At 51.4% G+C, this 45,445-nt stretch carries 50 protein-coding genes, 3 tRNA genes, 5 pseudogenes and 1 riboswitch; of the genes and pseudogenes, 28 read left to right on the top strand and 30 right to left on the bottom strand.

Annotated elements, in window-relative coordinates; translation table 11 throughout:
* From Q9I99_RS08150 to pyrH, 11 genes and pseudogenes are all read right to left on the bottom strand, one after another.
* A pseudogene (locus Q9I99_RS08150) lies at positions 1-206 on the bottom strand (MafB family polymorphic toxin); the annotation flags it as partial.
* Between the two features lie 92 nt (positions 207-298).
* A complete protein-coding gene (locus Q9I99_RS08145) occupies positions 299-511 on the bottom strand; it encodes a hypothetical protein (RefSeq protein ID WP_107819561.1) in 213 nt (70 codons plus the stop codon).
* A gap of 76 nt (positions 512-587) precedes the next feature.
* A complete protein-coding gene (locus tag Q9I99_RS08140; RefSeq protein WP_002218298.1) occupies positions 588-947 on the bottom strand; it encodes an immunity 8 family protein in 360 nt (119 codons plus the stop codon).
* Positions 948-951: 4 nt separating this feature from the next.
* Positions 952-1,806: pseudogene (locus Q9I99_RS08135) on the bottom strand (MafB family polymorphic toxin); the annotation flags it as partial.
* A gap of 9 nt (positions 1,807-1,815) precedes the next feature.
* Positions 1,816-2,157 (bottom strand): annotated as a pseudogene (locus Q9I99_RS08130) (hypothetical protein).
* A gap of 398 nt (positions 2,158-2,555) precedes the next feature.
* Complete coding sequence (locus Q9I99_RS08125; protein ID WP_250314658.1) at positions 2,556-2,957, bottom strand: hypothetical protein; 402 nt, start codon at positions 2,955-2,957, stop codon at positions 2,556-2,558.
* 3 nt (positions 2,958-2,960) lie between these two features.
* On the bottom strand, positions 2,961-4,481 hold the full coding sequence (locus tag Q9I99_RS08120; RefSeq protein WP_301668236.1) for a MafB family polymorphic toxin: 1,521 nt from the start codon (positions 4,479-4,481) through the stop codon (positions 2,961-2,963).
* Between the two features lie 39 nt (positions 4,482-4,520).
* Positions 4,521-5,483 (bottom strand): adhesin MafA, encoded by a 963-nt coding sequence (mafA, locus tag Q9I99_RS08115; protein WP_301668237.1) that lies wholly within the window; start codon positions 5,481-5,483, stop codon positions 4,521-4,523.
* Between the two features lie 306 nt (positions 5,484-5,789).
* Positions 5,790-5,948: pseudogene (locus tag Q9I99_RS08110) on the bottom strand (IS5/IS1182 family transposase); the annotation flags it as partial.
* Positions 5,900-6,043 carry a hypothetical protein gene (locus Q9I99_RS08105; RefSeq protein ID WP_301668238.1) on the bottom strand — a complete coding sequence of 48 codons (144 nt, stop codon included), beginning with the start codon at positions 6,041-6,043 and terminating at the stop codon, positions 5,900-5,902. The gene Q9I99_RS08105 and the pseudogene Q9I99_RS08110, both read right to left, overlap by 49 nt.
* Before the next feature lie 136 nt (positions 6,044-6,179).
* The gene (pyrH, locus tag Q9I99_RS08100) at positions 6,180-6,899 is read right to left on the bottom strand and encodes a UMP kinase (RefSeq protein ID WP_002243681.1); all 720 of its coding nucleotides are present in this window, start codon (positions 6,897-6,899) and stop codon (positions 6,180-6,182) included.
* 94 nt (positions 6,900-6,993) lie between these two features.
* On the opposite strand from pyrH, the pseudogene Q9I99_RS08095 reads away from it, so the two are divergent.
* Positions 6,994-7,101, top strand: a pseudogene (locus Q9I99_RS08095) (IS5/IS1182 family transposase); the annotation flags it as partial.
* A 121-nt stretch (positions 7,102-7,222) separates the two neighbouring features.
* Here the strand turns inward: Q9I99_RS08095 and tsf are convergent.
* From tsf to Q9I99_RS08080, 3 genes are all read right to left on the bottom strand, one after another.
* On the bottom strand, positions 7,223-8,077 hold the full coding sequence (gene tsf, locus Q9I99_RS08090; RefSeq protein ID WP_002236251.1) for a translation elongation factor Ts: 855 nt from the start codon (positions 8,075-8,077) through the stop codon (positions 7,223-7,225).
* Positions 8,078-8,201: 124 nt separating this feature from the next.
* Positions 8,202-8,930 (bottom strand): 30S ribosomal protein S2, encoded by a 729-nt coding sequence (gene rpsB, locus Q9I99_RS08085; protein WP_002243114.1) that lies wholly within the window; start codon positions 8,928-8,930, stop codon positions 8,202-8,204.
* Positions 8,931-9,101: 171 nt separating this feature from the next.
* Positions 9,102-9,335: a hypothetical protein gene (locus tag Q9I99_RS08080; RefSeq protein WP_101115917.1), complete on the bottom strand. Its 234-nt coding sequence runs from the start codon at positions 9,333-9,335 to the stop codon at positions 9,102-9,104.
* 78 nt (positions 9,336-9,413) lie between these two features.
* Between Q9I99_RS08080 and Q9I99_RS08075 the strand changes: the two genes are divergently transcribed.
* The 3 genes from Q9I99_RS08075 (at position 9,414) to Q9I99_RS08065 (ending at position 12,496) form a co-directional block, all read left to right on the top strand.
* Complete coding sequence (locus tag Q9I99_RS08075; RefSeq protein ID WP_301668239.1) at positions 9,414-9,995, top strand: 5-formyltetrahydrofolate cyclo-ligase; 582 nt, start codon at positions 9,414-9,416, stop codon at positions 9,993-9,995.
* A gap of 60 nt (positions 9,996-10,055) precedes the next feature.
* Positions 10,056-10,646 (top strand): GNAT family N-acetyltransferase, encoded by a 591-nt coding sequence (locus tag Q9I99_RS08070; protein ID WP_301668240.1) that lies wholly within the window; start codon positions 10,056-10,058, stop codon positions 10,644-10,646.
* A gap of 383 nt (positions 10,647-11,029) precedes the next feature.
* Positions 11,030-12,496: a malate:quinone oxidoreductase gene (locus Q9I99_RS08065; RefSeq protein ID WP_118792987.1), complete on the top strand. Its 1,467-nt coding sequence runs from the start codon at positions 11,030-11,032 to the stop codon at positions 12,494-12,496.
* Between the two features lie 182 nt (positions 12,497-12,678).
* On the opposite strand, the gene Q9I99_RS08060 is transcribed toward Q9I99_RS08065, so the two are convergent.
* The 7 genes from Q9I99_RS08060 to Q9I99_RS08030 all read right to left on the bottom strand — a co-directional run bounded on the left by Q9I99_RS08060 (position 12,679) and on the right by Q9I99_RS08030 (position 16,807).
* A complete protein-coding gene (locus Q9I99_RS08060) occupies positions 12,679-13,053 on the bottom strand; it encodes an ACP-like domain-containing protein (RefSeq protein ID WP_002225721.1) in 375 nt (124 codons plus the stop codon).
* Positions 13,054-13,290: 237 nt separating this feature from the next.
* Entirely contained in the window at positions 13,291-13,590 is a 300-nt protein-coding gene (locus Q9I99_RS08055; RefSeq protein ID WP_107819570.1) for a helix-turn-helix domain-containing protein, read from the bottom strand.
* Positions 13,591-13,744: 154 nt separating this feature from the next.
* A complete protein-coding gene (gene map / locus Q9I99_RS08050) occupies positions 13,745-14,524 on the bottom strand; it encodes a type I methionyl aminopeptidase (RefSeq protein ID WP_002218216.1) in 780 nt (259 codons plus the stop codon).
* A gap of 39 nt (positions 14,525-14,563) precedes the next feature.
* Positions 14,564-15,184, bottom strand: a complete 621-nt coding sequence (locus tag Q9I99_RS08045; RefSeq protein WP_301668241.1) for a hypothetical protein — start codon at positions 15,182-15,184, stop codon at positions 14,564-14,566.
* A 5-nt stretch (positions 15,185-15,189) separates the two neighbouring features.
* The gene (locus tag Q9I99_RS08040) at positions 15,190-15,798 is read right to left on the bottom strand and encodes a BON domain-containing protein (RefSeq protein ID WP_301668242.1); all 609 of its coding nucleotides are present in this window, start codon (positions 15,796-15,798) and stop codon (positions 15,190-15,192) included.
* 63 nt (positions 15,799-15,861) lie between these two features.
* The gene (locus Q9I99_RS08035) at positions 15,862-16,455 is read right to left on the bottom strand and encodes a phosphoheptose isomerase (RefSeq protein ID WP_301668243.1); all 594 of its coding nucleotides are present in this window, start codon (positions 16,453-16,455) and stop codon (positions 15,862-15,864) included.
* 4 nt (positions 16,456-16,459) lie between these two features.
* Positions 16,460-16,807 (bottom strand): YraN family protein, encoded by a 348-nt coding sequence (locus Q9I99_RS08030; protein WP_301668244.1) that lies wholly within the window; start codon positions 16,805-16,807, stop codon positions 16,460-16,462.
* A gap of 46 nt (positions 16,808-16,853) precedes the next feature.
* Here Q9I99_RS08030 and rsmI point away from each other — a divergent pair, with 46 nt between their 5' ends.
* Positions 16,854-17,729: a 16S rRNA (cytidine(1402)-2'-O)-methyltransferase gene (gene rsmI / locus Q9I99_RS08025; RefSeq protein WP_301668245.1), complete on the top strand. Its 876-nt coding sequence runs from the start codon at positions 16,854-16,856 to the stop codon at positions 17,727-17,729.
* A gap of 34 nt (positions 17,730-17,763) precedes the next feature.
* Here rsmI and Q9I99_RS08020 read toward each other — a convergent pair whose 3' ends face one another.
* Positions 17,764-18,294 (bottom strand): cytochrome b, encoded by a 531-nt coding sequence (locus tag Q9I99_RS08020; protein WP_301668246.1) that lies wholly within the window; start codon positions 18,292-18,294, stop codon positions 17,764-17,766.
* Positions 18,295-18,570: 276 nt separating this feature from the next.
* On the opposite strand from Q9I99_RS08020, the gene obgE reads away from it, so the two are divergent.
* The 8 genes from obgE (at position 18,571) to Q9I99_RS07980 (ending at position 24,920) form a co-directional block, all read left to right on the top strand.
* Positions 18,571-19,725 (top strand): GTPase ObgE, encoded by a 1,155-nt coding sequence (obgE, locus tag Q9I99_RS08015; RefSeq protein WP_301668247.1) that lies wholly within the window; start codon positions 18,571-18,573, stop codon positions 19,723-19,725.
* Between the two features lie 70 nt (positions 19,726-19,795).
* Entirely contained in the window at positions 19,796-20,047 is a 252-nt protein-coding gene (locus tag Q9I99_RS08010) for a hypothetical protein (RefSeq protein ID WP_301668248.1), read from the top strand.
* 73 nt (positions 20,048-20,120) lie between these two features.
* Positions 20,121-20,873 carry a DNA-methyltransferase gene (locus Q9I99_RS08005; RefSeq protein ID WP_226876310.1) on the top strand — a complete coding sequence of 251 codons (753 nt, stop codon included), beginning with the start codon at positions 20,121-20,123 and terminating at the stop codon, positions 20,871-20,873.
* Complete coding sequence (locus tag Q9I99_RS08000; RefSeq protein WP_002234402.1) at positions 20,870-21,652, top strand: MvaI/BcnI family restriction endonuclease; 783 nt, start codon at positions 20,870-20,872, stop codon at positions 21,650-21,652. The genes Q9I99_RS08005 and Q9I99_RS08000 overlap by 4 nt, the downstream gene beginning before the upstream one ends.
* A gap of 24 nt (positions 21,653-21,676) precedes the next feature.
* Positions 21,677-23,098, top strand: coding sequence for a cysteine--tRNA ligase (cysS, locus tag Q9I99_RS07995; RefSeq protein WP_301668249.1), 1,422 nt, complete (start codon positions 21,677-21,679; stop codon positions 23,096-23,098).
* 170 nt (positions 23,099-23,268) lie between these two features.
* The gene (locus Q9I99_RS07990; protein ID WP_301668250.1) at positions 23,269-24,048 is read left to right on the top strand and encodes an exodeoxyribonuclease III; all 780 of its coding nucleotides are present in this window, start codon (positions 23,269-23,271) and stop codon (positions 24,046-24,048) included.
* Positions 24,035-24,379, top strand: coding sequence for a hypothetical protein (locus Q9I99_RS07985; protein ID WP_301668251.1), 345 nt, complete (start codon positions 24,035-24,037; stop codon positions 24,377-24,379). The genes Q9I99_RS07990 and Q9I99_RS07985 overlap by 14 nt, the downstream gene beginning before the upstream one ends.
* A gap of 10 nt (positions 24,380-24,389) precedes the next feature.
* On the top strand, positions 24,390-24,920 hold the full coding sequence (locus tag Q9I99_RS07980) for an alpha/beta hydrolase (protein WP_301668252.1): 531 nt from the start codon (positions 24,390-24,392) through the stop codon (positions 24,918-24,920).
* Positions 24,921-25,012: 92 nt separating this feature from the next.
* Here the strand turns inward: Q9I99_RS07980 and asd are convergent, their stop codons facing one another.
* On the bottom strand, positions 25,013-26,128 hold the full coding sequence (gene asd / locus Q9I99_RS07975) for an aspartate-semialdehyde dehydrogenase (RefSeq protein WP_301668253.1): 1,116 nt from the start codon (positions 26,126-26,128) through the stop codon (positions 25,013-25,015).
* Between the two features lie 176 nt (positions 26,129-26,304).
* Between asd and Q9I99_RS07970 the strand changes: the two genes are divergently transcribed.
* A complete protein-coding gene (locus tag Q9I99_RS07970; RefSeq protein ID WP_301668254.1) occupies positions 26,305-26,886 on the top strand; it encodes an RDD family protein in 582 nt (193 codons plus the stop codon).
* Between the two features lie 61 nt (positions 26,887-26,947).
* Here Q9I99_RS07970 and folD read toward each other — a convergent pair whose 3' ends face one another.
* Positions 26,948-27,802, bottom strand: coding sequence for a bifunctional methylenetetrahydrofolate dehydrogenase/methenyltetrahydrofolate cyclohydrolase FolD (gene folD / locus Q9I99_RS07965; protein ID WP_301668255.1), 855 nt, complete (start codon positions 27,800-27,802; stop codon positions 26,948-26,950).
* 222 nt (positions 27,803-28,024) lie between these two features.
* Here folD and Q9I99_RS07960 point away from each other — a divergent pair.
* The 6 genes from Q9I99_RS07960 to Q9I99_RS07935 all read left to right on the top strand — a co-directional run bounded on the left by Q9I99_RS07960 (position 28,025) and on the right by Q9I99_RS07935 (position 31,740).
* Positions 28,025-28,102: transfer RNA gene (locus Q9I99_RS07960), tRNA-Pro, on the top strand.
* Positions 28,103-28,126: 24 nt separating this feature from the next.
* Positions 28,127-28,203, top strand: a tRNA-Arg gene (locus tag Q9I99_RS07955).
* Between the two features lie 27 nt (positions 28,204-28,230).
* Positions 28,231-28,306 (top strand) — tRNA-His (locus Q9I99_RS07950).
* 215 nt (positions 28,307-28,521) lie between these two features.
* On the top strand, positions 28,522-29,028 hold the full coding sequence (gene rfaE2 / locus Q9I99_RS07945; protein ID WP_301668256.1) for a D-glycero-beta-D-manno-heptose 1-phosphate adenylyltransferase: 507 nt from the start codon (positions 28,522-28,524) through the stop codon (positions 29,026-29,028).
* Entirely contained in the window at positions 29,025-30,803 is a 1,779-nt protein-coding gene (locus Q9I99_RS07940) for a bifunctional biotin--[acetyl-CoA-carboxylase] ligase/type III pantothenate kinase (RefSeq protein ID WP_301668257.1), read from the top strand. Before rfaE2 ends, Q9I99_RS07940 begins: the two co-directional genes overlap by 4 nt.
* Positions 30,804-30,915: 112 nt before the next feature.
* Positions 30,916-31,740: an SPOR domain-containing protein gene (locus Q9I99_RS07935; RefSeq protein ID WP_301668258.1), complete on the top strand. Its 825-nt coding sequence runs from the start codon at positions 30,916-30,918 to the stop codon at positions 31,738-31,740.
* A 472-nt stretch (positions 31,741-32,212) separates the two neighbouring features.
* On the opposite strand, the gene Q9I99_RS07930 is transcribed toward Q9I99_RS07935, so the two are convergent.
* From Q9I99_RS07930 to cytX, 6 genes are all read right to left on the bottom strand, one after another.
* Positions 32,213-33,001 carry a thiazole synthase gene (locus tag Q9I99_RS07930; RefSeq protein WP_301668269.1) on the bottom strand — a complete coding sequence of 263 codons (789 nt, stop codon included), beginning with the start codon at positions 32,999-33,001 and terminating at the stop codon, positions 32,213-32,215.
* 75 nt (positions 33,002-33,076) lie between these two features.
* Positions 33,077-33,271 carry a sulfur carrier protein ThiS gene (gene thiS / locus Q9I99_RS07925; RefSeq protein WP_003708858.1) on the bottom strand — a complete coding sequence of 65 codons (195 nt, stop codon included), beginning with the start codon at positions 33,269-33,271 and terminating at the stop codon, positions 33,077-33,079.
* A gap of 114 nt (positions 33,272-33,385) precedes the next feature.
* Positions 33,386-34,033, bottom strand: a complete 648-nt coding sequence (locus tag Q9I99_RS07920) for a DUF4304 domain-containing protein (RefSeq protein WP_301668259.1) — start codon at positions 34,031-34,033, stop codon at positions 33,386-33,388.
* Positions 34,034-34,168: 135 nt separating this feature from the next.
* A complete protein-coding gene (thiE, locus tag Q9I99_RS07915; protein WP_301668260.1) occupies positions 34,169-34,792 on the bottom strand; it encodes a thiamine phosphate synthase in 624 nt (207 codons plus the stop codon).
* A gap of 21 nt (positions 34,793-34,813) precedes the next feature.
* Complete coding sequence (locus Q9I99_RS07910) at positions 34,814-35,914, bottom strand: FAD-dependent oxidoreductase (RefSeq protein WP_301668261.1); 1,101 nt, start codon at positions 35,912-35,914, stop codon at positions 34,814-34,816.
* Positions 35,911-37,146: a putative hydroxymethylpyrimidine transporter CytX gene (gene cytX / locus Q9I99_RS07905; RefSeq protein ID WP_301668262.1), complete on the bottom strand. Its 1,236-nt coding sequence runs from the start codon at positions 37,144-37,146 to the stop codon at positions 35,911-35,913. The genes Q9I99_RS07910 and cytX overlap by 4 nt, the downstream gene beginning before the upstream one ends.
* Before the next feature lie 64 nt (positions 37,147-37,210).
* A riboswitch (TPP riboswitch) is annotated at positions 37,211-37,315 on the bottom strand.
* A gap of 116 nt (positions 37,316-37,431) precedes the next feature.
* Between cytX and tldD the strand changes: the two genes are divergently transcribed.
* From tldD to Q9I99_RS07865, 8 genes are all read left to right on the top strand, one after another.
* A complete protein-coding gene (gene tldD / locus Q9I99_RS07900) occupies positions 37,432-38,874 on the top strand; it encodes a metalloprotease TldD (RefSeq protein ID WP_301668263.1) in 1,443 nt (480 codons plus the stop codon).
* 147 nt (positions 38,875-39,021) lie between these two features.
* On the top strand, positions 39,022-39,681 hold the full coding sequence (locus Q9I99_RS07895) for an amino acid ABC transporter permease (RefSeq protein ID WP_301668264.1): 660 nt from the start codon (positions 39,022-39,024) through the stop codon (positions 39,679-39,681).
* The gene (locus Q9I99_RS07890; protein WP_301668265.1) at positions 39,671-40,339 is read left to right on the top strand and encodes an amino acid ABC transporter permease; all 669 of its coding nucleotides are present in this window, start codon (positions 39,671-39,673) and stop codon (positions 40,337-40,339) included. Before Q9I99_RS07895 ends, Q9I99_RS07890 begins: the two co-directional genes overlap by 11 nt.
* A gap of 1 nt (position 40,340) precedes the next feature.
* The gene (locus tag Q9I99_RS07885) at positions 40,341-41,072 is read left to right on the top strand and encodes an amino acid ABC transporter ATP-binding protein (RefSeq protein ID WP_263339965.1); all 732 of its coding nucleotides are present in this window, start codon (positions 40,341-40,343) and stop codon (positions 41,070-41,072) included.
* Positions 41,073-41,145: 73 nt separating this feature from the next.
* Positions 41,146-42,000, top strand: a complete 855-nt coding sequence (locus Q9I99_RS07880) for an amino acid ABC transporter substrate-binding protein (protein ID WP_301668266.1) — start codon at positions 41,146-41,148, stop codon at positions 41,998-42,000.
* Positions 42,001-42,428: 428 nt separating this feature from the next.
* Positions 42,429-43,250: a peptide chain release factor N(5)-glutamine methyltransferase gene (gene prmC, locus Q9I99_RS07875; RefSeq protein ID WP_301668267.1), complete on the top strand. Its 822-nt coding sequence runs from the start codon at positions 42,429-42,431 to the stop codon at positions 43,248-43,250.
* Between the two features lie 85 nt (positions 43,251-43,335).
* On the top strand, positions 43,336-44,724 hold the full coding sequence (locus Q9I99_RS07870; protein WP_301668268.1) for a Na+/H+ antiporter family protein: 1,389 nt from the start codon (positions 43,336-43,338) through the stop codon (positions 44,722-44,724).
* Positions 44,725-44,949 (top strand): SlyX family protein, encoded by a 225-nt coding sequence (locus Q9I99_RS07865; protein WP_003686929.1) that lies wholly within the window; start codon positions 44,725-44,727, stop codon positions 44,947-44,949. It begins immediately after the preceding gene.
* Positions 44,950-45,445: the final 496 nt, after the last annotated feature.

Here is a 45,445-nt window from a genome sequence, read left to right as displayed (position 1 = left end):
TTAATACCTTGTAGAGTCTGCTGAGCGGCTGTATCTGTGACCGGGCTTACCGCACTGTCTGTAATTGCCCCAATCCCTACTCCTTGAAAACCCATTAAAAAAGGATTAACCGCACCTTGGATGATGCCGCGAATATCATCCATACGGTTACCCCACCAATTTTTATTGGGGTTGTTTTCCCATATCAGTTTTCCTGTTTCATCAGCACAATTAGGGTTAGCATTGATGCCCACCCAGTTCCAGCCTGAAAAGGATTTTTAATATACGGCAAAAGGTGGGCAACAAGTGCCCACCTTACCTAGCTAACATTTATCCCAAGTATCATATATTTTTTTAAGTTCTTTATCCAAAAGAAGAACTTTATTTTTTCAACACCATGAATTATCTCAAAATCTCTACAATCCACGCATACGCCTGAATAAATTTCTCCTACAATTGCTTGAATAATATACAACTCATCTTTATCGAGACTAATTTTAACTAAACTCCCTTCAAAATCAATTAATTTCATGAATAATTCCTTTTATTTTAATTTGTCATCAAAATACTGTTTACCTGTTTTTGGTCTAAATGCTGTCCCACCATCTTTAGTCTTGGATATTTAGATTATAATCGTCAAATTCCCAGTCAAAATATTTTGCCAAATTTGATATAGACTTATCTTCAGACGTTGAATTACATATTTCCAATATATCATTTATCAATTTTAATATGTGTTCAATATTAAAACGGTTTGTAACAATTGAGTTTTTTAATGACATCGGTCTATGTATATTTGAAAGTAACCATTCAGTGCTATATATATAAACATAAAAATAATCAGCACCATTACTTTCATCAAAACCTATTGATAATGTCAAAAGTATACAAAAATTTTCTAACTTGTCTTGTGGGAAATCTTCCAAATCAAAGTCAGAACAATCATAATTTTTTAATTTTAATCTCATATAATTACCTAATATTTAAATGTCCATTTTTAATTTTATTCCTTTTTCCATTTGAATCAATAGTATAAGTTTCAAAATTTGCTTGAATACCTGTAGTTGCAAATTGTGAATTTTTTTCTGTTGGTGGCCGATATTGTCGAGTGCCATCTATACTTAACCATCCGCCTCCACTAGTTTGTCTTGCACCCTCACCAACCCAAATTTTACCTAGCCTATCTGCCTCTTCATAAGTTGCAGTTCCTATTGGAAAATTTTTTTCACTCTTATGAAGAGCCAGACTCAATCTTGGATCTTGAGCCGCAATGTTTTTTAAGTTTTGCCCAGTTAATTGATTAACTAATTGAGGATAAGTTGCAGCATTGGCTTTTCCTCCAGACGTTATAGATTTAGGCGGTTTATTCCCACCGGCCATTTCCCCATCTAAAGTCTGCATAGGGCGGGCAGCAGGTTTTTTATAACCGGTATTTTTAACCCAATCCCATTTGGTCGGGTTAAGTTCTACTTTTTTACCTCTCCAAACCGTACCTGCGGCCTCTGCTGCGGAAAGGGCAGTTTGGGCAGTAGCTGTTATATTTGGATGGGCATCAGCCCATTGTTTGGCGGAATTGATACCGTCTTTTACCGCAAAAGCACTGTCCTGTAATAGGCTCGCGGCAGCAAGTTGTGCTTCCGGACTTAAATTTCCTAAATCATTAATACCTTGTAGAGTCTGCTGAGCGGCTGTATCTGTGACCGGGCTTACCGCACTGTCTGTAATTGCCCCAATCCCTACTCCTTGAAAACCCGTTAAAAAAGGATTAACCGCACCTTGGATGATGCCGCGAATATCATCCATACGGTTAGCCCACCAATTTTTATTGGTGTATCGTTAATCATTTATTTCAAAAAAGTTATTTATTATCATATTATCAGAGATCAGGTCGTTAAAAAAACCCCCTCAAATTCCATTAAATTAGTATTTATCCAGCACATAAACGAACCAAAGCGTTCTTTCCCTGAGTGTAAATATTTAAAATTAAACTCAAAATAAGTTTTTTGCTTAGAAAATTTAATGGTTTTTCTATAGTGAAAAAAAGCCCTTACTCGTTTTAGTTCGAGATACTATTTTAAATAAATTTTTATTTTCAATAAAATAAGAATATTCATTTACTAAGTTGTTATGATGAAAAAGTAATTTTATTAAAATGTTTTCATAATTTTCTAGGTTCATTTCTAGCTCAATTTAAAATGATTTCATTGTTGCCGTACCAATGCGAAATTTACCATCAACAAAATTTCCCTTCACTGATACAGGTACCCCATCGCAGAGATGTAGGTCAGATATTTGTATCCGACAAAAATATTTGACGCGTTTATCGTTTCCGAAATGCCGCTGTTAGAAAATGTCGGATTCGAGAATCCAACCTACGGCTATATCCGTAAAGTCTGACCATTGTTCAATGCGGAAAGCGCGAATATTGCGGACGGAATGTAGAAACCAATATACTTAATTGCCATGCCATTCTCATCAAAATACCTGTGCTGTTTAAAGTGCGTGGTTCATTACACGAGTAATTTTATTTTCAGGCTGCCTGAAAGAAAGATAGGCAACTTATTACTCATCTTACGCTAGCTCTCAATAATTGAATACGTTGCACTAGAACCAATTATTTCTATGAATGTTTGCTCAAACATAAAAATATAGTATTTAAAGAATTCTCTATTTAAAGGAAAATAACTTTCTTTCAATATCCATTCCGCATAACGCTCATCAAGAAGTTCAAAAAAAGATTGACCACCATTTTCATGAAGCAAAGCTCTATCTGCATCTTCCGAAATTAAATCCATAAAAGTATCTATAAAATACGATTCATCAACAACCCTAAAATGAATAACATCTTCAATAGAAATTTTTATGGTTTTATCCGTATTTCTATAACCAACTGCTATAACTTCTACTTTATCAAAGTTTATTGCTGCATTATCAAAATAGAAATAGCCAGTTGGGAAATCTAAGCTTTTTAATTTCATAATTTATCGTGTATTTCCATATCTGATTTTTATTTTTCGGTTATTACTAATTGTTATTTCAAGTGTTGGTTCTCCACCACTACTATCATTACGAACATTAACCGCACGCCCATCAGGTAAATTGCCCGTTATCGTTCCATTAGGACGTGTTTGTACATTTCGAACATTCAGACTATTAAAATCATTTAGTGCGTCATTGTAATCTCCCACTTTATCATACTGGACAGCGGGACCTTTTGTTTTACTCCTTTGAGTAGTATTGCTCAAAATGTCTTTGATTTGTAAATCACTGCGCACCTTACCGGCTTCTATGCGAGTTGCCACACTACTCGGGCTATAAGGGTCGCTATCAATCGCAGGATTACCACCGCTGGTTTTTTGTCCGCTAGTCTGTTTCCCAACCTGCTGTACTGTATCGCCAATTTCATCTACCGTACCTAACGCCTTAGTCTGCATATGGCGGGCAGCAGGTTTTTTATAACCGGTATTTTTAACCCAATCCCATTTAGTCGGGTTAAGTTCTACTTTTTTACCTCTCCAAACCGTACCTGCGGCCTCTGCTGCGGAAAGGGCAGTTTGGGCAGTAGCTGTTATATTTGGATGGGCATCAGCCCATTGTTTGGCAGAGTTGATACCGTCTTTTACCGCAAAAGCACTGTCTTGTAATGCGGTTGCAGCCGCAAGTTGTGCTTCCGGACTTAATTTTCCTAAATCATTAATACCTTGTAGAGTCTGCTGAGCGGCTGTATCTGTGACCGGGCTTACCGCACTGTCTGTAATTGCCCCAATCCCTACTCCTTGAAAACCCATTAAAAAAGGATTAACCGCACCTTGGACGATGCCGCGAATATCATCCATACGGTTAGCCCACCAATTTTTATTGGGGTCGTTTTCCCATATCAGTTTTCCTGCTTCATCCGCACGGCTGAGAAAACCAGAGGCGGCACCGGCATTTTCTTTTAGCCAACGGTCTGAAAATGGGGCTTGAGGAACAATATTAGTCTTTGTTTTTGTTGAAGTTCCTTTGACATAGTAGCTGTATATATCCCTTGCCCCTTGTGGTTCCGGATAATCGCCGCCTTGAGGCCCGTCATATCCGTCTGCGGGATGAATTTCCGACCCTGTTCGATGAAGTTGGTAAACAGTAAAACCGCCGTCTACACCGCCGCTGAAATCAGAAGTGCTTTTTGAATCATGATGATCGAACGGACTGTGTACTTCATGTCCATGTCCTGAAAAATGGGTTTCATAACCGATGACACCTTCAAATCCTGTCCGTTCGTGTGTAATAGGCAGTATGGGGCCGACCGCAGTTGCATCAAATGTTTGGACGGCGTAAACCCGATTTTTAACACTGCCGCGACCATTACCAAACAGATGGTATTTACCACCCGGTTCGTAGTGTTTTGCCTGCATATCATCGCGTAAACGGGCATCCAAACCGTTCGCATGACTAATGGGGATTTGCAGCAACGATATTGCTGCTGCAAACAGCATCATGAATTTTTGAATAGGCAAATTCATTTTGTTTTCCTTGGTAGCAAGCGGTTATGGTAGTGTGAATCAAGGTTGCCCTTGTCTATGTTGTCGCACTGCTTCATTGCTATATCCATACCCCTCATGACTGTTATCAGTCTCTACGGATGGGGCAGAGTTACCCGTATGATTACCGTATGGTCGGATATCGGAGAAATCGACCATTAATCCTTCTGTCGGTTTGATTCCTTTGCTTACTTTATACGGCCCCATCCACAATGCGTAATTTTCTTTATAGGCAGCTTCAAACGCATTGGTTTTTGGTTTGATGAGCAATTTTTTATTGGTTCTGTCTACTGCGAAATATTCCAGTTTTGTTTGGGCTTTCAGTGTTTCGGCATTGTATAGGTGCATTTCGGTTCTGTTGCGGATAGTTCCGAATACGTCGATGTTAATAAACACATCTGTATCGGCATTGGCAGGAGAAACAACGTCTATGCCGCGCAGGAAAAATACGGTCTGCACCAAGTGGGAAAGAAAGGCAGTGTCGCGCGGGTTAGTCGTCAAGGTTTCATTTCGATAATCCCCCATCCCGCCAATATTTAAGCCCAGACTGCTCCTACTTCCGCTACCGTCTGATTGGGTGCGCGAGAGTGCAGGGGCATTAAGTGTAGATAAAGAAGTGGTTAAACCTGTCAAACCGCCTGATGTTGTTTCAGCGGTGGTTTCGTAACGTGGATAGGTGTAATCGGTACGGCCGGCAGGGCTGTTTATATATTCACCGCGAAGCAGTGCATCAATGGAGTAGCGACCCCCTGTCAAACTGCCTGAACCTTGGTCGCCCATAGTGGCAATGTACAATGCAACTTTTCGTCCGTGTAATGCCTGTAAATCCATGTCTTTAACGGCAGCTCTGGCAGAAGCGGCCACAAGTTCTTGTTCGACCGCGAAGCGTTTACCTCCGCCATGCGATGGAATACCTGTCAGTGTCCCGCAGGCGGATAAAATAAAAACTGAAAAAAGAATAGGTATCAGCAGCCGTGCCCGCATAGATTTTCTCCTTTGATAAAAGACAAATTGTATCAAAATTGTAAATAAATCATAAATTAAATAAAATATTTCTTTACTGGTTTTGTGGTTTGGTTTTCAATAGGCTGCCCGCACATAGCGTGATTTGCGGTTGCAATGGCGGCGGCGGATTTTATAGTGGATTAACAAAAATCAGGACAAGGCGACGAAGCCGCAGACAGTACAAATAGTACGGAACCGATTCACTTGGTGCTTCAGCACCTTAGAGAATCGTTCTCTTTGAGCTAAGGCGAGGCAACGCTGTACTGGTTTAAATTTAATCCACTATAGGCTTTTTTCGGTCAGTTGCCGGTTAATCAGTCCCGGCAGTTTGGACAGGGTGTCGCCTTGCGCCAACCGGTTGCGGTAACGGCATAAGGTGCTGTAATCGGGGATGCTTAGTTCGTCAAAACGGCAAAACAGATTGAAATCGGTGCGAGTGATGAGTACGGCGTTGCCCTTATGCCGATTTTGTCCGCCTGCTGCAAGGCGGTTTGCACAATGGAAAACAAAATGCCGTCTGAACGATGTTCAGACGGCATTTTCAAATGGGAGGCAATAAGTCGGCATATGAAAAATTGATGTATAAGGCAGGATGGCTCTAGGCTTGTTAATCTCCATATAATAAATGGCCGTCTGAAGCCCATATGCGACTATATCTGCCGGCCTTATGGGCAATCAGCAGTGAACCAGTGTGCCTTCGTTTTCACCGGTTACTACACGTTTGAGCGAGCCTTCTTTGGCGATGCCGAAGACGACAATATTGAGTTTGCGTTCGCGGCAAAGGGCGAAAGCGGTGGCGTCCATGACTTTGAGGTTTTTCAACAAGGCTTCGTCAAAAGTAATGGTTTCGTAGCGTGTTGCAGATGGATCTTTTTTCGGGTCTGCGGTGTACACGCCGTCAACGTTGGTGGCTTTGAGCATCACGTCGCAGTTCATTTCCGCACCGCGCAATGCAGCGGCAGTGTCGGTGGTGAAGAAGGGGTTACCCGTACCGGCGGCGAAGATGACGACTTTGCCTTCTTCAAGGTATTGGATGGCTTTGGGACGGGCGTACGTTTCAGCGATTTGCTGCATGGAAAGCGCGGATTGTACGCGCGCTTTGATGCCGAGGGTTTCAAATGCGTCTTTGAGTGCCAAGGCGTTCATCACGGTTGCCATCATGCCCATGTAGTCGGCAGTGGCGCGGTCCATGCTGCCTGCTTGTGCAGATACGCCACGGAAAATGTTACCGCCGCCGACAACGATACCGACTTGCACGCCCATTTTAACGACTTCGGCAATTTCGCCGACAGTTTGAACGATGGTGTCGTGATTGATGCCGAATGGATCAGAGCCCATCAGGGATTCGCCGGAGAGTTTCAGTAATACACGTTTGTATTTGATTTGCTGTGTCATGGGATACCTTGCTTTCTTAAATGTCGTCGGTCGGAGTTTGGGCCGTCTAAATTTCAAACGGTCGGAATTACAATGATATGGTGTGTCGTTCTGTTATAGTGGATTAAATTTAAATTAGGACAAGGCGACGAAACCGCAGACAGTACAAATAGTACGGCAAGGCGAGGCAACGCTGTACTGGTTTAAATTTAATCCACTATATTGTTTTGTTTTCAGACGGCCTGAATATTCGGTCGTCTTAAAATAGGTACCGTAAACGGTTTTCTCAAAAAAAAGCACCCTGATTCGTTTGGAATCCAGGTGCTTTCTTTTTCATAAGTGCCTTACACTTTAGCAGCGGCGGCAACTTCGGCTGCGTAGTCAACAACGGCTTTTTCGATACCGTCGCCTACTTTGTAGCGTACGAAGCTAACCACTTCAGTGCCGTTTTCTTTAGCGAATTGGGCAACAGTTTGGTCAGGGTTCATCACGAACGCTTGGCCGTTCAGAGTGATTTCAGCCAAGAATTTGCGGATACGGCCTTCAACCATTTTAGCGGCGATGTCGGCAGGTTTGCCGGAAGCGATAGCTTGTTCGGTGTAGATGTGGCGTTCTTTTTCAACGGTTTCAGCATCTACTTCGGCTTCGCTTACGCATTGCGGTTTGGCGGCAACGATGTGCATACCGATTTTGCGTGCTACATCTTCAGAGCCTTTGTACTCAACCAAAACGCCTTCGGTAGCCAATGCACCGTGGATGTAGGCAACCAGTTGGTTGGCAGTGTCGATCACTTGGAAGCGGCGAACAGACATGTTCTCGCCCAATTTAGCGATGATGGCTTTACGTTCTGCTTCAACCAGTTCGCTCAGTTCTTCAACGGTAGCCGGTTTTTTCTCGGCAGCAGTTTTCGCAACGAAGTTGGCAAATTCTACGAAGCCGGCGTCTTTAGCGACGAAGTCAGTTTCGCAGTTTACTTCAACCAATGCGCCGACATTGCCGTTGATGGCGTAAGCCAATACGCCTTCGGCAGCAGTACGGCCGGCCAGTTTACCGGCTTTCGCACCAGATTTAATACGCAGGATTTCTTCGGCTTTGTCGAAGTTGCCTTCAGCTTCAACCAAGGCTTTTTTGCATTCCATCATGCCCAGGCCGGTAGCGGCGCGCAGGTCGGCAACCATTTTTGCAGTAATTTCTGCCATTTTGAATCTCCTAGATTTTTGGGAACACGGCCATTGCCGTGTTTGGAAATAGTAGCCGTCTGAAACGGATTTCAGAACGGGATTTGAGAAAAGGGGCATAACGCCCCTCTTCATGTATACCGAATTACTCGGCAGCAGCTTCTTGGGCAGCGGCTACAGTTTCTTGCAGCGCTTGGTTTTTGCCTTCCAAAACTGCGTCGGCGATGCCGCGGCAGTACAGGCGGATGGCTTTGGCGGAGTCATCGTTACCAGGGATAACGTATTTCACGCCGTCAGGGCTGTTGTTGGTATCGACTACGGCGATAACGGGGATGCCCAGTTTTTCAGCCTCAACCAGAGTACCTTTTTGGTAGCCAGTATCGATAACGAAAATCGCGTCAGGCAGGCCTTTCATGTTTTTGATACCGCCCAAAGAACGTTCCAGTTTTTCAACGTCGCGTTGCATTTCCAGAATTTCTTTTTTGTTGAAACCGCCTTCGGCAGCGTTTTCCAAGGCAGCAGTTTTTTCTTCCAGGCGTTTGATAGATTGCTTAACGGTTTTGTAGTTAGTCAGCATACCACCCAACCAGCGGTAATCAACGAAAGGCATACCGGCACGGGTCGCTTCTTCGCGGATGATTTCACGCGCTTGACGTTTGGTGCCGACAAACAGCACGGTGCCTTTGTTGGCAACCAGACGGCGTACGGCTTCTTGCGCCTCTTGGAACATCGGCAGGGTTTTTTCCAGGTTGACGATATGGATTTTGTTGCGCGCACCGAAAATGTATTGAGCCATTTTCGGGTTCCAGAAACGGGTTTGGTGGCCGAAGTGAACACCGGCTTCAATCATCTGACGCATAGTAATTTGAGACATGTTATTTCCTTGAAAGGGTTAAGAGCACACATTCAATCGCATAGAACTTGATAGGCTGCGCCTATTGTCAAGCACCCTTCGGCGAAAGTGGGCATAAGTTTTAAAAATAGTGTGTTTCCGAAATGGAAAACTGACGGATTATAGCGGATAAGGGGTCGTCTGAAAAGGGATTCAGGGTTTTGTGCCGCTGTCTTTTTGCCGTTGTGCACGCTGCTGTTCGAATTCTGCCTGTTCCTGCTGTCTCATCAGGCGGTTGCGGCGGCGGACGGTGATGGTGAAAACCGTGAACACGGTGGGCAGAACCGCCCAAAAAACCAAATAAATCAAGGCGCGCGCAATACTCGGCTGCGCGGCGGAATACATAACGGCAACAAAAAGATAGCCGATGGCGACGATGTGCCACATTGTGTGCGTCCTGTTTGAATGTTAACAAAATTGTTATAATCGCAACATTCTACCGCAATCCCGAAAGGCCGTCTGAAAATGAGGAACCCCGAAAAATCGGCACTACGCAAACAGTTCCGCCGCGCACGCGCCCAAATGAGTGCCGACGAGCGGAACGCCGCCACCGAAACCATCAACCGCCTGCTCAAGCCCTACATCAAAAAAGGGCGGAAAATCGGCGTGTATTGGCCGATGGGCAACGAACTGCGGCTGGACGGTTTCGTCCGTGCGGCGCAAAAACGCGGTGCCAAACTCTATCTGCCTTATATCGAACCGCGTTCGCGGCGGATGTGGTTTACGCCGTATCCTGAAAGCGGAGTGGAACGGGAGCGCATACGGGGCAGGGCGAAGTTGAACGTGCCGCAGTTTGCAGGTCGGAAAAGGCGTGTGCATGATTTGAACCTCTTGCTTGTGCCAGTGGTCGGCATGGACAGGTTGGGCTACCGCTTGGGGCAGGCAGGCGGCTATTATGATGCGACGCTTGCGGCGATGAAATACCGTTTGCAGGCAAAAACCGTGGGCGTAGGCTTTGCCTGCCAACTGGTCGGCACGCTGCCGCGCGAGGCGCACGACCTGCCGCTGGACGGTTTTGTGTCGGAGGCGGGGATATTGTGTTTTTAGCCGTTCAGACGGCATTTTGAACGGAAATGCCGTCTGAAGGCGGAATATTGGGAGAAAAGGATGTCGGAAAAGATAATACTGCCGGTCTTGTCATTGGGCGGCGTTCGTCTTGAACCGTTGGATGTGCATCATGAAACGGGTTTGCGCGAGGCGGTTTGCGATGGGGAGGTTTGGAAGCTGGGGGTAACGTCCGCACCCCATCCGGATAGGGTGGCAGACTATATCGGGACAGCATTGGCAACGCGTTTGGCGTTTGCGGTTGTCGATGAAGAGGCGGGCAGGGTGGTCGGGACAACGGCGTATTATCATTTTGAACCGCAGATTCCGCGTTTGGATATCGGATTCACATGGTATGCGGCATCGGCACAGCGGACACGGATAAACACCTGTTGCAAAATCATGCTGTTGGATTACGCGTTCGATGTTTTGGCTTGCTGTTGCGTAGGATGGCGCACGGATATTCTGAACCTTGCCTCGCAACGTGCCATCGAACGGCTGGGCGCGGAAAAAGACGGCGTGCTGCGTATGCATATGCTCCGTAAAGACGGCAGTGTGCGCGATACGGTCGTGTACAGTATGCTGAGGGAAGATTGGTGCAGAAACAGGGAAATCCTGACCGGCAGGCTGGCGGGATATGGCGTGCAGGTGTGAGGCAGTATTTTCAAATTTAAAAAACTTAACGCAATATGCTGACAATCTTTTAAAAATTAATATATAAACAATTTTGATTTTTTATCTATTAAAAATTTGATATATATAGATAAATAACTATTTTTATTTTTCATTTCGCAGTTCCACAGCTTGGCGGGCGACAGAAAAACTTTGCATTTCCCAGTAAAATCCACTACATTCACGATAACATATTACAAGCCCCTGAAGCGGTGTCGGAAGCCATACCTGCAACGCATTCCAACCCCGAAACGGCGTACTCGGACACACACCATTGCCGGTTTCCCCTGCTTTTGCGATTCAGGCGTTTGTAGTACGGCAAATAACCATAAGGGCAGAAGATGCCTGTTTTTTAGGAGTAAACCATGGCTGAAGCGACAGACGTTGTCTTGGTGGGCGGCGGCATTATGAGCGCGACTTTGGGCGTTTTGCTCAAAGAACTCGAACCGTCTTGGGAAATCACCCTGATTGAACGCTTGGAAGACGTGGCGTTGGAATCGTCAAACGCGTGGAACAACGCCGGCACGGGGCATTCCGCGCTGTGCGAATTGAACTATGCGCCGCTGGGTGCAAATGGGATTATCGATCCGGCGCGCGCCCTCAATATTGCCGAACAGTTTCATGTCAGCCGCCAGTTTTGGGCGACGCTGGTCGCGGAAGGCAAGTTGGAAGACAATTCCTTCATCAATGCCGTGCCGCATATGTCTTTGGTGATGAACGAAGACCACTGCCGTTATCTGCAAAAACGCTATGATGTGTTTAAAACGCAGAAACTTTTTGAAAATATGGAATTTTCCACCGATCGGAACAAAATTTCCGATTGGGCTCCGCTGATTATGCGCGGACGGGACGAAAACCAACCCGTCGCCGCCAACTATTCCGCCGAAGGCACGGATGTCGATTTCGGACGGCTGACGCGCCAGATGGTGAAATATTTGCAGGGTAAGGGCGTAAAAACCGAGTTTAACCGCCACGTCGAAGACATCAAACGCGAATCCGACGGCGCGTGGGTGCTCAAAACCGCCGATACCCGCAACCCCGACGGGCAGCTCACCCTCCGCACCCGCTTCCTCTTCCTCGGCGCGGGCGGCGGCGCGCTGACCCTGCTGCAAAAATCCGGCATCCCCGAAGGCAAAGGCTACGGCGGCTTCCCCGTGTCCGGCCTGTTCTTCCGCAACAGCAACCCCGAAACCGCCGAACAACACAACGCCAAAGTGTACGGGCAGGCTTCCGTCGGCGCGCCGCCGATGTCCGTCCCGCACCTCGACACACGCAACGTGGACGGCAAACGCCACCTTATGTTCGGCCCTTACGCAGGCTTCCGTTCCAACTTCCTCAAGCAAGGCTCGCTTATGGATTTGCCGCTGTCCATCCATATGGACAACCTCTATCCTATGCTGCGCGCCGGCTGGGCGAATATGCCGCTGACCAAATACCTGCTGGGCGAATTGCGTAAAACCAAAGAAGAACGCTTCGCCTCCCTGCTGGAATACTACCCCGAGGCAAACCCCGACGACTGGGAACTCATCACCGCAGGGCAACGTGTCCAAATCATTAAAAAAGACTCCGAAAAAGGCGGCGTGCTCCAGTTTGGTACGGAGATTGTCGCCCATGCCGACGGCTCGCTTGCCGCACTGTTGGGTGCCTCACCGGGCGCATCGACCGCCGTGCCGCTGATGATCCGGCTGATGCACCAATGCTTCCCCGAGCGCGCCCCGTCTTGGGAAGGCCGTCTGAAAGAGCTGGTACCGGGTTACGGCATCAAGTTGAACGAAAACCCTGAAAGGGCGGATGAAATTATCGCCTATACCGCGAAAGTGTTGGATATTTAAGCCGAATCTTTCAAGAAAAGCCGTATCCCCATATGGTGCCGCCCCTGCCGGTTGTGCCCTTCATCCGGCGGGGCAGGTTTTGATACACGGGGCAGGTAATCGTTTTCCCCTTTGCGAGTAATGGGGAGAGGGTCAAAAAAACAGCGTTTTCATTTCTGAAAACGCTGTTTTTTGTTGCCTGATTAACGTGGGGAACAGTCTTTGAAGACGATTTGGTTGTCAGGTGCGGTAATCATAATGGGCTGTTTGCGGTAGGATTTGCCATCCATCACGCCGGTACCCAAAACATAACCGCCTTCTTTGCCGTAGAATGTTTCCACATTGTCGGATTTGTCCAAATTGACAGGCATTTGCACGCGTTTGCCGTTGATGACGGCGGAAGCGTATGTGGTCAGACCCTGTTTGTTGAAGCCGTAGGTTACTTTGACTTTTTTACCTTGCTGGCAGACGTAGCTGACGGTTTTTTTGGCAACGGTGGGGTTGTCCGTACCGGCGGCGGCAGCCATACTGCTGAGCGCGATTGCGGAAGACAGGATTGCGGTGGTCAGAAGTTTCATTTTTATTCCTTTTGATAGATGTGGAGTTTGCCCGTCTCGGGCTATTTGACATTCTAATGTCGGCGTATCCTGAAATAAACAGGAAATTGGATAAAGTTTGTAAAAAGGCAGGTTCGGGCGGTTCGGCGGTTTGAGGCAGGGGCGGCAGGCGGGGTACGGCAGCCTGTCCGGTGTTTCAGACGGCATTGTTTGCGTTTTTCGGAAATGAAAAACCTCCGGACATCCGGAGGTTGCGGTTTAACCTTGTTTTTTTCTTTCGGCCTTGGTCTGTTTGGACAACTCGGCATACAGGTCGGGATGGTGTTTTTTCAACAGGGCGGCGATTTCCATATCTTTTTTGTTGACTTTTGCCAAATCGAGGCATTCGATATGGACGAGGCGGAGCAGTTCGCGTACGGGTTTGGGCATTTTGCGGCCGGTTTCGTAGCGCGAGCCTCCGGACTGGGTAACGCCGACCTTGCCCCAGAAGTCTATCTGGTTCAGCCCGGTCTTTTTGCGGATGGCTTTAACATCTTCTATATTTTCAAATATTTTCATAAAACTTCCTTTAAGTTTGTCTGGTTGCGGGGCAAATCCCGATTTGTTTTGTTTTTGTAATGTGCCGGGTCAAGCTTGTTTTTATATTGTACATTATATCTGCCGTTTCTTTCAGACGGCATTGTTTGTTTTTATGGGGTGGATACGTTCGGCTTCAGGGTTTGCCGGAGGCGGGGCTGACGGTGAGGATTTCGTAGCCGGTTTCGGTAACCAAAACTTCGTGTTCCCATTGGGCGGAGAGGGAGCGGTCTTTGGTTACGACCGTCCAGCCGTCGTTGAGGATACGCAGGTGGCGTTTGCCTTGGTTGATCATCGGTTCGACGGTGAAAATCATACCCGGTTTTAGAACGGGGCCCTGTCCTTTTTTTCCGTAGTGCAACACTTGCGGGGCTTCGTGGAAACCGCGTCCGATGCCGTGTCCGCAAAATTCCTGTACGACGGAATAGCCGGCGTTTTCGGCAACCTGTTGGCAGGCGTAGCCTACGTCGCCCAGCGTCGCGCCGGGTTTGACGGCTTCGATGCCCGCCATCATAGAGGCGTGGGTTACGTCGATCAGGCGTTGGGCGATGGGGGAGACTTTGCCGACGGTAAACATACGGCTGGAGTCGCCGTGGAAACCGTCTTTTTTGATGGTCAGGTCGATGTTGATGATGTCGCCTTCTTTGAGCGGCTTGTCGTCGGGAATGCCGTGGCAGATGACGTGGTTGACGGAGGTACAGCAGGATTTGGGGTAGGGCGGGTTGCCGTAGTGGAGGGGGGCGGGGTAGCCGCCTTGGACGTTGACGTGGTAGTCGTAAACGAGTTTGTCGATTTCGTCGGTGGTTACACCGGGTTTGACGAATTGTCCGATGTAGTCGAGGGCTTCGGCGACGAGTTTGCCCAGCTCGCGCATTTTTTCGATTTCTTCGGGGGTTTTGATGATGATGCCGTTCATAATGCTTCCTTGGATTGCGGGTGTGCCTGCCGTGCCGGGTCAGAAGAGGTTGTCGAGAATCTCTTTATGGGGTTTGGCCGGCGTGTTTTTCGGGGTGTCCGGTTTGGTATGGTTTTCTTTGGGTGTTTCTTTGGGCTGCGCCTGTTTTTCGGGTGTTTCTTTTCGGGGTTCGGGACGGGGGACGTTTGTGGGCAGTACGGGGGTTTCTTTGAGTGTGTTTTCAGCTTGTGTTCCAGTGCCGGTTAACGAATCAGCTGCCCGGGCCGCATCCGAAGGGCGCGGTTTGGAACGGGTTTTTTTGGCAGGGGCGGGAAGGGGTGGTTTGCCGCCGCTTTCGTTTTCGCCGTCCGCACTTTCGGGTTCGGACGGAGCCGGTTCGGGACGGGTTGCGCCTTGTCCGACTGCGCCGTTTGGCAGCCAGAATTCGGTTTCGCGGGGGCTGTCGGTGTGTTGCGGTTCGGTTTGGGGAGTTTTGTCGCCGTTCGGGTTGAATGTGCTGACGATGCCTACTGCCAATGCGCCGATGGCGGTGATACAGATGAGCAATACGGCGTGTATCAGGAGTTTGGGGGTCAGCCTGAAGGGTTTGTTCGGTTTTTTTGTCATTTTGCTTGTGCTTGGTGTCGGACAATGCCGTCTGAAGGCCGGTTCAGACGGCATGGGTATCAGCGTTGGACGTAGTTTTGGTAGAGGGTGATGACTTTTTGTACGCCGACGGTGGTGCTGACTTTTTGGGTAACCAGAGCCTGTTCTTCGGGGGTAAGGATGCCCATGATGTAGGTTACGTTGCCGTAGGTAACGATTTTGACGCGCGCCTGTGTGGCGGGGCTGATGCCCAGCAGCGTGGCACGGACTTTGGACGTGTTCCAAGTGTCGCCGGCGATGTCGCCGACGGTGCGCGGCAGGGAGGCGACGGTAATGTAGTTGTACACGCCTTCGGCTGCCTGTTCGGCACGCGCAATCTGACCGACGAACTGTTTTTCGCCTTCGGTGGCGACTTGTCCGAGCAGCAGCAGGTGGCGGTTGTAGCCGACGACGGAGATTTGGGGCGTGTAGCCTTTGGTTTGGTTGTTTTGGCGCAGGTAGGAACGGGCGGTGGTTTCGATACGCAACGCCATAACGTTGTCGTCGGTTTGCGCGCCGGTGGTGCGGCGGTCGACAGCGGATTTCGCGCCGACGGCAGCGCTTCCGATTACTGCGCTGACGCAGCCGCTAAGGGCAAGGCTGAAAATGGCGGCGGTCAGGATGCGGACGGTGTGCGGTTTGAGTTTCATCGGGGGCTTCCTTTCTTGGGCGTTTCAGACGGCATTGCTTTGCGCCATGCCGTCTGAAAAGGGTTACATTCCTTCCAGCAGTACGGAGTCGATACAGTCGCACATGGCGTGTATCAGCAGAATGTGGTTTTCCTGAATGCGGGCGGTGCGCGGATGGGGGACGTTGAGCAGTACGTCGGTGTCTTTGAGCATCGCGGCGATTTTGCCGCCGTCGCGGCCGGTCAGGGCGATGACGTGCATATCGCGTTCGTGTGCGGCTTTGATGGCTTCGATGACGTTGGCGGAATTGCCGGAGGTGGAAATACCGACCAATACGTCGCCGGCGCGTCCGAGGGCGCGTATCTGTTTGCTGAATACGTGGTCGAAACCGTAGTCGTTGCCGATGGCTGTCAGCGCGGAAGTATCTGTTGTCAGCGCGACGGCGGCCAATTCCATGCGCTCTTTTTCAAAACGGCCGGTCATTTCTGCGGCGAAGTGTTGCGCGTCGGCAGCCGAACCGCCGTTTCCGCAGGCCAGGATTTTGCCGTCGTTCATCAGGCATTGCAGCATCAGTTCGGCAGCTTGTACGGTCGGCTCGACCAATACTTTTTCGGCTTCCTGCTTGGCGCGGATGCTTTCGGCAAAATGGGCGGCAACGCGTTCTTGTAATGTCGTCATATCGTCAACCTGTAATATTCTTTATCCACTCGGGCGGGCGGCTTCCTTCGATAAGTACCACATCGAGGCGGCACGGTACGTTTGTCAACCTGTTCTGTTGCAGATAATACTCTACACTTCGTTGCAGTTTCAATAATTTGGACGGCGAAATGCTGTATGCGGCACCGCCGAATTGCCGATTTTTGCGGTATTTTACTTCAACAAACAGAATCATGCCGCCGTTTTTGACGATTAAATCGATTTCGCCGTAGGCGCAGTGCCAGTTGCGGGCAAGCAGCGTGCAGCCTTGGGATTGGAGAAAGGCAAGCGCGGCATCTTCCCCTGCCGCACCCTGTTTGTGGTTTAAGCGCATAATCGGTTTAACCTTTATAATGTCTGTTTTTCAGACGGCATTTTTTATGTTTCAGAAACACTTGCAGAAAGCCTCCGACAGCGTCGTCGGAGGGACATTATACGTGGTTGCCACGCCCATCGGCAATTTGGCGGACATTACCCTGCGCGCTTTGGCGGTATTGCAAAAGGCGGACATCATCTGTGCCGAAGATACGCGCGTTACCGCGCAGCTTTTGAGCGCGTACGGCATTCAGGGCAGGTTGGTCAGTGTGCGCGAACACAACGAACGGCAGATGGCGGACAAGATTGTCGGCTATCTTTCAGACGGCATGGTTGTGGCACAGGTTTCCGATGCGGGTACGCCGGCCGTGTGCGACCCAGGTGCGAAACTTGCCGACCGCGTGCGCGAGGCTGGGTTTAAAGTTGTCCCTGTTGTCGGCGCAAGCGCGGTGATGGCGGCTTTGAGCGTGGCTGGCGTGGCGGAATCCGATTTTTATTTCAACGGTTTTGTACCGCCGAAATCGGGAGAACGTAGAAAACTGTTTGCCAAATGGGTGCGGGCGGCGTTTCCTATCGTCATGTTTGAAACGCCGCACCGCATCGGGGCGACGCTTGCCGATATGGTGGAATTGTTCCCCGAACGCCGATTAATACTGGCGCGCGAAATCACCAAAACGTTTGAAACGTTTTTAAGCGGCACGGTTGGGGAAATTCAGACAGCATTGGCGGCGGACGGCAACCAATCGCGCGGCGAGATGGTGTTGGTGCTTTATCCGGCGCAGGATGAAAAACACGAAGGCTTGTCCGAGTCCGCGCAAAATGTGATGGAAATCCTTGCTGCCGAACTGCCGACCAAACAGGCTGCCGAGCTTGCTGCCAAAATCACGGGCGAGGGAAAAAAAGCTTTGTACGATCTGGCACTGTCTTGGAAAAACAAATAGTGCCGGACAAGCCGGCATCGTAAGAGGGAGGCAATCAGCGTACGCGTCCCGTCATGCGGTACAGCACGTCTTTGCCTTGAACACGGTGGACGACGACCATGGCGACGTGTCCGGCGACGGCGGCAAACAGCAGCCAGCCCAAATTGCCGTGGAACGTGTTGCCCAAGTTTGCCATCCACTCGATTTTTTCCGGCGAACCCTGTATCACTTCAACGCCGAACACTTTCAACGGGCCGCGGCCGCTGCCGTATTGGCGGATCATGCCGATAACGGGAACAGCAAGCATGAGCAGATACAGAATGCCGTGTCCTGCCGCCGCAACCTTGCTGTCGCTCTGCGGACGCTTGGCGCGGTTGGCAACCGCCCACACGATGCGCAATGCAATCACCGTCAGCGTGAGGAAACCAAAAGATTTGTGCAGGCCGAACAGGCTGCCCGCCCATTCCGCCTCTTCGTAAATCGTCCACAGGACAATGGTGGTCAGAATGCCGATGAAACCGGCAACGGTCAGCCAGTGCAGCGCACGTGTCAACGGGTCGTAAACGGCAGGTTGGTTTGTATTCATAAAAATCCTTATTATATATAATGGGTTGAGAAGATGTTCCGTCGGATTGGAATATCAAAAGGGCGCGATTGTACCAAAGAAGTCGGTCATGTTTTGTTTGCAGAGTGAAGATTTGCTTAAAAATTCATTAAGATGGGCAGAACAAATAGTTTCTCCGCGGTATATTGAAATACCGCTTATCCCTTATAATAGCGTCCGAAATTCTGTTCAGACGGCATCAAAACACACGCTATGCCGTCTGAAACCTTATTTGAAACCAACAAACAAGAGCATTGAATGAAATTCATCGACGAAGCAAAAATCGAAGTCGCCGCAGGCAAAGGCGGTAATGGCGCAACCAGTTTCCGCCGCGAGAAATTCGTACCGCGCGGCGGCCCGGACGGCGGCGACGGCGGCAAAGGCGGCAGCGTCTGGGCAGAAGCCGACGAAAATACCAACACCCTCGTCGAATACCGCTTCGTCAAACGCTACCAAGCCAAAAACGGCGAAAAAGGCCACGGTTCCGACCGTTACGGCGCAGGTGCGGACGACATCGTCCTCAAAATGCCCGTCGGCACCCTCATCCGCGACCTCGATACCGATGAAATCGTCGCCGATCTCACCTACCACGGACAGCGCGTCTGCCTAGCCAAGGGCGGTAAAGGCGGATTGGGCAACATCCACTTCAAATCCTCCGTCAACCGCGCCCCGAAACAATCCACGCCTGGCGAAGAAGGCGAAACCCGTTCCCTGCAACTCGAGCTTAAAGTCCTCGCCGATGTTGGCTTGTTAGGCATGCCCAACGCCGGTAAATCCACCCTGATTACCGCCGTCTCTGCCGCACGCCCTAAAATCGCCAACTACCCCTTCACCACCCTGCATCCGAACTTGGGCGTGGTCCGCATCGACGAAAACCACAGCTTTGTCATGGCCGACATCCCCGGCTTGATTGAAGGCGCGGCAGAAGGCGCAGGCCTCGGCCATCGTTTCCTCAAACACTTATCACGCACAGGATTATTGCTGCACGTTGTCGATTTGGCACCCTTCGATGAAACCGCCAACCCCGCCGAAGAAGCCCTCGCCATCATCAACGAATTGCGCAAATACGACGAAGAACTTTACGGCAAACCGCGCTGGCTGGTGCTGAACAAACTCGACATGCTCGATGAAGAAGAAGCTCGGGCGCGAACAGCCGCCTTCCTCAAAGCCATCGGCTGGGACTACCCGAAACCAGACGACCGCTTCCAATTCGATATGGAAACACCGCGCCTGTTCCAAATCAGCGCGCTGACCCACCAAGGCACGCAGGAATTGGTACACCAAATCAACCAATACCTGACCGAGAAAAAACGCTTGGAAGCGGAGAAAGCAGAAGCGGAGAAAGCGGCGGCAAAAGCCGGAATTGCCGAGCAGCAGCCTAAAACGGATACTGGCGTGTTTAAGCCGGAGTAAAAAATTTCAGACGGCTTTTTTAATATAATATAGGACTGTCCGAATACAGGAATAAAAAGCAAGGAAGAGCATGATTTCTGATAAACAAAGTACCGAATTGGCGAAAAAGCAAGCCATGCTTAAAATTTTGTATCAGGCATGGCTGGCAGAAAAACGGAAATACGCCGTAATCACGGTAGTCGATAACGAAGGCAATCTGATCGAATATCATCCTTCCGGTAATCAAAGAACAGTAGGCCATGTCAAACAACCGGCCTATTTCAGTCGAAGTAAAAACGTCAGGCAACCTTTGGATAGGGTTAAAGGTCATCTAAAAATTTAGTTATTACTGAATATGTCATGATTAAATTAAATACCTTGTAAATATTAATAATTTTGAAATGAAGAATTTAAATTTGGAAAAAGACACTCTGGCAGAATTTCGTAACAAGTTTCTTAAAGGTGATTCTTTAGAGATTATGAAATCAATACCCTCGGGATCTATCGATCTGATTGTTACATCACCGCCTTATAATTTAAAAAATTCTACTGGAAATGGAATGAAAGATGGTCGAGGTGGAAAGTGGAAAAACGCTAGCTTAATTAATGGGTATTCTGACCATAATGATTGTATGCCTCATCATGAATATGTGGAGTGGCAACGAAACTGTCTGTCTGAAATGTATCGACTACTTAAAGATGATGGGGCTATTTTCTATAATCATAAATGGAGAGTTCAGGGGGGATTATTACAAGATAGACATGATATTGTCTCTGGTTTTCCTGTAAGACAAATTATTATTTGGCGTAGAAAAGGGGGAATTAATTTCAATAAAGGATATTTCCTTCCTACATATGAAGTAATCTATATGATTTGTAAACCGAAATTTTCCCTCTGCCCGGGTGCTAATAAATATGGAGATGTGTGGGAATTTACCCAAGAAATGAAAAATCCTCATCCTGCCCCTTTTCCTGTAGCACTGATAGAGAGAATAATTAGCAGTACAAATGCTAAAGTCATTTTAGATCCTTTTATGGGTAGTGGCACAACAGCTATTGCTGCAAAAAAATTATATCGTGAGTTTATTGGGATTGAAATTTCAGCTGAATACATTGCATTAGCTCAAGAACGACTAAATGAAACTTTGAGGGAACCAAAATTATTATGAAAATTTATACTAAAGAGACTTTGATTGCTGCTCTGAAAGAAATTAGAGATTTAAATTGGGTAAAAAGTGCTCGCCCTGGTAATGATGGTTCCGTAGGAAATACCTTAGAAGATTTATTAGGTATTGAAGAAAATAATTTACCTATACCTAATGCTGCTGAATGGGAACTTAAGGCGCAAAGAAAAGATAGTTCCTCATTATTGACATTATTTCATATGGAGCCTTCCCCCACTTCCTTAAAACTGGTACCTAATTTATTGTTACCTAACTATGGTTGGCCACATAAAAATGCTGGGGAAAAATACCCAAATACAGAAAAAAGTTTCAGACAAACGATTAATGCAAAAAATTATTCAAATCGTGGTTTTAAAGTCCATGTAAATAGAGACGAAGAAAAGGTTGAAGTCTCTTTCAATCAACAGTTCATTACAGAGGAAAATATTTTATGGAAACAATATGTAAATGAAAAAATAGGATTAAATGAGTTATCTCCTCAACCTTACTGGGGTTTTAATGACTTATTTCATAAGGCTGGTACTAAGTTGCATAATTGCTTTTACATTCAAGCTGCAAGAAAAAGAGCAAACGGGGAAGAGTATTTTCATTATCAAGACATTTTTATGTTGAAAGAGTTGTCAAAAGAAAAGTTTATTCAAGCTATCGAAGATGGTCATGTCTATGTTGATTTTGATGCTCGGACTGGCCACAACCATGGAACAAAGTTCAGAATAAAACCTTCTTTAATTCCTTCTTTGTATTCTGAAGTCATCATTTTATAAACTTCCTAAGCTAATATTATTTATATGACCACCATCTACAACACCCTTACCCGCCAAAAAGAACCCTTCGCCCCCATCGACCCTGAAAACGTGCGTATGTACGTTTGCGGTATGACCGTTTACGACTATTGCCACTTGGGCCATGCCCGCGTGATGGTTGTGTTCGACATGATTGCCCGTTGGCTGCGCGAGTGCGGTTATCCGCTCACTTATGTGCGCAACATTACCGACATCGACGACAAAATCATCGCGCGCGCGGCTGAAAACGGCGAAACCATCGGCGAACTGACCGCGCGTTTCATTCAGGCTATGCACGAAGATGCCGATGCTCTGGGCGTATTGCGTCCCGACATCGAGCCGAAAGCGACGGAAAATATCCCGCAAATGATTGCGATGATTGAAACCCTGATTCAAAACGGCAAGGCATATCCTGCCGCCAACGGCGACGTTTACTATGCCGTGCGCGAGTTTTCGGCTTACGGCCAATTGTCGGGCAAATCGTTGGACGACCTGCGCGCGGGCGAACGTGTGGAAGTGGACGGTTTTAAACGCGATCCGCTGGATTTTGTGTTGTGGAAAGCGGCGAAAGCAGACGAGCCGGCGTGGGAAAGCCCTTGGGGCAACGGCCGTCCGGGTTGGCACATCGAATGTTCCGCGATGAGCGAAAACCTGTTCGGCGATACGTTCGACATTCACGGCGGCGGCGCGGATTTGCAGTTTCCGCACCACGAAAACGAAATTGCCCAAAGCGTCGGCGCGACGGGGCATACCTGCGGTCATCGTCACGCGCAAACCCACCACGGGCAAAGCATCGCCAGCCACGTCAAATATTGGCTGCACAACGGCTTTATCCGCGTGGACGGCGAAAAAATGTCCAAATCGTTGGGCAACTTCTTCACCATCCGCGAAGTGTTGAAACAATACGACCCCGAAGTCGTGCGCTTCTTCATCCTGCGCGCCCACTACCGCAGCCCGCTGAATTACTCCGACGCGCATCTGGACGACGCAAAAGGCGCACTGACACGCCTGTACACCACCTTGAAAAACACGCCGGCGGCTGAGTTTGATTTGTCCGAAAACGCCAACGACTACACCCGCCGTTTCTACGCCGCCATGAACGACGATTTCGGTACGGTCGAAGCCGTTGCCGTGTTGTTTGAACTGGCAGGCGAAGTGAACAAAACCAATGATGCACACCTTGCCGGCTGCCTGAAAGCCTTGGGCGGCATTATCGGCCTGTTGCAACGCGATCCGACCGAGTTCCTGCAAGGCGGCGCGGTTTCAGACGGCCTCTCCAACGAAGAAATCGAAGACTTGATCACCCGCCGCAAACAGGCGCGCGCGGATAAAAACTGGGCAGAGTCCGACCGTATCCGCGACCTTCTGAACGAACACAAAATCATTCTGGAAGACAACGCCGGCGGCACGACTTGGCGGCGCGGTTGAACCGTATCGGAAAGGGCAAAAGTACCGCCTTTTGCCCTTTTTCCGTTTTCAGACGGCATTTCCCGCTTGAAGCCCCGCCGTTTTCAGCAGGCAGGGCCGAATGGGAAATGCCGGGCGGCGCACCGGATGCCGCTTTGTGTATGGGAACATTGTGAGAACTTATTTTTATTATGCTTAAAATCATTTCCGCCAACGTCAACGGCATCCGCTCCGCTTACAAAAAGGGATTTTACGAATACATCGCCGCATCGGGCGCGGACATTGTCTGCGTGCAGGAACTCAAAGCGCAGGAAGCAGATTTGTCTGCCGATATGAAAAATCCGCACGGTATGCACGGCCATTGGCATTGCGCCGAGAAGCGCGGTTACAGCGGTGTGGCGGTGTACAGCAAACGCAAACCCGACAACGTGCAAATCGGTATGGGCATTGAAGAATTCGACAGGGAAGGGCGGTTTGTGCGTTGCGATTTCGGCAGGTTGAGCGTTATTTCGCTTTATTTGCCCAGCGGCAGCAGCGCGGAAGAACGCCAGCAGGTGAAATACCGTTTCCTCGATGCGTTTTACCCTATGCTCGAAGCGATGAAAAACGAAGGACGCGACATTGTCGTTTGCGGCGACTGGAACATCGCCCACCAAAACATCGACCTGAAAAACTGGAAAGGCAATCAGAAAAATTCGGGCTTCCTGCCCGAAGAGCGCGAGTGGATAGGCAAGGTTATCCATACGCTGGGCTGGACGGATATGTGGCGTACGCTCTATCCCGATAATCCGGGTTATACATGGTGGAGCAACCGCGGGCAGGCGTATGCGAAAGATGTCGGGTGGCGCATCGATTATCAGATGGTTACGCCCGAACTTGCCGCCAAAGCCGTGTCCGCACACGTTTATAAAGACGAAAAATTTTCCGACCATGCGCCGCTGGTCGTGGAGTATGACTATGCTGCCGAATAAAGTTTTGGGTAAATATGATTGGAATGTGGACGGAAACACGGGAATAGGCGCGGCATGGGTTGTCGCTGCGTTTATCCTGCCCATGTTGGTGTGGGCGATATTTATGCTGGCGCGGATGCAGGGCTGGCTTGCGCCGACCAAGGCAAACCCGATATGGGCGTTGGTATGGCTGCTGATCTGCCTGCCCTGCCTGCTGATTGCGTCCAAATGTTTGGGTTGGAAAGGCTGGCGGCGGGTGGTGAATATTTTTGTCTGCCTGACCGTCTGCGCCATATTGAGCGTACCCGCTTCGCTGCTCATCGCCTTTACCCTCCGGGACCTGCTGAAATAGGCGGGGCGGTATGCAGGGTTTTGAACTCGAAGATTTGACGCTTTGGCTGATACGCGATGCCGGAGAGGATCAGATGTGGATAGACCGTTGGGCGGTCAGTTATCCCGTCGTGCAGATGTCCGAAGCATCGGCCGGTCAAAGCATAGGGGAATGGCAGGCAGGGCTTCAGACGGCATTTGAACGCATACGCGGCAAACACGTCGCCATTGTCGCACACGGAGCGGGTGCGGCTGCATTTTTGGCGTGGCTGTATCGCGCCGACATCCTGACGCAGAAGAAACTTGCCGGTATCATTCTCGTATCGCCGCGTCCCGATGTTTTTCCCGACGATGCGGAACACACTTTCCAACGCGTCCGCTGTCCCTGCCGTGCCGCATTGGTGGTTGCCGAACACGGCGGCGTGCCGCACGGTTGGGCGCAAAAACAGGCAGATTTGTGGAACGCGCGCCTGTTGGTTTCCCCGCATTCGGGCAGTTTGAACGGTATGCTCGGCGGCTGGCAGTGGGGTATGAAGCTGATGCAGGAAATGTTGCTGGCGTGAACGCTTGCCTTATCGGGATTTCGTCCAATTGGGGTTGCAAGGAAAATGCCGTCTGAAACAGGTTTCAGACGGCATTTCCATTCAAACAGGGCTTACAGGCTGCCCAACACGATGCGCAACACGCGGCGCAACGGTTCGGCCGCGCCCCACAAAAGTTGGTCGCCGACAGTGAACGCGCTGATATATTCGCCGCCCATCTCCAGTTTGCGGATACGGCCGACGGGAACAGACAGCGTGCCGGTAACTTTGGCAGGCGTCAGCTCGTGGATGCTGGCTTCTTTTTCGTTGGGGATGACTTTCACCCAGTCGTTCGCGCCTGCCAAGATGGCTTCGATTTCAGAAACAGGCAGGTCTTTTTTCAGCTTCAGGGTAATGGCTTGGCTGTGGCAGCGCATAGAGCCGATGCGCACGCACAAGCCGTCGATTACGGTCGGATTGTCGCTGCGGCCGAGGATTTTGTTGGTTTCCACGCCGCCCTTCCATTCTTCTTTGGACTGGCCGTTGCCCAAATCCACGTCAATCCACGGAATCAGGCTGCCGGCGAGCGGTACGCCGAAGTTGGCTTTCGGATAGTCTTCGCTGCGCAGGAAATCGGACACTTTGCGGTCGATGTCGAGAATCGCGCTGGAAGGATCGGCAAGCTCGTCCGCCACTTGGGCGTGAATCGCGCCCATGCCGCTGATGAGTTCGCGCATGTTTTTCGCACCCGCGCCGGAAGCGGCTTGATAGGTCATGCTGGTCGCCCATTCGACCAAATCGTTTTGGAACAGGCCACCCAAAGCCATCAGCATCAGGGAAACGGTGCAGTTGCCGCCGATGTAGTTTTTCACGCCGTTTTTCAAACCGTTGTCGATGACGTTGCGGTTGACGGGGTCGAGGACGATAATCGCGTCGTCTTTCATACGCAGGGAAGAAGCCGCGTCAATCCAGTAGCCGTTCCAGCCGCTGTCGCGCAGGGCTTGGAACACGGATTTGGTGTAATCGCCGCCTTGGCAGGTGACGATGATGTCCATTTTTGCCAGCTCGGCAACGTTGTTCGCGTCCAATAACGTTTTAGCCGCCTGACCGAAATCGGGTGCCGCGCCGCCGACGTTGGAAGTGGTAAAGAAAAACGCTTCGGGAATGTGGGCGAAGTCGTTTTCTTCTTTCATACGCTGCATCAAAACCGAACCGACCATACCGCGCCAGCCGACGAAACCTACTTTCATTGTGTTGCTCCTTGAGGAAAAATCGTTAATAAAATTATGTATGGCGTAAAGGAAGCGTTTTAACGCCGTATTGGGAAAATGTAAAGTTCTTTATCGAATTTTCTTTTTGGGATTGGCGTTTGCAGCAGCAGGGCGGTAGAATGCCATCTGTTTAAGAACGATTATCAGGAACGGATATGGAAGAAAAAAACGATTACACCGACGCGGTATCCGACAACCGCAACGGGCAGGAAATTGAAGTCGGAATTGCCGGCGCAGGCGACCGGATACTTGCCGCGCTGCTGAACCAATTGTTTACCTTTTTGATTCTGCTGGTGCCGTTTGCCGGTCTGATTGTCTTCGCCATCAAGAATGAAGGCAGGATTGTCAGCAGCGAAGAAATATTCGGGCTGCTTTTGGGTATGACTTCCTTTTGGGTCGGACTGGCGGGCATTTTGGTTTATACCGTCGTTCAAATCTACTATATGAGTCGGGACGGGCAGTCATTGGGTAAGAAAATCATGAGAATCCGCGTGTTGAAAACCGACGGCCGCAATCCCGGTTTTGTCGGTACGGTTTTGGTACGTGAAATCGCGTGGTCGGTTTTGGTTGCCATTATTGCCGCCGTTATCGGTCTTGCAGTAGGTGACAACGGGGAAAACGCCATCAATCTGCTGGCATTCCTTGCCAACTTTGTCCTGCTCTTTATGGTCAAACGCGACCGCCGCACGCTTTACGACATACTGGCGGATACGGTTGTCGTCAAGCTGCCCAAATAAACGGACGCGGCAAAATGCCGTCTGAAAGCCTTTCAGACGGCATTTTTATCTTCAGAACCGCTCAAGCATCGTGCAGCGAAGCCGCGTGCAAAGTGTTTTCCATCAATGTGGCAATCGTCATCGGACCCACGCCGCCGGGAACGGGCGTAATCATTGCCGCCCGTTCTTTTGCCGTTTCAAATTCCACGTCGCCGCACAGGCTGCCGTCGTCCAAACGGTTGATGCCCACATCGATCACCACCGCGCCGGGTTTGATCCACCCGCCTTTGACAAAGTTCGGAATGCCCACGCCGACCACCAAAATATCGGCCCCGGCAACTTCATCGGCAAGATTTTCGGTTGCACTGTGGCAGATTGTTACCGTTGCGCGCGCCAGCAGCAGTTCCAAAGCCTGCGGGCGGCCGACAATATTCGACGCGCCGACCACGACCGCTTTTTTCCCCTTCGGATCAATGCCGTAAGCCTCCAAAAGCGTCATCACGCCCTTAGGCGTACACGGGCGCATCAGCGGCATTTTGACCGCCAGCCTGCCCACATTGTAAGGATGGAAGCCGTCCACGTCCTTATCCGGCGAAATACGTTCCAAAACCGCCTGGCTGTCGAGGTGCTTCGGCAGTGGAAGCTGAACCAGAATACCGTCCACTTCGGAATCGGCGTTCAGGCGGTCGACCAGTGCCAGCAGTTCTTCCTGCGATGTTGATTCGGGCAGCTCGTAAGACAGTGATTTGATGCCACATTTTTGGCAGGCGGTTTTCTTGTTGCGGACATAAACCGCGCTGGCAGGGTCGCCTTCGACCAAAACCACGGCCAGGCAAGGCGTGTGCAGATTGTTCTGTTGGCGTTGCGCCACCGCTTCGGCAACCGCCTGCAGGCGTTTTTGCGAAACTTCTTTACCGTTGATCAGTTGTGCCGACATATCCGTCCTTTTGTTAAACAGGTAGAAAATGCTGAAAATTATCGCATTTTCCGTATATTTTTACAGCAGGATGCCGAAAATAAATTTGTCCTGAAATAAAATACGGCTGTTTGGACGGATTAAATATTTTTTCAAATCAAAAAACTATATTTTTCATCTTGGTGTTTTGAAAATAAATGTTGACGCATCTTTCCCTGAACTGTATAGTTCGCTTCTTCAAGTCGGGGCGTAGCGCAGCCCGGTTAGCGCATCTGCTTTGGGAGCAGAGGGTCGTGAGTTCGAATCCCACCGCCCCGACCAATCAATCAGCACGAATCGGCATGAGCGCCCGTAGCTCAACCGGATAGAGCACCGACCTTCTAAGTCGGGGGTTACAGGTTCGATTCCTGTCGGGCGTGCCAAGAATTTGATTGAAAACCGTTTTTATGGTGGCTGTAGCTCAGTTGGTAGAGCCCCGGATTGTGATTCCGGTTGTCGTGGGTTCGAGCCCCATCAGCCACCCCAGATAAAGACCTGTACTTTTTGGTACAGGTCTTTTTCTATTTGTGCTCATTATTTGCATCAGTCATATTGGTGCGGCGGATATGCCGTCTGAAGCTGTTTTCCCTGTGGGGAAAGGGTATTTTAGATGGGGCATGTGCGCCTTCAGCTTTGCCTTTCGTATATGCTTCTGTATCATGTAGGTTTTCTGTCTTTTATGGTTTCTGTCGGAGGCTTTGATGGTTGGCCATTGGTCTGTTCCTGATTTTGAATCGAAAATCTGTCCGCCCGAGGCGTTGGCGGCGCGTTTGGCGTTGTTGCCGCGCCCGCTGGTGTTTACCAACGGCTGTTTCGACATCCTTCATCGCGGTCATGTTACTTATCTGGCGCAGGCGCGTTCGGCAGGGGCGGCGTTGGTACTGGCGTTGAATACCGATGCTTCGGTGCGGCGTTTGGGCAAGGGCGGCGACCGCCCGATTAATCCTTTGGAGAACCGTGCCGCCGTTGCCGCCGCGTTGGAAAGTGTGGATTTGGTTACTTGGTTTGACGAGGATACGCCGGCGGCGTTGATTGAGACGGTCAAACCTGAGATTTTGGTCAAGGGCGGAGATTGGGCCGTGGATAAGATTGTCGGTGCGGCAGAAACGCTGGCGCGCGGCGGTCAGGTGTTTTCAATTCCGTTTCTGCACCAGACTTCGACGACGAAGACTTTGGCAAAAATCCGTGCGGCAGAGGGCGGAAAATGACGGTTTTGAAGCCTTCGCACTGGCGGGTGTTGGCGGAGCTTGCCGACGGTTTGCCGCAACACGTCTCGCAACTGGCGCGTGTGGCGGACATGAAGCCGCAGCAGCTCAACGGTTTTTGGCAGCAGATGCCGGCGCATATACGGGGGCTGTTGCGCCAACATGACGGCTATTGGCGGCTGGTGCGCCCTTTGGCGGTTTTCGATGCCGAAGGTTTGCGCGCGTTGGGGGAAAGGTCGGGTTTTCAGACGGCATTGAAACACGAGTGCGCGTCCAGCAATGACGAGATACTGGAATTGGTGCGGATTGCGCCGGACAAGGCGCATAAAACCGTATGCGTAGCCCACCTGCAAAGCAAGGGCAGGGGGCGGCAGGGGAGGAAGTGGTCGCACCGTTTGGGCGAGTGTCTGATGTTCAGTTTCGGCTGGGTGTTTGACCGGCCGCAGTATGAATTGGGTTCGCTGTCGCCTGCTGCGGCAGTGGCGTGTCGGCGTGCTTTGGGGCGTTTGGGTTTGGAAACGCAAATCAAGTGGCCAAACGATTTGGTCGTCGGGCGGGACAAATTGGGCGGCATTCTGATTGAAACGGTCAGGGCGGGCGGCAAAACGGTTGCCGTCGTCGGTATCGGCATCAATTTCGTGCTGCCCAAGGAAGTGGAAAACGCCGCGTCGGTGCAATCGTTGTTTCAGACGGCATCGCGGCGGGGCAATGCCGATGCCGCCGTGCTGCTGGAAACGTTGTTGGCGGAACTGGACGCGGTGTTGGTGCAATATGCGCGGGATGGATTTGCGCCTTTTGTGGCGGAATATCAGGCTGCCAACCGCGACCACGGCAAGGCGGTATTGCTGTTGCGCGACGGCGAAACCGTGTGCGAAGGCACGGTTAAAGGTGTGGACGGACAAGGCGTTCTGCACTTGGAAACGGCAGAGGGCGAACAGACGGTCGTCAGCGGTGAAATCAGCCTGCGGCCCGACGACAGGCCGGTTCCCGTGCCGAAGCGGCGGGATTCGGAACGTTTTCTGCTGTTGGATGGCGGCAACAGTCGGCTCAAGTGGGCGTGGGTGGAAAACGGCACGTTCGCAACCGTCGGCAGCGCGCCGTACCGCGATTTGTCGCCTTTGGGCGCGGAGTGGGCGGAAAAGGCTGATGGAAATGTCCGCATCGTCGGTTGCGCCGTGTGCGGAGAATTCAAAAAGGCACAAGTGCGGGAACAGCTCGCCCGAAAAATCGAGTGGCTGCCGTCTTCCGCACAGGCTTTGGGCATACGCAACCATTACCGCCACCCCGAAGAACACGGTTCCGACCGCTGGTTCAACGCCTTGGGCAGCCGCCGCTTCAGCCGCAACGCCTGCGTCGTCGTCAGTTGCGGCACGGCGGTAACGGTTGACGCGCTTACCGATGACGGACATTATCTCGGCGGAACCATCATGCCCGGCTTCCACCTGATGAAAGAATCGCTCGCCGTCCGAACCGCCAACCTCAACCGCCCCGCCGGCAAGCGTTACCCTTTCCCGACCACCACAAGCAACGCCATCGCAAGCGGTATGATGGACGCGGTTTGCGGTTCGGTTATGATGATGCACTGCCGTCTGAAAGAAAAAAACGGCGCGGACAAGCCTGTCGATGTCATCATTACCGGCGGCGGCGCGGCAAAAGTCGCAGAAGCTATGCCGCCTGCATTTTCGGCGGAAAATACCGTGCGCGTGGCGGACAACCTCGTCATCCACGGGCTGCTGAACCTGATTGCCGCCGAAGGCGGGGAATCGGAACACGCTTAAAAAATATGCCTTTTTTCAACACGGGGCGGCATCCGTCCGAATCCGTCCGGATTCTGCCGCCCGACAGACTGCCGCCCGGGCGGGCGGGGTTTCAAACATTGAGGAAATTCTAATGAAATGGCTCTTCACTCTTTTGGTGGTACTCAATATTGCCGTATTCGGCGGCACGGTGGGTTATAAATTGGCCGTTAAAGCGACGGGCGGCGTGCCGGAAAACCGGGCCGTCGAAAACACGCCCCCCGCAACGCCCGCCGTCGGCAATGCGGCGGCATCCGTGGAGGATACGGCGGCACTGCTCAAACCGGGCGACATCCTGACCGAAGAGCAGGACGAGCAGTTGCGCTTGAAAAAAGAAGCGGAACAGAAAAAACTGAGGGAGAAAAAACAGCGTGAAGAAAAAGCCCGCCGCGAAAAACTCGCCGCCGAAAAGGCGCAGGCGGAACGTGAAAACAGTACGGCGGATGCCTTATGCGCCGCGCAGGCAAGCCTCACGATGGACGAAGACGACTACCACCGCATCAAAGGGCTTTTGGGCAAATGGTCGCACGTTGCCAGCAGGAGCGTTGAAAAACGTACCGCCAAAGCCAAACCTGCCGACAAAACCTACCGCGTCGTCCTGCCCGTTTCCGGCAATGCCGAAGAACAGGCGGCGGAGCTGTCTGCCAAAGGTTTCAACCCCATACCGTTTGACGGCGCATTGAGTTTGGGTGTCGGCAACAGCCGGGAAAACGCCCAAGCCCTGCAAAACCGGCTTGCCGGCGCAGGATTCGGCGGGGCGTATATTGTCGAACGCGCGGCGGAAACCGGCCGGCAGGACGATTCTTTGAGCGTGTCGCGTATGACGGTTTTGTTTACCGGCGTGAATGCCGCCGATGCGGACGAAATCCGTAAAATCACGTCCCCATACGGCAAACTGAACCTCAAGTCTTGCAAATAGGCGCGAAAGCCGGACAATAAATGCCAAACCCACCGCGAAGGTGGGTTTGGCATTTCGGTTTTGAGTATCTGATATATAAAAAGGGAATGTATGTCTCGTATATGCCGACTCCAAGTGTGAAAGTGAATGATGAGGGAATACAGTGTTTAATGGTTCGGAATTGACGACTTCCGAGTAGTTTTAATTATACGCTAATAATAATAATTATCAATAAAAAATCAAAAATAAACACATATTTTTTGTAATATTATGAAAATAAAGAGATTAAATATTTTGTAAAGGGTGCGCACACGATGTCCAATATATTTTATGCACCCGTTTCCTGATAAAGGTTCACGCTGGGATATCAAGGTTTACTTATCGTATGCCTTTACCGCAAGTGAGCCGCAAACAGGGTTTGGTTTATCGGTATCCTGAAAACACAAATGCCGTCTGAACACATTTCAGACGGCATTTCGCTGCTCTTTTCAATTCAATATTCCGCCGAATGCCAAAACGGTTGTCCGACTGTCGGCGTACTGGCTTGCGCTTTGGTGCGAGCCTCGACCGGTTCGGCTTCAAATGCCAGTCGTCCGGATTCGACGGCGAGTGCAAAAGCGCGCGCCATATTGACCGGATCGCCGCTGCGGGAAACGGCGGTGTTCAAAAGCACGCCGTCAAAGCCCCATTCCATCACTTGTGCCGCCTGTGAGGGCAAACCTAAGCCCGCGTCGATAATCAGCGGCGTGTCGGGCAGGCGTTCGCGCAGGACGTTCAACGCGTAGGCGTGAACCGCGCCCAAACCCGTGCCGATCGGGGCCGCCCACGGCATCAACGCCTGACAGCCTGCGTCGAGCAGGCGGCGGCAGGCAATCAGGTCTTCGGTGCAATAAGGCAGCACTTTGAAGCCGTCTTTAATCAGGATTTCCGCCGCTTCGACAAGTTGGAACACATCCGGCTGCAAGGTGTCGTCGTCGCCGATGAGTTCGAGCTTAATCCAATCGGTTTCAAACACTTCGCGCGCCATCTGCGCCGTCGTAACCGCTTCCTGCACGCTTTGGCAGCCTGCTGTGTTCGGCAGCATCGGGATACCGCTTTCTTCCAATAGCGACCAAAACCCCTGACCGTGTGCCTCCCCACCGCTTCCCGCGCGGCGCAGCGAGACGGTAATCATCGCAGGCTGGGCGGTTTGGATGGATTGTTTGAGGATTTCGGGGGTCGGGTAGGCAGCCGTACCGAGCAGCAGCCGCGAGGGGAAAGTTTCTCCGTATAGGGTGAGCATAAAAATTCCTTGATATGTTTGGGATACGATGCCGTCTGAAAGCCGGCGGCGTGCCTTTGGGGTTTCAGACGGCATTCAGCCGCCGACCACCGGCCGCACGATATCGACTTTGTCGTTTTCGTTCAAAACCGTTTCCGCATACGCGCCTTTGGGGACGAAAACGGTGTTGACCGCCACGGCAAAGGGCTGTTGCGGCGCGGTTTGGGCGATGAGGTCGGCAACGGTCGTGCCGTGGAGTTCGGCGGGTTCGCCGTTTAAGATGATGTTCATGGTTTCTCGATATTTCGGTGTTTATAGAGGTTTTCAGACGACCTTTGTAAATGTTGGGTTGCAAGCGAACCTGCAACATTTGTGTCCATTAATATTTTTATGTTCAATTATTTATTATTTTTCTATTTCAATCCCATTAATATAGGCAAATTTAATCATAATATCTCCATTAAATTCACATATGTCTAATGAAATGCTTTCCTTTGGTAATTCATTCAAAGAATTATAAAAACCAATATACTTTTTTCTTAATTTGTCTTTTTTGATTATTTTATTAAAATACTGCTGCGCCTTAGCTTTTCCGCTAAAATAATAGATGTAATACAATAAATTATAGTCATTCATATCCTCATTTATAATTTTTTCAATATTGGTTTCTGTGTCCTCAAAGTCGTCAAATAACGGTATTATATGCTCCCTTATGAGTTTGCTAACATCCTCTACCGTATATTTATAGCTTGCTCCTGCTAACTGCCACCAAATCCAAGGTTTTCTATTTATCAAGCTCCCCAACTCTCCGCCATATATAAAACCATTATTGATATTTGCCTTTTTCATATCTTTTGAGTAAATGGCGATATGTGGAATAAATTGCACGCTACATTGATAATTGTGCCTATCAGCCTGAAAATAGATTTCAAATGTAATATCCCTGTTTTTAGATACTCTCTTTAATTTCTGCCCTTTAGAAATTATCTTAAAATCAGGAAATTTGCTTGCTATTTCTTGCCATGCTTTTTCACATAACTCTCTTGGTTTCATTGTTATCAAATTGCTCCTTATGTATCTTTTTAAAATTTTAAAATATGATAAAAATGAATAAAATAAAAAATAAATTCCTCTGTAAATATATTATCTGGTACGTCTGGTTTTAGACTTTATTATTTTCAGACGATCTTATTTATTTTTATTCCACAAAGCCTGAAACGCTTTAACCACCGCTTCGGGATTTGCCGCTTCGGTCACGGCACGGACGACGGCGAGTGAGGAAACGCCGGTTGCCAATACCTCTTCAGCATTGTTCAAATCGATGCCGCCAATAGCGACGACGGGCGTGCCGCCTGCCTGTTTCACATATTCGCGCAGTTTGTCCAAGCCTTGCGGGGCGGTGGGCATTTGCTTGGTCGTGGTCGGGAAAATCGCGCCGCTGGCGACGTAGCTGGGGTGTACGGACAGGGCGCGGTCGAGTTCGGCGACGGAGTGCGTACTCAAACCCAAGCGCAAACCGGCGGCGGCGATGGCGGCAAGGTCGGCGGTGTCCATATCTTCCTGCCCGAGATGCACGCCGTATGCGCCTGCTTCTATCGCTTCGCGCCAGTGGTCATTGATGAAAAGCTGCGTACGGCTGCCCTGACAGGCGGCGACGCAATGGGCGATTTCGCGTTTCAATTCATCGCCGTGCAGGGTCTTGCAGCGCAGTTGCACCGTGTCGGCACCTGCTTTGACCATGCGCTCCACCCAATCGGCGGTGGGAACGACGGCGTAGAATTTGAGCGGGGATTTCAAGGGGGGGGAGGTCATAGGGTGTCCTTTCAGACGGCTTTAATCTTGTCTTCGGATATACGCTAAGCCGCTTTCTTCATCACGTTCGGGTGCGTCTTTTCCGTCAAACAGTGCCACTGCCAATCTGACGGCGGCGGCGGTTACGGTGGGGGAGATCATGAAACCGTGGCGGAAAAGGCCGTTGATTTCAAGCAGGCGGCGTTCGCGGCTGTAACGGATTTCGGGGTTGTGGTGATTGAGCGTGGGGCGCAGGCCGGTGGCGATTTCGAGGATGTCGGCTTCGCCAAAAGCGGGGTGGACGGCATAGAGTGCGGACAAGAGTTCCAACCCTGAACGCACGCTGGCGGGAGCTTGGCTTTCGCTTTCGATTTGGGTCGCGCCGATGACGAAGACGTGGTTTTCTTTCGGGGCGATGTAGAGCGGATAGCGCGGATGGAGCAGGCGCACGGGGCGGTTGAGCGTGATTTCGGGCGTATAAACCCGCGCCACTTCGCCGCGTATGCCGCGCAAGGTGCTGGTGTGTTCGGGGGATTGGTTCCACGCGGTTTTTGCGCCGTAGCCGCGGCAGTCGATCAGCCAGTCGTATTGGGCTTGCAGGTCTTCGGGGGCGCATTCGTGTTCCCAATGGCAAGGGACGTTCAGTTCGTCCAAAGCGTCGGCAAGTGCAGACAATATTTGCCGCCCGTCGAGCTGACCTTCGGTCGGCAGGTAGATGCCGTCTGAAAAACGTCTGCCGAGTTGCGGTTCGTGTTTGGCGATGTCGTCGGCGCGCCAACGGACGATTTCGTCATCCGCTACGCCGCCGCGTTTGAGATGGCGGACGAACTCGCTGGATAAAGGTTTGTCCTGTCCGTGCCACACAATCAGGCTGCCGTTTTCCTGCATCATCGTGTGCGTGTTCAGACGGCATCGGATGCCGCGCCAAAGCGGGATGCTCTGCCTGCCCAGCCTGACCACTTCGGGCGTGGCTTCGACCGCTTCCGCCGCAGGCGCGAGCATGGCGGCGGCAACATAGGCGGCGGCGTGTTCGCCTTGGCGAGTGCCTTTGTCGAAAAGTGCAATCTGATAACCTTGTTCTGCAAGTTGCAGTGCGGTCAGCCTTCCCGAGAGGCCGCCGCCGAGGATGGCGATACGGGTCATGACGGGTTCCTTTGTATGTCGGATGATTTTTTAAACGGTAGGCGTACCGATACGGTGGCAATGGCGGTAGCAATCATTACGGGCGCGGTCAGGCCGATGCTGCTTTCCCAGCCTGTCGACAGCAGGGAGCGGTAGAGAATGAAGCCGGCCAGCCATAAGGCCAGTCCGACAACATCAAAGCCTTTTACTTCCTCACGTCGTTTTAAGACGAAGAAGTCGGCAATCAAAACTGCCGCCATCGGCGCAAATACCGAGCCGATCAAGAGGAGGAAGTTTTCATATTCGGTAACGGGCAGGAGGACGGCAAGCAGTGTGCCGACAACGGCGACGGCAATGGCGACGGGTGTTTCCGCAAGTTTGGCGGAAATATTGTTGGCACTTACGCCGGCGGAGTAAGCATCGAGAAAAGTGGTGGTAACGGTCGACAGGACGACTGCCAGAATGCCCGTTATGCCCAAGCCCGCGCCCAACAGGATTTTTGCCACATCGGTTTCTCCGGTGAACAACGCTGCTGCCAAACCCAAGGCATACATCCAGCAGCCCGTCAGCGTATAGGCGAGCGTTGCCGTCAGGGTTGCCGCAAACGGGCGGCGTGCTTGGCGTGTGTAGTCGGCGGCCAGCGGCAGCCAGGAAAGCGGCATGACGGCGGACAATTCGACTGCTGTTCCGAAGCTCATGCCGTCTGAAACCTGTGCGGCGGTGCTGCCTGCCGTGGAAAAGACTTCGGCACTCAGCCACAGAACCGCCAACAGCATCAGCACCATCGAACCGGTTTCCAGCCAGCCTGTTTTGCGTGCGCCGAAAATCAGCCACAAGACAATCAGCGCGCCGTTGGCAAAAGCCCACCAGGAAAACGACCCGTTTTGCCAGAGCATTTTGCCCAGTGCGGAACTTGCCGCCGCACCCGAATAAATCATGACGGCCGTCCAGCCGACCAGTTGCAGCACGTTCGCCGCCGAAAATAAGACGGAACCGCCTGTGCCGAACGACAGGCGTATGCTTTCCATCGCGCTTTTTTGCGTGAATGCGCCGATATATGCCGCCGCGAAAAACAATATGCCGCCGATGGCATGGCCGAGCAGCAGTGCCGCCAAACCGCGTTGCCAGCCCAAGGGGGCGAGCAGTGTGCCCGTGCTGATTTCGGCAATTGATACCGCCGCGCCGAACCAAATCAGCCCGATGCCGGCAGCGGAGGCGGCAGACGAAGGTTGTTGTGAAATATTGCCCGACATATGACGTCCTTTAAAAAGAAGGAAGGTGGGCGGGGAAGTGCGGAAAGGGAACGGAAGCCCGAACGGGCAGGGAAGGTTTGTTTCCTACGCAGGCATTACCCCGACAGGTTCTACGGATTTTGCTTTCGCAATCTCAGCCGCCCGGCGGGCAGCACTCCGACAAGGAGCTTTAAGTGTACACAAAAGCAGGGGATGTTGGCAAAAATCTTACATTTCAGGCGGTACGATACATTTTAATAACAAATGCCGTATAATCAGCCCACTGATCTTCTATGTCCCGACACCATGCATCAAACCTATTATGCCGTACAGCGAGATTTGCTCGAAGCCAACCATCTTTCTCCCGATTTGCTTGCCCAAAGCCTGAGCATTATCGGCACCAACCATGTCGATTATGCCGACATTTATTGTCAGCGCACCGCCTATGAAAGTTGGCATTTGGAAGAGGGCATCGTCAAATCGGGCAGCTTCCAAATCGATCAGGGTGTGGGCGTGCGTGCCGTTTCGGGCGATAAAACTGCTTTTGCCTACGCCGACAGCCTGTGTATCGATTCGATCAACCGTTCCGCCCGCGCCGTCCGCGTGATTGGTGCGGCCGGTGGCGAGGCCAGCGTCAAAGTGCCGACACCTGCCTACGGCAAGCCTGTCCATATGGCGATGGATCCTATTGCCAGCCTTGATTCCGCTGCCAAAGTCGCGTTGTTGAACAAAGTCGAAACGCTGGCCAAAGCCGCCGATCCGCGTATCGTGCAAGTGATGGCCGGTTTGACCTGCGAATACGATATGGTGTACATCGCCCGTTTGGACGGTAAACACGCTGCGGATATTCGTCCGATGGTGCGCCTGAACGTTACCGTCATCGCCAAACAGGGCGACAGGCGCGAACAGGGCAGCGCGGGCGGCGGCGGACGTTATGATTTGGCGTATTTCGATGAAACTTTGGTACGGCAGTTTGTCGATTCCGCCGTCAAACAAGCCCTGACCAATCTAGAATCCCGTCCTGCGCCTGCCGGCGAGATGACCGTCGTTTTGGGCAACGGCTGGCCGGGCGTGTTGCTGCACGAAGCGGTCGGACATGGTTTGGAAGGCGATTTCAACCGCAAAGAAACCAGCGTTTTCTCCGGCCGAATCGGCGAGCGCGTCGCCGCCAAAGGCGTGACCGTTGTGGATCAAGGCGATATTGCCGACAGACGCGGTTCGCTCAATATAGACGACGAAGGCAACGAAACCCGCCGCACCGTATTGATTGAAGACGGTATTTTGGTCGGCTATATGCAGGACGAAACCAACGCCCGCCTGACGGGTACGCAATCGACCGGCAACGGCCGCCGCGAAAGCTACGCCTCCGTTCCTATGCCGCGCATGACCAACACCTTTATGGAAAATGGCGGCTACGAACCCGACGAAATCATCGCGTCCATCGACAAAGGCATTTACGCCGTCAACTTCGGCGGCGGACAGGTGGACATTACCAGCGGCAAATTCGTGTTCAGCGCGTCCGAAGCGTGGTGGGTGGAAGGCGGCAGGCTGCAATACCCTGTCAAAGGCGCGACCATTATCGGCAACGGCCCCGAAGTGCTGAAACACGTTTCGATGATAGGCAACGATACTGCGCTGGACAGCGGTGTCGGCGTGTGTGGCAAAGAAGGGCAGAGCGTCCCTGTCGGCGTAGGGCAGCCGACTTTGCGGATTGATGCCGGACTGACCGTCGGCGGTAGCGAAATCTGAAACAGACCAACACGAAATGCCGTCTGAAGCCTTCAGACGGCATCGCCTTATTCTTTTTTCTGATGTTTGATATTCCCAAGCATTCTTTAACATTATCTTACAAGTTCATTAAAATACCGCCTTTCGTTAAGCTGATTTCTGATTCTGATGAACTGGCCTTATTTAATCGATGCCGTACCCAAATTCGCTGATGCGGCAAAGCTGACGCTGGAATTGTCCGTTTACGGCGTTGTTTTGTCGTTGCTGTTCGGCCTGCCCATCGCCGTGGTAACGGCATACCGCATCCGCCCCTTCTACGCATTGGCGCGCGCCTATATCGAGCTGTCGCGCAATACGCCCCTGCTGATCCAATTGTTTTTCCTGTATTACGGCCTGCCGAAAATGGGCATTAAATGGGACGGTTTCACCTGCGGCGTGATCGCACTGGTTTTCTTGGGCGCAAGCTACATGGCGGAAGCCATCCGCGCCGGTATTCTGGCCGTCCCCAAAGGGCAGATCGAAGCGGGCAAGGCCATCGGTTTGAGCCGCTTTCAAGTATTCCGCTATGTCGAATTGCCTCAGGCATGGGCGGTCGCCGTTCCCGCCATCGGCGCAAACGTATTGTTTTTGATGAAAGAAACATCTATCGTCAGCGCGGTCGGCATTGCGGAATTGCTGTTCGTTACCAAAGACATCATCGGCATGGACTACAAAACCAACGAAGCCTTGTTCCTGCTGTTTGCCAGCTACCTGATCATCCTTCTGCCCGTTTCGCTTCTGGCGCGCTGGGCCGAAAACCGCGTACGGAGTGCAAAATATGGTGTTTGACTGGCTGTTTGAAGGACAAAACGCGGCACGCTTGGGCGAAGGCTTGTTGCTGACGGCACAGATTTCCCTGGCCTCCGTTGCCGCCTCCTGCGTATTGGGTACGCTGTTCGGCTTGGTTTTGCGTTCGCGCAACCGGCTCATCCGCTTTATCGGACGGTTTTATCTCGAAACCATCCGAATCGTACCGATTTTGGTGTGGCTGTTCGGCCTGTATTTCGGCTTATCCGTCTGGACAGGCATCCACATCGACGGATCTTGGGTCTGTGTCTGGGTATTTACCATGTGGGGCATCGCCGAAATGGGCGATTTGGTCCGCGGCGCATTGGAATCGATTGAAAAACACCAGGTCGAATCAGGCCTGGCACTCGGCTTAAGCCGCGGGCAGGTATTCCGCTACATCGAGCTGCCGCAAAGCATCCGCCGCGTATTGCCCGGCGCCGTCAATCTGTTTACGCGCATGATCAAAACCAGCTCGCTCGCCTCCCTTATCGGCGTCATCGAAGTCGTCAAAGTCGGCCAGCAAATCATCGAAAACTCGCTGCTGACGCAACCCAATGCTTCATTTTGGGTTTACGGCCTGATTTTTATGCTGTATTTCTTCTGTTGCTGGCCGCTGTCGCTGCTGGCGGCAAAACTTGAACAAAAATGGGAACACTGACATGGCTTTACTGAGCATCCGCAACCTGCACAAACAATACGGCAACGTAACCGCCATTCAATCCTTAGACTTGGACTTGGAAAAAGGCGAAGTCATCGTACTGCTGGGCCCGTCCGGCTGCGGCAAATCCACCCTCCTGCGCTGCGTCAACGGTTTGGAGCCGCACCAAGGCGGCAGCATCGTAATGGACGGGGTCGGCGAATTCGGCAAAGACGTTTCCTGGCAAACCGCCCGGCAAAAAGTCGGCATGGTCTTTCAAAGCTATGAACTGTTTGCCCACATGACCGTCATCGAAAATATCCTCTTAGGCCCGGTGAAAGTACAAAACCGCAACCGTGCCGAAGCAGAGGCACAAGCCGACAAACTGTTGGAACGCGTCGGCCTGCTCGACCGCAAAAACGCCTATCCGCGCGAACTCTCCGGCGGCCAGAAACAACGCATCGCCATTGTCCGCGCCCTGTGCCTGAATCCGGAAGTCATCCTGCTGGACGAAATCACCGCCGCACTCGACCCCGAAATGGTGCGCGAAGTCTTGGAAGTGGTTTTAGAACTCGCCCGCGAAGGCATGAGCATGCTCATCGTAACCCATGAAATGGGGTTTGCCCGCAAAGTTGCCGACCGCATCGTCTTCATGGACAAAGGCGGCATCGTCGAATCGTCCGACCCCGAAACCTTCTTCTCCGCACCAAAAAGCGAACGTGCCCGCCAATTTCTGGCAGGCATGGACTACTGATTTACCGCAAACCGTCAGAACCCCTTTCAGACGGCATTTCATCCCAAGCAAACATTCAAAAAGGAGATTCCCAATGAAACTGAACGCCAAACTCAAAGCCCTTTTGGCTTCCGCCGTCATCGCCGTCGGTTTGACCGCCTGTGGGGGCGGCTCCGGCGATGCCCAATCTTCACAAAGCGGCGGCGCGGCAACCGTTGCCGCCATCAAAGAAAAAGGCGTCATCCGTATCGGCGTATTCGGCGACAAACCTCCGTTCGGCTATGTTGACGCCAACGGCAAAAACCAAGGCTTTGACGTTGAAATCGCCAAAGACCTGGCCAAAGACCTGCTCGGCAGCCCCGACAAAGTCGAGTTCGTCCTGACCGAGGCTGCAAACCGCGTCGAATACGTCCGTTCCGGCAAAGTCGACCTCATCCTCGCCAACTTCACCCAAACCCCCGAACGCGCCGAAGCCGTCGATTTTGCCGATCCCTATATGAAAGTGGCGTTGGGCGTGGTTTCCCCCAAAGGCAAACCGATTACCGACGTGGCGCAATTGAAAGACCAAACCCTGCTGGTCAACAAAGGCACGACCGCCGACGCTTTCTTCACCAAAAGCCATCCCGAAGTCAAGCTGTTGAAATTCGACCAAAACACCGAAACCTTCGACGCGCTGAAAGACGGCCGCGGCGTAGCACTCGCGCACGACAACGCCCTGCTGTGGGCGTGGGCGAAAGAAAACCCGGATTTTGAAGTCGCCATCGGCAACCTCGGCCCCGCCGAATTTATCGCCCCCGCCGTTCAAAAAGGCAACGCCGACCTCCTGAACTGGGTCAACAGCGAAATCGCCGCCATGAAAAAAGACGGCCGTCTGAAAGCCGCCTATGAAAAAACCCTCTTGCCCGTGTATGGCGAAAAAGTCAAACCGGAAGAATTGTTGGCCGAATAAGTTTGTTTGACAAGAAAATCCGTATCCGTATTTGAAGGCGGGTGCGGATTTTTTTCAGCCGCCGAAAATATCGAAAGTCCAAAGGAAAAATCAACTATATCATTGTTTTATTTATTTATTTATTTATTTTATCATTCTTGCGTGTACGGAAATCAAGTTCGTCCGTTTTTGCCTGTTTTTGAATTTCGGGAAACTTCCAAATCGTCATTCCCGATAAAACGCTTCAGCCTTATGTTTCCGGATGACCGTTTTTGTGGGAATGACGGCGGAGCGTTTCTGTTATTCGGATAAATTCCTACGGTATCGAAACGGCGATAAGGTGTTTTTCTTTATTATATAATTTCAATGCAAAATGATATTTTTTGAATCAGCGTGCCGCAAAGCCGGAAAAAATGTTCGAGCCGCATCGGCGGCAGACGGGACGAAAAATGACGTTTGATAAATGGTTGGGCTTGTCAAAACTGCCCAAAAATGAAGCAAGAATGCTGCTGCAATATGTTTCGGAATATACGCGCGTGCAGTTGTTGACTCGGGGCGGGGAAGAAATGCCGGACGAAGTCCGACAACGGGCGGACAGGCTGGCGCAACGCCGTCTGAACGGCGAGCCGGTTGCCTATATTTTAGGTGTGCGCGAATTTTATGGCAGACGCTTTACAGTCAACCCGAACGTGCTGATTCCGCGCCCCGAAACCGAACACTTGGTCGAAGCCGTATTGGCGCGCCTGCCCGAAAACGGGCGCGTGTGGGATTTGGGGACGGGCAGCGGCGCGGTTGCCGTAACCGTCGCGCTCGAACGTCCCGATGCGTTTGTGCGCGCATCCGACATCAGCACGCCCGCCCTTGAAACGGCGCGGAAAAATGCGGCGGATTTGGGCGCGCGGGTCGAATTTGCACACGGTTCGTGGTTCGACACCGATATGCCGTCTGAAGGGAAATGGGACATCATCGTGTCCAACCCGCCCTATATCGAAAACGGCGATAAACATTTGTCGCAAGGCGATTTGCGGTTTGAGCCGCAAATCGCGCTGACCGACTTTTCAGACGGCCTAAGCTGCATCCGCACCTTGGCGCAAGGCGCGCCCGACCGTTTGGCGGAAGGCGGTTTTTTGTTGTTGGAACACGGTTTCGATCAGGGCGCGGCGGTGCGCGGCGTGTTGGCGGAGAATGGTTTTTCAGGAGTGGAAACCCTGCCGGACTTGGCGGGTTTGGACAGGGTTGCGCTGGGGAAGTATATGAAGCATTTGAAATAATTGTTTGCAAAATTGGCGGGCTTTCCGTTATTGGGTTATGATGTGTTTCGATATGTAAACATTTATAGGTTTGGAGCGATAAACAATGAATGCAGTCGTAGTTGCCGTAATCGTTATGCTGGTGCTGTCGCTGTCGCGCGTGCACGTGGTATTGAGCCTGACGGTCGGCGCGTTTGTCGGCGGCGCGGTGGCGGGTATGCCGCTGCAAAACATTGCCGATGCGGCGGGACAGGTCAGTCAGGCGGGGATTATCCCCGTGTTCAACAAAGGTTTGGAAGGCGGCGCGAAGATTGCGCTTTCTTATGCGATGCTCGGCGCGTTTGCGATGGCGATTACCCATTCCGGCCTGCCGCAGCAGCTTGCCGGCGCAGTCGTCCGCAAGCTGAACCGGGGCGGTATGCCCGACAGCGTGCGTTCGGGCGAGGGTGCGGTCAAATGGCTGCTGCTTTCCATCATCCTTGTGATGGGCATTATGAGTCAGAACATCATACCCATCCACATCGCCTTTATCCCGATGATTGTCCCGCCGCTGCTTTTGGTGTTCAACCGCCTGAAAATCGACCGCCGCCTGATTGCGTGCGTCATCACTTTCGGGCTGGTTACGACCTATATGTTCCTGCCTTACGGCTTCGGCGCGATTTTTTTGAACGAAATCCTGTTGGGCAACATCCATTCCGCCGCTCCGGAGCTTGATGTGAAAAACATCAACGTAATGGCGGCAATGGCGATTCCCGCGTTGGGAATGCTGGCCGGACTCCTGCTGGCGTTTGTCCACTACCGCAAACCGCGCCTGTACCAAAGCAACAATGCCGATACGGCGGGCAACGCCGACGCGGCAAACCGTCCGCAGCCGTCCGCCTACCGCAGCCTGGTTGCCGCCGCCGCCATTGCCGTATGCTTTGCCATACAGTTGATGTATGAAGACTCGCTGGTGTTGGGCGCGATGCTCGGTTTCGCCGTATTTATGATGTTGGGGGTCATCAACCGCGACAAGGCAAACGACGTATTCGGCGAAGGCATCAAGATGATGGCGATGGTCGGCTTCATTATGATTGCCGCGCAGGGTTTTGCCGCCGTGATGAATGCGACCGGGCATATTCAGCCGCTGGTGGAAAGCAGTATGGCGATATTCGGCAACAGCAAAGGTATGGCGGCGTTGGCGATGCTGGTGGTGGGGCTTTTGGTAACGATGGGCATCGGTTCGTCCTTTTCCACTTTGCCGATTATCGCCGCGATTTATGTGCCTTTGTGTACCGGTTTGGGTTTTTCGCCGCTTGCCACCGTCGCCATCGTCGGCACGGCGGGGGCGTTGGGCGATGCCGGTTCGCCCGCGTCCGATTCCACGCTGGGCCCGACGATGGGGCTGAACGCCGACGGGCAGCACGACCACATCCGCGATTCCGTCATCCCGACCTTCATCCACTACAACATCCCGCTGCTGATTGCCGGCTGGATTGCCGCGATGGTGCTGTAAATGGACGCGGTTCAAGAGTTGGAACGCCGTATTGTCGAACTGGAAATCCAAACCGCGCTTCAGGAGGACGTAATCTCCGGCCTGAACGCGATGGTGGCGGAATTGCGGCAGACGCTGGATTTGCAGCAGGCTCAGTTGAGGCTGCTGTATCAAAAAATGCAGGACAGGAATCCCGACGCGCAAGAGCCGTATTCCCTGCGCGACGAGATTCCGCCGCATTATTGATGCGCCGCCGTATCCGGATTTCCTTAAAAAAGGCTGTGTTTGAATATTCCGCCGGTGCAAACCTAAGATATATAGTGGATTAACAAAAATCAGGACAAGGCGACGAAGCCGCAGACAGTACAAACAGTACGGAACCGATTCACTTGGTGCTTCAGCACCTTAGAGAATCGTTCTCTTTGAGCTAAGGCGAGGCAATGCCGTACCGGTTTTTGTTAATCCACTATAACTTTAATCAGTCGGACAAAATGCCTTTTATCCGATGAAACCGATTCTTGTCCGAACGGCAATGAGCGGCTTCCCCCGCTGCAAACAGATAAAACCAACCGGGTATTCAAACACAGCCAAAAAAAAGCCGTCCGAACCCAAAGGGGACAGACGGCCAAACACATTACGGGGAAAACGTCTTACTCAATGAGTCTGCGAAACAGACATTGCTAAAACAACTGCAATTATAAGGTAAGTTTATTTTTTTTTTTTTTTTTTTTTTAAAGAAATT

This window comes from Neisseria basseii, assembly GCF_962707005.1.
Classification (GTDB): domain Bacteria; phylum Pseudomonadota; class Gammaproteobacteria; order Burkholderiales; family Neisseriaceae; genus Neisseria; species Neisseria bergeri.
This window is presented reverse-complemented; position numbering and strand designations above follow the sequence as displayed.

Excerpts from the sequence above, each read along its gene's own strand:
- folD (WP_301668255.1), bottom strand. The coding sequence starts at position 27,802 with ATGTCGGCACAACTGATCAACGGTAAAGAAGTTTCGCAAAAACGCCTG.
- Q9I99_RS08075 (WP_301668239.1), top strand. The coding sequence starts at position 9,414 with ATGAGGAACCCCGAAAAATCGGCACTACGCAAACAGTTCCGCCGCGCA.
- Q9I99_RS07880 (WP_301668266.1), top strand. The coding sequence starts at position 41,146 with ATGAAACTGAACGCCAAACTCAAAGCCCTTTTGGCTTCCGCCGTCATC.
- Q9I99_RS08125 (WP_250314658.1), bottom strand. The coding sequence starts at position 2,957 with ATGAAATTAAAAAGCTTAGATTTCCCAACTGGCTATTTCTATTTTGAT.
- Q9I99_RS08065 (WP_118792987.1), top strand. The coding sequence starts at position 11,030 with ATGGCTGAAGCGACAGACGTTGTCTTGGTGGGCGGCGGCATTATGAGC.
- Q9I99_RS07865 (WP_003686929.1), top strand. The coding sequence starts at position 44,725 with ATGGACGCGGTTCAAGAGTTGGAACGCCGTATTGTCGAACTGGAAATC.
- Q9I99_RS08140 (WP_002218298.1), bottom strand. The coding sequence starts at position 947 with ATGAGATTAAAATTAAAAAATTATGATTGTTCTGACTTTGATTTGGAA.
- Q9I99_RS07935 (WP_301668258.1), top strand. The coding sequence starts at position 30,916 with ATGAAATGGCTCTTCACTCTTTTGGTGGTACTCAATATTGCCGTATTC.
- Q9I99_RS08020 (WP_301668246.1), bottom strand. The coding sequence starts at position 18,294 with ATGAATACAAACCAACCTGCCGTTTACGACCCGTTGACACGTGCGCTG.
- cysS (WP_301668249.1), top strand. The coding sequence starts at position 21,677 with ATGACCACCATCTACAACACCCTTACCCGCCAAAAAGAACCCTTCGCC.
- rfaE2 (WP_301668256.1), top strand. The coding sequence starts at position 28,522 with ATGGTTGGCCATTGGTCTGTTCCTGATTTTGAATCGAAAATCTGTCCG.
- asd (WP_301668253.1), bottom strand. The coding sequence starts at position 26,128 with ATGAAAGTAGGTTTCGTCGGCTGGCGCGGTATGGTCGGTTCGGTTTTG.
- mafA (WP_301668237.1), bottom strand. The coding sequence starts at position 5,483 with ATGCGGGCACGGCTGCTGATACCTATTCTTTTTTCAGTTTTTATTTTA.
- Q9I99_RS07895 (WP_301668264.1), top strand. The coding sequence starts at position 39,022 with ATGAACTGGCCTTATTTAATCGATGCCGTACCCAAATTCGCTGATGCG.
- Q9I99_RS07970 (WP_301668254.1), top strand. The coding sequence starts at position 26,305 with ATGGAAGAAAAAAACGATTACACCGACGCGGTATCCGACAACCGCAAC.
- Q9I99_RS07920 (WP_301668259.1), bottom strand. The coding sequence starts at position 34,033 with ATGAAACCAAGAGAGTTATGTGAAAAAGCATGGCAAGAAATAGCAAGC.
- Q9I99_RS08145 (WP_107819561.1), bottom strand. The coding sequence starts at position 511 with ATGAAATTAATTGATTTTGAAGGGAGTTTAGTTAAAATTAGTCTCGAT.
- Q9I99_RS07940 (WP_301668257.1), top strand. The coding sequence starts at position 29,025 with ATGACGGTTTTGAAGCCTTCGCACTGGCGGGTGTTGGCGGAGCTTGCC.
- Q9I99_RS07980 (WP_301668252.1), top strand. The coding sequence starts at position 24,390 with ATGCAGGGTTTTGAACTCGAAGATTTGACGCTTTGGCTGATACGCGAT.
- thiS (WP_003708858.1), bottom strand. The coding sequence starts at position 33,271 with ATGAACATCATCTTAAACGGCGAACCCGCCGAACTCCACGGCACGACC.
- Q9I99_RS07985 (WP_301668251.1), top strand. The coding sequence starts at position 24,035 with ATGCTGCCGAATAAAGTTTTGGGTAAATATGATTGGAATGTGGACGGA.
- Q9I99_RS07910 (WP_301668261.1), bottom strand. The coding sequence starts at position 35,914 with ATGACCCGTATCGCCATCCTCGGCGGCGGCCTCTCGGGAAGGCTGACC.
- rsmI (WP_301668245.1), top strand. The coding sequence starts at position 16,854 with ATGTTTCAGAAACACTTGCAGAAAGCCTCCGACAGCGTCGTCGGAGGG.
- Q9I99_RS08010 (WP_301668248.1), top strand. The coding sequence starts at position 19,796 with ATGATTTCTGATAAACAAAGTACCGAATTGGCGAAAAAGCAAGCCATG.
- Q9I99_RS07885 (WP_263339965.1), top strand. The coding sequence starts at position 40,341 with ATGGCTTTACTGAGCATCCGCAACCTGCACAAACAATACGGCAACGTA.
- Q9I99_RS07930 (WP_301668269.1), bottom strand. The coding sequence starts at position 33,001 with ATGCTCACCCTATACGGAGAAACTTTCCCCTCGCGGCTGCTGCTCGGT.
- thiE (WP_301668260.1), bottom strand. The coding sequence starts at position 34,792 with ATGACCTCCCCCCCCTTGAAATCCCCGCTCAAATTCTACGCCGTCGTT.
- cytX (WP_301668262.1), bottom strand. The coding sequence starts at position 37,146 with ATGTCGGGCAATATTTCACAACAACCTTCGTCTGCCGCCTCCGCTGCC.
- Q9I99_RS07890 (WP_301668265.1), top strand. The coding sequence starts at position 39,671 with ATGGTGTTTGACTGGCTGTTTGAAGGACAAAACGCGGCACGCTTGGGC.
- obgE (WP_301668247.1), top strand. The coding sequence starts at position 18,571 with ATGAAATTCATCGACGAAGCAAAAATCGAAGTCGCCGCAGGCAAAGGC.
- rpsB (WP_002243114.1), bottom strand. The coding sequence starts at position 8,930 with ATGTCTCAAATTACTATGCGTCAGATGATTGAAGCCGGTGTTCACTTC.
- Q9I99_RS08120 (WP_301668236.1), bottom strand. The coding sequence starts at position 4,481 with ATGAATTTGCCTATTCAAAAATTCATGATGCTGTTTGCAGCAGCAATA.
- Q9I99_RS08105 (WP_301668238.1), bottom strand. The coding sequence starts at position 6,043 with ATGCCGTCTGAACATCGTTCAGACGGCATTTTGTTTTCCATTGTGCAA.
- Q9I99_RS08030 (WP_301668244.1), bottom strand. The coding sequence starts at position 16,807 with ATGCGCTTAAACCACAAACAGGGTGCGGCAGGGGAAGATGCCGCGCTT.
- pyrH (WP_002243681.1), bottom strand. The coding sequence starts at position 6,899 with ATGACACAGCAAATCAAATACAAACGTGTATTACTGAAACTCTCCGGC.
- Q9I99_RS07990 (WP_301668250.1), top strand. The coding sequence starts at position 23,269 with ATGCTTAAAATCATTTCCGCCAACGTCAACGGCATCCGCTCCGCTTAC.
- tldD (WP_301668263.1), top strand. The coding sequence starts at position 37,432 with ATGCATCAAACCTATTATGCCGTACAGCGAGATTTGCTCGAAGCCAAC.
- Q9I99_RS08035 (WP_301668243.1), bottom strand. The coding sequence starts at position 16,455 with ATGACGACATTACAAGAACGCGTTGCCGCCCATTTTGCCGAAAGCATC.
- Q9I99_RS08060 (WP_002225721.1), bottom strand. The coding sequence starts at position 13,053 with ATGAAACTTCTGACCACCGCAATCCTGTCTTCCGCAATCGCGCTCAGC.
- Q9I99_RS08000 (WP_002234402.1), top strand. The coding sequence starts at position 20,870 with ATGAAAATTTATACTAAAGAGACTTTGATTGCTGCTCTGAAAGAAATT.
- Q9I99_RS08040 (WP_301668242.1), bottom strand. The coding sequence starts at position 15,798 with ATGAAACTCAAACCGCACACCGTCCGCATCCTGACCGCCGCCATTTTC.
- Q9I99_RS08080 (WP_101115917.1), bottom strand. The coding sequence starts at position 9,335 with ATGTGGCACATCGTCGCCATCGGCTATCTTTTTGTTGCCGTTATGTAT.
- prmC (WP_301668267.1), top strand. The coding sequence starts at position 42,429 with ATGACGTTTGATAAATGGTTGGGCTTGTCAAAACTGCCCAAAAATGAA.
- Q9I99_RS08045 (WP_301668241.1), bottom strand. The coding sequence starts at position 15,184 with ATGCCGTCTGAACCGGCCTTCAGACGGCATTGTCCGACACCAAGCACA.
- tsf (WP_002236251.1), bottom strand. The coding sequence starts at position 8,077 with ATGGCAGAAATTACTGCAAAAATGGTTGCCGACCTGCGCGCCGCTACC.
- Q9I99_RS08070 (WP_301668240.1), top strand. The coding sequence starts at position 10,056 with ATGTCGGAAAAGATAATACTGCCGGTCTTGTCATTGGGCGGCGTTCGT.
- map (WP_002218216.1), bottom strand. The coding sequence starts at position 14,524 with ATGAACGGCATCATCATCAAAACCCCCGAAGAAATCGAAAAAATGCGC.
- Q9I99_RS07870 (WP_301668268.1), top strand. The coding sequence starts at position 43,336 with ATGAATGCAGTCGTAGTTGCCGTAATCGTTATGCTGGTGCTGTCGCTG.
- Q9I99_RS08055 (WP_107819570.1), bottom strand. The coding sequence starts at position 13,590 with ATGAAAATATTTGAAAATATAGAAGATGTTAAAGCCATCCGCAAAAAG.